This window comes from Hoylesella oralis ATCC 33269, assembly GCF_000185145.2.
Lineage (GTDB): Bacteria > Bacteroidota > Bacteroidia > Bacteroidales > Bacteroidaceae > Prevotella > Prevotella phocaeensis.
Window position 1 is genome coordinate 60172 of the sequence record NZ_GL833116.1, and the last position, 57671, is coordinate 117842.

A 57671-nucleotide genomic window follows, 5' to 3' on the forward strand; every position below is an offset into this window, starting at 1 on the left:
CGGTATGAAACAGGCGTCGTTTGTATCTTACACTCCACCCCAAGCGGAACGCCCCCCATATTTTAGCGTCGATGCCTGCCACGCCTTCCAGCCAATGATAGCTGCCTTTCACGCCTTGAGCGCCGAAGTTATGCACTCCACCCCACACCGGATCGATGATACCCGGGTGCTCTATGTCGTATTTAAATGATGTGAAAGCGTAACGAAAGCCCAAATACAGCCGATAGTCGTCGTGCTTGTTTCTCATCATGTTGAAGTCTAAGCCTGCTTTTCCGTATGGAGCGGTGGCTTTGTAGGTAAGTCTGGTGGTCACGTCGTCGGCATTCGCCCGCCCTAAACCGAGCTCGACGACGGGAAAATACTTATCTTTGATGTTCACGCGCAGTGCAGCTTCCAGTTGTCCGTAGCCGCTCAAGACGAGTTGCCCCAAGCCTACGAGGTCGGCAGACACCGCCACTCCCCGAAACGTAGCTATGGTGTCGGTCTTTTCCGGTACAATTCTTTTGGGCTGTTGTGCACTGCCTGTCAGTGCCGAAAGCATCATGCAACTACTCGCCAGCAGCCTTAAAGTAAACATGGAAATGCGCTTTGGTGTAATCATAATCTACGTTTGCTTTTTTTACAACGATGGAGTCGAGGACATGGTACGTGCATTCCACGCCGTTGATTTTATGGAATACCGCCGGATTGCAGTCTATCGACTCGAAATGGGGGTGGTCTTCCTTGGCGATACGCACGGTGTCTATCGTGGTTGCTCCGCCCACGCGCTTCACTTCAAAGTAGAATGTGTCGCGGGCGGCAGCATGACTCATGGGCAGCGAAAAGCTGTCTACCGCCGTTGCACGGTTCAGTATCACCGTGTCGTTGCCGTCGTTACGTGTGGTAGAGATGGTGAGCGTGTCGCTTAGCGTGGTAATATTGCCGGCTAATTTATAATATGTAGCCACGGCACTATTCAATGGACAGTCGATAGACGAGCATGCCGTTAGCATTACAATAGCCATGCATGGCAGGATTATTCTTCGCATCGGATCGTTTTTTCTATTTGATAATCGTTACGGGTGGGGTTTGAACGGCTGATAAGATCGCCAAGGAAGCCCGCTAAAAAGAGTTGTGTGCCGATTAGCATAGTGGTCAGGGCGATGTAGAACCACGGACTGTCGGTGATGAGGCGTTGGGGTATGCCGTTGGCAAGGGCATAGAACTTGTCGGCACCGATGAAGATAACGGCGATAAGGCCGATGAAGAACATGAACGAACCCAACAGTCCGAACACGTGCATGGGCTTTTTGCCGAAGTTACTGAGGAACCATAGCGTTATCAGGTCTAAGTAACCGTTGAAGAAGCGGTTCAGTCCGAACTTCGAAGATCCGTACTTTCGCGCCTGATGATGCACCACCTTTTCGCCGATTTTGCTAAATCCGGCGTTCTTAGCTATATAAGGTATGTAGCGATGCATTTCGCCATAAACCTCGATATTCTTCACTACATCGCGACGATATGCCTTGAGTCCGCAGTTAAAGTCGTGCAGGTTTCGTATTCCGCTTATCCGTCTTGCGGTGGCATTGAATAGTTTTGTCGGCAATGTTTTGCTTATCGGATCGTAACGTTTCTGCTTATATCCCGACACAAGATCGTATCCGTCTTCGGTAATCATTCGGTAGAGTTCCGGTATTTCGTCGGGTGAGTCCTGTAAATCGGCATCCATAGTGATGACGACATCGCCCTGTGCCTCTTTGAAACCGCAGTATAACGCGGGACTTTTGCCGTAGTTACGGCGGAATTTAATGCCCTTTACGTGTTCCGACTGTGCGCTCAACTGCTCGATAACCTGCCATGAAGCATCGGTAGAACCATCGTTTACGAATATTACTTCGTAAGAGAAGCGGTTTGCCTGCATCACGCGTTCGATCCACGCATAGAGTTCGGGCAGCGATTCTGCCTCGTTGAATAGGGGTACGACGATTGTAATATCCATCTGTATAGTTTGCTTGTTATTTGTTTTCTTTATCTATGGGGTGCCCGTTCCTATGCTCCGGCAGCTTCATGGTGGGGGCCTTCTTCGCACCGAAGACGGCTATGAACAGCGAAAGCGGTATGGCTACCATGATATTTTGCATCATAAAGAGGAATGCTTTCTCTATTGCACTCAAATCGGCGAGTATGCCTACCGACTCTATCAGCTGCTTGCTGTCTATCCCCATGGCCCGATAAGCGGCGGCGTTAACGCTTACTACCTGATTTAGGAGTGCCGTAAACTTGCCGTGATCGAGGAACTGAAAGTATAAACCCTGTGCCACTGCGAAGATTAGAGAGCTGTATAAAAAGGTATAGAAGCAGTAGCCGAACGCGCGGCGGTAAGAGATTATGCCGCTCAAAGCGTAGTTACGAAACTTGAACAGCCGCCATCCGACGAAGAAAGGCGTGGCAAGTACGACCAGTTCATTGAGAAACGGAACCGGTACAAGTACCATCGAGACGAAACCTACAAGCCATAAAAGGCTGAGCAGGGCACCGTCTTGCTGCGCAAAAGCCTTGAGCTGTATTAACGAAGCGATATTTATCATACTGATGCAAAAGTAGTCAATTTATTGCATATTGTATGTGTTCGGGTTGTAATTTTTCGATTTTTTACCTATAGGTGTACCACCTGTCGCGGGCAGATATGCCGTTTAAGCGGCTTACATTGCCTGTCTGAGGCAATCAGACAGGCAATGTAAGAAAGGCGTTTGGCACGTATTCATAATCAATAGATTGCATAATCCCCCTCTAACTCCCCTCTGTAGGGGGAAATCGGATGGGAGTTGTCTTTCCTTTTTAAGTGGAGAAGCGCATTCTCTCCTTATCCTTTCCGGTAAAAGAAATAAAGAACGTGGAAGAAAGGCAAGCAATGAGTAATCGATAGCGGTGCCGTACGGACAGAATAGAACCCCCAAAAGATGTTAAAAGAGATGGAAAAACGCTCTTGTTGTTGCGCCATTCGGTATAAATTGATTACCTTTGCATCCGTTTTAATGTATATGGGTAAGTCTCATACGGTCAGCTCCCATCGAATCCTCCAGGACGGGAACGTAGCAAAGGTAGTTGGTTGTAGCGGCGCGATATGAATAGCTTACCCGCCTTGCCTCTTTAGCTCAGTTGGCCAGAGCACGTGATTTGTAATCTCGGGGTCGTTGGTTCGAATCCGACAAGAGGCTCGAATATTCAAGAGATGCATGCTTTGCGTGGCATCTCTTTTTTACTTTTTTATATCTTTTTATGCCAATCACTAATTATGATTAGATAGAAGTAGGTAGCACACATGGTAGCTGTAGAACTGGTGTGTGTTGTGTAAAGCGTTGATTGGTAGGTTGTTGTGTGTATTCGTATGCTTTTCCTTGCACCCTTTCCGCTTAGAAAAAATACCCCTTTTTTAGTATTGTACGGCCGATGGAAAGAACTTAATTTTGCAATCGATAAGCTAATTAATTCAAATTTAACAATTTAATTTTAAACGATGAAAACCAAACTATTTTTGGCATTATGCCTTGTTATGATTATTGTTTCGGCATGTAGCAACAATAATGACGAACCTGCAAACCGAGTAGATCCTAAAGATGTAAAAGCCAAGAGTGCCTCGTTTCCGGCTTCAGCATACGATTCATGGGTTTTTGTAAATCTTGAAAACGGTGATACTGCTATAAGAAAAGATGTGAACGAATGGGAATATCACCAGCTAATTGTAGAAAACGGAAAGTATAAAAGGAATGCAGACGGCTCGCTTGCCTACGAGGTAACAAAGACGGTCAAGGCAGGTACGCCTAACGAACCCAAGACTTGGCACTTGGCTTTCCATGTTTATGACGTGCGAACCAATGGGGGCGAGGCGATGATAACTAAGGAGACGATGCTCGATAAGGTTAAATTAACCGATCTTACAAGCGGAACCTATGAGGCTGACAAGGATATCTTTATTGTTGTAGATATGGCTGGTATGCAGAAAAATCTGATGGGATATTCCAAAGGACAGGCCAATTTGGTTCTGGGTAAATGGCTTACCAGCGTGGGTATGCCGCCCAAACGTACGTTGAGCGATAAGGTTTTTGTGGTGAAATTCAAGGATGGTAGCTATGCTCTTCTTAAGTTCAACGACTATTTGGATGATACCGGAAAGCAGAAAATGATTAAGTTCGATTACAAATTAATAAAGAAAAACGCGTAATAGAAGTAAGGGTATTTTGTGGTTGACGGTCGGGTAGATGGCGGCAGGTAATATTCAAGTGCTGTTTTTTGTGTTGTTCCGTTTTTGCCGGCATGCCTGTCTGTCTGTCCGGCAACCGCAAAACAATCCTTATGTTTCATTGATCTTTAATGAATAATGAGGAATAAGAACATGAATAAATTTCTATATCTCCTCTTTTTGCAGCTTGCTGTAGCGTGGGTTAACGTAAGGGGTGCCGGTCCTGTCTCGCCTCCCAAGTACACCGTTAAAGGCGTGGTAGTTTCGGTAGACGGCGGTCCGCTTGCGGGAGCCACTATCTCTGTCGAAGGTACAAATATCAATACCGGAACGAATGCCAAAGGTGAATTTGCGATAGATTTCCAAAAAGACCGGGTATATAGCCTTCGGGTGAGCTTTGTTGGGTATGTTACGCGTCGTATAACGGTTCCCTCGAGCGGACATCCGCCCTTTATAATAAGGTTAATCCCTGCAGAAACCAATCTTAACGAGGTTGTTGTCACGGGTACACGTAGCGAACGTCCGCTGAAGGATGTACCTGTAATCACGCGAGTTATCTCTCGAGAAGAGATAGATAACGTAAATCCCGCCGATATAACTACCCTCTTGGAGTACACCTTGCCCGGTGTACAGTTCTATTATAACACGATGAGCCAAGTTCCGGAGATAACCTATCAGGGTATGGATAGCAAGGCAGTACTCTTCTTGCTCGATGGAGAGCGGATAAGTGGTGAGGGTGGCGCCAGTAACATAGACTACAGCCGGTTCAATATAGATGATATAGAGCGGATAGAAGTCGTTCGAGGGGCGGCATCCACACTGTATGACAGCCGTGCAATTGGAGGTGTCATCAATATAATTACCAAGAAGAGCGTTCGTCCGGTAAATGTACGCCTGCATGCCCGCTATGCCGGGCATAACGGAGAGCAATATACCGCCTCTACAGGTACCAACTTGAAGCGCTTCTCATCACTTACATCGTTCACGTTTCGCAAAAGAGACACCTATCTTGTAAGCGATGACAAGGGTAAAGTGACCGAAACGCTTAATCCCGACGGCACTGTAACCAAAACAGAGGCCAAGCCTACGGCGGCTTATATCTACGGCTATCGCATCATGGACTTATCGCAAAAGCTGTCGTACAACTTTACCGACCGGCTCAGTGCTTATGTCAGAGCTTCTTACTATGCCAATACGCGTGCCACATATCTCAATGCCAGATTTCATCAGAGATACGAAGACCTCGTGTTGAGCGGCCGTTTAAAGTGGCAATTTGTCGATAATCAGAGCTTGGAACTTTCGTATATCCGCGATATTTATATAAAGAATAATGTATATGACCGTGTGGATTTGAAAGAAAAGGTTTATCGCAATATCAACAACACCGTGCGTATGTATTATACAGGAACCTTTGGCAAGCATACTATCAGCGGCGGTGTAGACTTTTTGCGCGAAGACCTGAAGCATCATTTCATGAAAGATACCGCCAACGTACACATGAACCAATTCTCTCTCTGCCTGCAAGAAGACTGGCATATTGCCGATAATATCGATGTTGTTCTTGGTTTGCGTGGCGACAAGGGGTTACATTATAAGTTCCATCTCACGCCGAAGATCTCGGCTTTATACCGTCCTTGGAAGCGCATTACCCTGCGTGCAGGTTATTCGCAGGGATACCGTATTCCTAATCTGAAAGAACTCTATCAGGAGTACAACATGGGAGGAACGGGCATTATGATGTATGGCAACAAAGATTTGAAGCCCGAAGAAGGCAGTCAGTTATCGGCTTCGGTAGAGTACGACCATAAAGGTTTGAACCTCGCAGTGTCTGTCTATCACAATCGTTACAAGAATAAAATCACCTATGAATATATAGAACCCGGCAAATCATGGAACATGCGTTATGCCAATTCGTTCAATGTAAAGACGACAGGTGTAGAACTTACGGCCAATTACATGCTGCCTTGCGGGCTTCGTTTCTCCGGAGCCTACGCTTACATCAACGACTTTGACAAGAAAGACGGTTATAATATGTCGTGGATTCGGCCGCATAGCGCACGTTTCAGCACGCTCTACAAACACCGTTTCGGCAAGACAACGGAGACAGTTGCCTTAAACAGCCAATGGGTATCGCGCATCACGCGCTATTCTTACGACAGTAAAACCAAGGCGTACACCCGTTCCGTGTACGATGCCCGCACGCTCTGTTCGGTCAATTTGCGGTCGGAACTGCCGCGAGGCATTACACTCGGGCTGATGATAGACAACATCTTCAACTATAAGGACAAGGCTGCAGACTCGGCAGTACAGTTGCCTCAGAACGGTATAACGTATGTAGCAACGCTCGGAATCAATATTTCAGACATGTTTAAACTCTAATCCATGGCAAGATGAAGAAGAAAATAATAATCGGTGTAGCGGCACTTATGCTGCTTGCCTTGTGCATATACGCGTGGCAGAAGTGGTTCTGTGCCACACGTATTGCCTTTGTAAACTACCAAACCATTACGCTTGGCAGGATTGCCAAGGCAAACGACAACCCGTTTATTAAGATCGACGACGTGGAGGCAGACGATTTAAGCAGCCTCGACGGTTATGATGCCGTGTGTATAGAGGCCATGGGACTGCGCTTGACGGAGGAACAGCGCGAACAGATAGAGCGGGCACGAAAGAAAGGAGTACCTATTGTCAGTACTATGATTACCAATCCCGACAACGATTTTACCTCTATGGACTCGATAGTTGCCGATACGTTGAGGAAATACATAGCGAACGGCGGTCAAGAAAACTACAGGAGTATGCTGAGTTATGTACGTAAATACATTGATGGCAAGCTGATTTACGCTCCTAAACCCCATGTATTGGTGGAACAGAAGTACGGTCTGTTATACACATACGATAGGTCTGATGCCGATAGAGAGCCTATTCAATTCCATTCGGTGGCCGAATACCGTAAATATCTGCACCGTAATGGTTTGCTAAAAGTCCATGCACCGGCAATAATCATTACGGGTTCCATCGGCGAACCTAAAGAGTTGATCGCCCGTCTCGAAGATACGGGCAACACGGTATATCCCGTCAACTCCATCAGAGAGTTCATAGAGGGGCATCATGCCGACAGCATACCCGTGGCGGCCGTTATCAATATGGCTCACGGGCGCATGGGAGATAACATGGTAAACTATCTGAAAACGAGGAATATACCCCTCTTCGCACCCCTGAATGTGAACCGTTTGGTAAAGGAATGGGAAGCTGATAAGATGGGTATGAGCGGCGGTTTCCTCTCGCAAAGCGTGGTTACGCCGGAGATAGACGGGGCGCTTCGGTCGTTTGCCCTCTTCGGTCATTACGAGGGGAACGACGGTTTACGGTACGTGGCAGCGATACCTGAGCGTCTTGAAGATTTCGTAAAGACGGTAAACAACTATATAAATCTTAGGCATAAACCCAACAAAGAAAAGCGCGTGGCCATATATTATTACAAAGGACCCGGGCAGAATGCCATGACTGCAGGCGGCATGGAAGTGGGCCCTTCGCTATATAATCTGCTGCTAAAGCTACGCAACGAGGGCTATAACGTGGCCGGATTACCCGCTTCTTCGGCGCAACTCGAGCGCATGATACAGCATCAAGGAGCGGTATTCGGGCAGTATGCCGAAGGTGCATTGGGCGAATTTATGAAGAATGGGCACCCTGAACTTATCGCAAAGAGGCAGTACGAGGCATGGGTAAAGGCCTCTCTCCGTCCAGAGAAGTATGCCGAAGTGGTGAAAGCCTATGGCAATTTCCCGGGTAAATATATGAGTACGCCCGACGGGAAGCTCGGTATAGCACGCTTACGTTTCGGAAATGTGGTGCTTCTTCCGCAGAATGCGGCCGGCAAGGGCGATAATGCGTTTAAGGTAGTTCACGGCACCGACGCCGCTCCTCCCCACACCTATATTGCTTCTTACCTATGGACGAGATACGGATTTAAGGCAGATGTGCTGATACATTTCGGCACTCATGGCAGCTTAGAGTTTACGCCTAAGAAGCAAGTTGCATTGAGTAATCTCGACTGGCCCGACCGTCTGGTAGGCACAACTCCGCACTTTTATCTTTATACAATAGGCAATGTGGGCGAAGGTTTGATAGCTAAACGGCGTTCGTATGCCGGACTTCAGACGTATCTAACGGCTCCCTTCATGGAGAGTAACCTACGTGGAACGTATCATGACCTTGCAGAGAAGATTAAAATATATAACGATAAAGTGGCACACCATAGGGCCGGAATAGAGAAAGCCTCGCTGGATGTGAAGGCTATAGCCGTGAAGTTGGGCATACATCGCGAGCTCGGACTCGACTCGGTTATGGCAAAACCCTACAATGAAGACGATATCTTGCGCATCGACAACTATGCTGAAGAGATTGCAACCGCCAAGATTAACGGTCAACTTTATACCTTGGGCGTGCCTTATGAGCCTGCCCGAATAGTGAGCAGCGTATATGCTATGTGCACCGATCCCATAGCCTATTCGGTTTATGCCATAGACAAAGCGCAGGGACGTGCCGATGCCAGCGTGGCAAAACGTAAGGTGTTGTTTACACAGCGTTATCTTAATCCGGCAAAAGCCTTGGTGGCTAAGTTGCTTGCCAATCCTGCCTATGCCACCGATGCCGTAGTTTGCGCTACGGCGAACATTACGCCTGCTCAGCTTGCAAAGGCACGTGAAGTGTATCAGACGCTCACCGCACCCAAGGATATGATGGCTATGATGATGGTCGGAGGCGGTAGGAATAAAGCGAATATGATGAAGGGAATGCCGAAGATGAGAGGTCCTATGCCTGCTATGCGGGGCAAAATGCCGAAACAGCAGGCCGGTATGCCGCCGGCAAAAGGCCTTAAAGGCATGGGAGGAATGCCGGGTATGGCAGCTAAGGAGCCCGCTTATGCCAAGCACGATAAGGATTTTGCCTTCGCAGTAGCGGAACTCGAGCGTACCATCCGTAACGTTTCGACCTATAAGAAGAACCTCTTGGCAAGTCCGCAGCTCGAACTCAGCAGTATCGTCAATGCTATGAACGGTGGCTACACCATGCCTTCGCCGGGCGGAGATCCCATTGCTAACCCCAATACAATTCCAACTGGCCGCAATATGTATGGCATCAATGCCGAATCTACGCCCAGTGAATCGGCATGGGAGAAGGGGAAAGACTTGGCCGAAAATACCATACAGATGTATCGCAGGCGCCATAACGACAGCATACCCCGTAAGGTCAGCTACACTTTATGGAGCGGAGAATTCATCGAGACCGAGGGGGCAACCATCGCGCAAGTGCTCTATATGCTTGGCGTGGAGCCTGTGAGAGACAGCTTCGGGCGCGTTACAGACCTGAAACTCATACCTTCTAACGAACTCGGACGCCCCAGAATAGACATCGTGGTGCAGACTTCAGGGCAATTACGCGACCTTGCCGCTTCGCGTTTGTTCCTCATCAATCGGGCCGTGGAGATGGCTGCATCGGCCAAAAACGATAGGTATAAGAACGAAGTAGCCGAGGGATTGAAGGAAACGGAGCGTGCTCTGACGGAGAAAGGCGTGTCGCCTAAGGAAGCCAGAGAGCTTGCCTCGCGCCGCGTTTTCGGCGGTATGAACGGCAATTACGGTACGGGTATCCAAGCTATGGTGATGAGCAGCGACCGATGGGAACGCCGTTCAGAGGTGGCAGATGTCTATCTGAACAACATGGGAGCATTCTATGGCGACACTAAAAATTGGGAACAATTCAAACAGTATGCCTTCGAAGCGGCGCTCACTCGTACCGATGTGGTTGTTCAACCGCGTCAAAGTAATACATGGGGGGCACTAAGTCTCGACCATGTTTATGAGTTTATGGGCGGTATGAACCTCGCTGTGCGCAAGGTAACGGGCAAGGAACCCGATGCATACCTAAGCGATTACCGCAACAGGCAGAACGTACGTATGCAAGAGGTGAAAGAGGCGATCGGCGTAGAGAGCCGTACCACCATTTTCAATCCTACCTATATCAAGGAACAGATGAAGGGCGGAGCCTCGTCGGCAAGCGGCTTTGCCGCCATCGTGCAGAACACTTTCGGGTGGGAAGTTATGAAACCGTCGGCGATAGACGATGAGATGTGGAACGAAATCTATAATGTCTATGTGAAAGACAAGTATGATCTGGGCGTGAAAGATTTCTTTGTAAGGCAAAATCCTGCGGCAATCGAGGAGATTACAGCGGTAATGTTGGAGGCCGCACGTAAGGGTATGTGGAAGGCAGATGGCCGGCAAATCGGTACTCTTGCGCAGATGCACGTGGATTTAGTGAATAAATATAAGCCTTCGTGTTCGGGGTTTGTGTGCGATAATGCCAAGTTACGCCGCTTCATTACCGACCATAATGCCGACAAAGAAGCTGCGAAAAAGTATGAAAGAAATATCGGAGAAATACGCAATACAGGCATAAATGCACAAAAAGGCATGAAGATGAAGAAAGAAACACTCACCGAACAACCGTCGTCGGTGAAGCATGTACTGAACAATGTGGCAGTGGGTGTGGTTGCTGTTCTGCTCATCATCTTGCTTTTGTGGATAGTAAGACGCAACCGAAAGATGCGTAACATGGAGTAAATGCCTGCTGAATGGAAACGGTAGTAGCTATACTTATGATATTGGTTTGCTTCAATTTCTTGTTGAAGCAAACCTTTACAACATGGCGCGCCTTGGCGGTTACCACAGTTGTTCTGGCACTGTTTGCCGCCTTGATGTGGCCTTTGGCCATAGAACAGTCTAAAACTCAGATTGCCGATTGGTTAAAGAACACGGAATTAATGCGCGACATAGCCGTGATATTGACCATAGACGTGGCGGCGCAACTCACGTTCTGTCTCTTCACGGTGCGCATGCCGAGTGCCGAAAAAGCCAAACCTCGCAGCCGTGCCATACATATATTGCTCACTCTTTACCCGGGTATAATTGTGTTCCCTGTGGTGTTCGCCACCCTTGTAGAACTCATCTTCGCCTTGCCCGGCACATCGTTTACCCTCATAGCCTATATGCTTGCCGCCGCTATCCTTGCGGTGGTGCCTTTGGGAAGAGTGCTTCTGCGCCTGTTGCTGCCCGAAAACGACCTGCGTTTAGAGATGCTTTTCCTCTCGAATGTGCTCGTGGCAGTGGTCGGAGTAGTGGCAACTGTGAACGGTGAAACACAAACCAAGTCTGCCGACAGCATAGACCTTACGGCGCTGTGCGGCTTTCTCGTATTGCTTATGGCGGGGCTCTTGTGCGGCATGGCATGGTATGCGTTGAAACAGAAACGGAATAATAATATAAACAATCGATAAAAAATGACTTACATTTCAGACGTTTTATTTTGGATATCTACGGGGCTTCTCGTGCCTGTTGTCGTGTTGTTGCTCGTGTTGTTCGGCAGGTCATTGCTGCTCATAGGCACATTTTTCGGGCAATACATGAATATGCGTAGGGTACAAACTGCGGCTACAGCCGAGCTCGAAGGGCTCACCATGGCGAACGTAGATACGCTTGCCGACCGTTTGCCGCACCGTGCATCGTCGTTATTGCTTACGTTTGTGCACCGTATGCTTGCAAATGCCGGCAGTAGTGCGCACATCTCGCGCCTGCTCTCGCAATATGAAATTGCGGCAGATAGGGATATGGGCATCTCTAAAACGCTTGTCAAGCTCGGTCCGGTGTTAGGTCTAATGGGCACACTTATCCCTATGGGGCCGGCATTGGTAGGACTTTCCACCGGTGATATTGCCACCATGGCCTATAATATGCAGGTTGCATTTGCGACAACTGTCGTTGGACTGTTCTCAGGTGCTGTGGGTATGATTACATTACAGGTAAAGAAGCGGTGGTATATGCAGGATATAACGCAGCTGGAGTTCCTTGCAGAGTTGTTGAACCGTAAAAATACTTCTGTATGAGACGGCGCAGATTACTCTTACAAGACGGCGATTTCGATCCTATGAGCTCGGTAGGGAACCTTTTCGACGTAGCTATGGTGTTCGCAGTGGCACTGATGGTGGCGCTCGTTACGCGCTACAACATGACCGAGATGTTCAGTAAAGAAGACTTCACCATGGTGAAAAACCCGGGTAAAGAGAACATGGAGATCATCAGCAAGAAAGGTCAAAAGATAGAACGCTATACGCCTTCCAAAGACCAGAGCAACACCGACGGCACCAAGGGGCGCAAGGTGGGCATAGCGTATGAACTCGACAACGGCGAAATAATTTATGTGCCAGAGTAACAAACGGTACTTTTATGGGCGTTACAGGGCATGTTTATCGCCGATAAACCATAGGTGTTAGGGCCGTAAAGATATGAAGTAAGCAGGGGCGTAGGCCGTGCTTTTTCCGGTATCTTAAAAGAATAAGAACGTTCGGAGGAGTTTTTGCAGGCGGTCTGATGGCTTAACTCCCATAACAGTTTAACTCTTTAAACTGCTTGAATTTTAAATTTATATTTACCAAATTATTATTATTTTATGAAAAAACAGTATTTAATGATGTTCCTCTTGGGACTTTTATGTGCTTCATCAGCATTCGTTTCGTGCAGTAAAGATAATGAAAAAGACAAACCGGAGCCACCTGATCCGCACGGATTTGTATGGATTAAGGTCGACGGAGGGACATTTGTCATGGGTAGTCATGCCTCTGAGCTGGGACACGGCATCGATGAAGTGCAGCATAAAGTAACGCTCAAGGGTTTCAAGATGAGCAAATATCCCGTTACTTTCGACCAATACGATGAGTTCTGCAAGGCAACCAACCGCAAGAAACCTACCGATGAAGGCTTCGGAAGAGGCAAACGACCGGTGATAAACGTAAGTTGGGAAGACGCCAAGGCTTATTGCAAATGGGCCAACTGCCAACTTCCGACCGAGGCACAGTGGGAGTATGCTTGTCGTGCAGGCACCACCACGCCGTTCAATACGGGCGACAATATCACTACAGATCAGGCAAATTACAACGGTGAAAAGCCTTATGGCAACAATCCAAAGGGCAAATTGCTCTGGAAGACCACAGAAGTAGGAGTCTATCCTCCTAACAGATGGGGCCTTTGTGATATGCACGGAAACGTTCAGGAGTGGTGTGAAGACTTCTATGGCCCATATCCTAAGGACGCTGTTACCGATCCTGTAGGGCCTTCTACGGGTAAAGGACGCGTGTTGCGTGGCGGAAGTTACTTTTTTGGAGGCGAGGAATGTCGCAGCGCAGAGCGCGTTGTAAGCGGCCAAACCATAGGGAGCGAGTTCACTGGTTTCCGTGTAGTTCGCCCGTTGTAAATCCTGTTAAGATAGGAAGAGGTATCTTCTGAGTACGGAGAAACGCCCTTTTTACAGGTCTTGCCGTATAGAAAAATAAGGGTAGGCAAAGGCCATAGCTTACTTGGTAAGAGCATCTGCAACCTAAAGGCAGATGCTCTTTTTTACATTTACTGCCCCGATTACCTTAGTATAAGGGAGGTTTGTTATCCGTAGGCAGCAGATTTGTCACCGGTAGAGAGCGGGCGGGAATTGCATGGATCTATGGTACGACGTGCCTGCTACAACCGTTTAGCAGTCGAATTGATAGCTGGAATACCCCACACACTGTACAAAATTGTGCGATATTGCCTTGGAAGAAAGGAGCAACACCTTGGTTTCTTCTTCATAATTCTCCGATAAATCGAGCACAAAGTCGGGCTTCTTGTCGCCGTTCATATCGCCTATCCAAACGATATCCGGTCGGGTTGCTTCGAACAGGGGTACTGCTGCGAGCAGCTGTTTGTAAGGGCTGCCCGCCTTGGCAAGGTAAAGTTTGTAGTTCGAAACCCCGCCCCAGTTGTCGATGAAGTAGCTTGTACAGTCGCCGCTTGCACTAAGTTCGTAGGTTTCTCCGCCAAAATTGAATACTTGTACATCGCCCGGATAAACCAAAGAGGGGAAGTTTTTCAGCGTAAAGAGCTGCTGTTGTCGTGGTTTGATGCCTTGGATAAGAAAGATAGACTTACGACTCGACGTTATTTGAGCGCCGTAAACACCCGCACAGTTGTCGTATTCTTTACTGATTTTTATACGGGCTTTGCTCAGTAGGAATTGCTTCTTGCGGTTTTGATAGAAGTCATACCACGTCTCGTTCTTCATGTGTGTGTACTTTGAAACGGGCTCATTGCGGTACAAGGCGGGCAGTATAATCGTTATATCTCGCTCTTTGTCGGCGGGAAAGCGTACATTATCCGGCTTTACAGCGGCTGCATAGGTGGCGTTAACGAGCGACCTGTCTTTTACATGCAGGCGTTTGAACATGATCGGATAGATGTGGCGATAGAACATGCACACCCTTTTGTCGGTGCCGATAAGCATGCCTTTATATGTAAGGTTGTCGAGTCGGAAACCGTGGTCGGTATATTTTTCAAACATAAGGCAAGGAGTTGTCTGCGATATATCGACTTTTTCGGCTTTGAAAGCCTCGGTTATGAAGAGCCGTAATGTAGTGTCATTGCCGAAAAACTTATCGGTTGATACCTTTTTCCGTGTAAAACGAAACCGGTATTTGCCGTTTATAACGAGCACATTCTGCTTGATATCGATAGTTAGCTTGGGATGGTGAAGGGTATCGTAGCCCTCTTTGTCGGTATTGTAGGGAATTTCCGTCAATTCGTGTAACCATACGTATCCGTCTTGGTGGGTTGGTAAAACAGCCTTGGTTGTATCTGCAGCCTTTGCTGCAGGGCTGGTAAAAGTGTCTTTTTTATGTTTCGTACAACTCGCAAAAAAGGTAAATATGAGAACAAGCGATACCGTGATCGGTCCTGAAATGCAGTTTCTGTTCATAGAATAATGGTTTATTACGGTTCAAAGATAGACAATTTTTCACTAAAACCAGTATTTTACGATGGGTAATCTACGACAGTGTTTCAAATATATTTTGTAGATGTGTCGGGTGGAAGTATGCTGCTCACGGGCAGAACAAGTTGCCCCAGATCGATCATGGCATTGAAAAGAGCGACGGAACTGTAGCGGTGTAAGTCTGCCAGACGGACATCTTGCTCCGTCAGAAGGCCCTTGTCGAGCAGACAGGCACGCATGGTACCGCGCAGCAATGGCGTTTTAGGAGTGATCCATCGGCTGCCATCCCAAAATGCCACGTTGGTGTACGAGGTGTCGGTGATATATCCGTCTTTCACAATCAGAATTTCATCGGCGTTGCCCTGCCGTTCTTTCAGTCGCAGGAGTTGTGTGCGGTCGACGCTTTTGTAGGTGTAATCTACGGTATCGTCGCACACTGTCTGCAATGTTCGTACGGTGCGTATGCGGTAGGGTGCGAAAGAGCTTTCATAGATGCCATGCCTATCGTAGATAAATCGCCATTTAACGAGCTTAGGCATACTGTCTAAGCCCGATAGATGGGCACTCAACCGGAGCAAGGGCACAGCGCCGTGGAAATGATGCAGCGTGGCATTCATCCTTGCCTCGTGGTAGAAGCTGTTACAAACCTTGCCTTCGACTATCCTTACGGTTTCAATAAATCGGCACATATACCTTTTCTATTACTTCCCGATACTCGTCTTCGTTGCGGCTCATGGCCGTGATACCGCCGCCGGCCTTATAATATAACCGGTTGTTTTCGCAGTCGATAAAGCGTATCATCACGGCGCTATCGAGCGTTCCGTGGGCATAATATCCCATGATGCCCGTATAGAAACCGCGGTCGTAGCGTTCGGCTTCGGCAATAATCTGTACGGTCTTGGCCTTCGGGGCACCCGTTATGCTGCCCGCAGGCAGTAGGGTATAGAGCAGTTCTCCTATGTGCTGCCGGTAATATTCCGACAGTGTGCCGCTGATTTCCGAACTTGTTTGCAGAATTTCTCCTTTGTTGGTAACGATACGGTCGATATATCTGTATCTGTTAACCCGCACATGTTCCGCCACCATACTGAGATCGTTGCGTATCAGGTCTACGATGGTAGCGTGTTCGGCAGCCTCTTTAGCATCGTTCAACAGTACATCTTCGGCATTCGGAACGGCAGCATCGAGCGTTCCTTTCATAGGATTGCTGCTGATGGTGCCGTTGTTTATGCGCACGAAAGTTTCGGGTGAGAAGCATACGAAGCCGTTCTTCAGCCAACAGCGATAGGGGGCACGGGAACGAAAGAATATGTCTTGCATGCTCAGATTGGTTTCTACGGGCACTCTGCACGTAAGATTGGCCAGATAGGTGTTGCCTCTGTGCAGATTACGTTTCACTATACCGATGCTATGTTCGTAATCTGTCCGCGACGGAGGCGTGAAATGCCACGCCACGGGCGACATGTTACAGTTGTTGGCCGTGGCGGGTATATTGTGCAGGGCGGGGAAAGAAAACATACATTCGCGGCTGTCAACGCGATCGGCCTCCTCGACATAAGCCCGTTGCATGTCGTAACTGATGATAAAGACGAACGCTTTATCGGCGCGGGCCAGTGCGTCTATGCGCTTCGCAGCTTCGTTTCGGTTGAATAGTTCCATCTGATATTTGCTGCAAGAAATATTGCAGACCGAGTACAAAGGTAACTATTTTTAGGCTGAAACATTGCCTTCCGGTTTGTTATTTATATAGGATATCGCAAATATCTTGTAAAACTAAGGCAGATAGACGTATGCTCTAAGCAGCTTATTCCGACAATTTAAAGTTCTTGCTTTGCAAATCGCGACTGTTAGGTCCTACCATTACCTTAAATTCACCGGGCTCGCAAACGTAGTCGAGCGTGCTGTTGTAGAATTTAAGTTTATCGGCATCGATCACGAAATTTACCGTCTTGGTTTCTCCTTTCTTCAGTGAAATGCGGCTAAAGCCTTTCAATTCCTTTACCGGACGGCTTACCGAGCCCACTACATCGCGTATGTAAAGCTGCACAATCTCGTCTCCGTCGAAGTTGCCCGTGTTGGTTACGGTTATTGTGGCACGGATGCTGTCGGCCTGTGTCATAGAAGTTCTGTCTAAAACTAAGTCGCCATATTTGAACGTAGTGTACGAAAGTCCGTATCCGAAGGGGTAAAGAGGCTCGTTATCTATATCGAGATAGTTGCTTTGAAACTTGGTGAACCACTTCCCTTCTGCCAACGGACGGCCCGTAGACAGATGGTTATAGTAGATTGGAATTTGCCCCACGCTCTTTGGCATGGTTACTGTAAGTTTGCCACTTGGCGATTTATCGCCGAAAAGCACGTCGCATATCGCGTCTCCGGCTTCTGAACCGCCGAACCAGACATTAAGAATGGCATCGAAATTGGCATCTTCCCAGTTCATTACAGTGGCCCTGCCCGAGAAGTTGAGCAATACTATAGGCTTGCCGGTTTGCTTGAGTGCCGCCAACAGAGCTTGCTGCGCATCGGGAATGGTGAGTGATGAACGGCTGCTGCTTTCGCCGCTCATCTCGGATGTTTCGCCTACAGCAGCCACAATAACGTCGGCTTTGTCGGCAACACTTAATGCTTCGCGCAGCATTTCATCGGCCGGTCGGCTGTCGCGTATCTCGCGTCCGAACATCGAACCGTTGGCCTCTATCTGAGCATCGTTCATAATGTTGCTGCCTTTGGCATACAATATCCGGGCTTTATTGCCTACGGCGCCAATCATTGCCTCGCGTAAAGATTTGTATTTATCGAATGCTGCGGCTACGCTCCACGTGCCGGGCATGTTGGCTTTAGTATCGGCCAACGGACCGATGAGGGCTATCTTGCCGGTTTTGCGAAGCGGCAACAGCCCGCCTTGATTCTTGAGCAACACGAACGTTTCGGCAGCTATGGCACGAGCATCTGCACGGTGTTGCGGTGTATAAATGAACTTCTTGGCGCGCTTGATGTCGATATAGCGGTACGGATCGGTAAAAAGTCCCAGCTTATATTTTGCCTCTAATATGCGCCGGCACGCTTGGTCGATGGCTTGAAGCGAAACCTTTCCCTCGGCAAGCGATTGTTCTAAGGTGCCTATATAGCCGTCGGAAACCATGTCCATATCCGTTCCGGCGTTCAAGGCCAGTGCCGATACCTGCTGCAAGTTGCCCATGCCGTGGGCTATCATCTCGGATATAGCCGTGTAATCGGTTACTACAAAGCCATTGAACCCCCACGTTTTGCGCAGCACATCGGTAAGCAACCATTTGTTACCCGTGGCAGGTATGCCGTCTACAACGTTGAAAGAGGTCATGAAACTGCCTGCTCCGGCATCGGCAGCTGCCTTGTATGGCGGGAAATAATCGTTGAACATACGCCAATGACTCATGTCTACGGTGTTGTAATCTCTACCGGCTTCGGCCGCTCCATAGAGTGCGAAATGCTTCACACAGGCCATTATGGTGTTGGAAGCTGCAAGGTTTTCACCCTGATAACCCTTCACCATGGCACGGGCAATGGCCGATCCGAGGCAGGCATCTTCGCCGCTTCCTTCGGACATGCGCCCCCAGCGACCGTCTCGACAGATATCTACCATCGGACTGAAAGTCCAACTGATGCCGTCGGCAGAGGCTTCTATGGCTGCAATGCGTGCTGAGTGCTCAATGCCTTTCATATCCCAACTGCACGATAATGCCAAAGGTATGGGGAATACAGTTTCGTAACCGTGGACCACATCCATACCGAAAAGCAGCGGAATATGTAGTCTTGATTGTTCTACAGCTATTTTCTGTACCTCGCGTATTTTATCTGCACCTTTCAAATTGAACAGACCTCCCACCTCTCCGCGGCGTATCTTGTCGGCTATGTTGCTGCTTTTAGCCTGTCCGGTTACGATGTCTCCCGTTACGGGAAGGTTGAGCTGTCCGATCTTTTCCTTTAGTGTCATCTTGCTCATCAGGTTGTCTATAAAAGATTTCATGTACATATCAGCGCTCTCGGCATGTGCCGTAAGGCATACACTTGATGCCGTCAGAACGGCTATAAGTATGGTTCTTGTTCTCATATTATGTAATATAATAAGGTGAAAAGATTATGGCATCGCCGTTGTTTTTATATCCAATGCGGCGAGTCCGTGCTGTATTTCGGGGCAACTCATGAAGAGCTTCCACAGTAAACCGCTTCGATAGTTCTCGATCATAGGCGCAATAGTGCACTGATCGATGGCTAAATAGCGTGGTACTGTCCACTGTTTAGCTTCGGAAAAGGCATCGTAGAAGCCATATTTACCCCATATCCAGCTGCCTTTGGCATAAAATCCTTTCAAGGCATTCATCGATTCTTGAGGCGTATAAGGGAAGGACGACAGGGCTGCAGTGGGCGTTATCACGCCCAAGTCGTTATTGGGAGCGTGGGCAGCATATCCGTTTATCGAATAACTTGCGGTGAGTCCCCAGCAATCTTTGCCGTATCCATTGAAGCCTTTTGGGTTTGCAACGCAATAAGCATAGTCGCTTAACGCGTGATTACGTACCACATTCCAGTAATTGGCATATCGATCGGTGAGGTTTCTCGGATCAAGTCCGATCCACGAATAGTGCGCCCAAAAGAGCGGACCGCCCGTTGTTTCGGCTCCGTTGTGCCTCAATTCCAGCGGATATCCATAGGGAGCAGCGGTCGATTTTATGCCTCCGTTGCGTGCCCACCCCTTATGATAGCAGGCTGACGGTATGCTATGAGTGGGCGAAGATGCAGCAAGTATGTAGGCTATGAGACACTCGTTGTAGCCTTCCAAGGGGAAATTCATCTCCCAACCATAGTCGGGCGACCAGTGCCAATACAGCATATCGCTGCCGTTGCGACGGTACCAATCGAACTCCATGCTGTGCCATAGCTCGTTTATCTTGCCGACAAGCTGCTGTTCTTCGGTATTCCCGTCTTTGAAATATTGGCGTACACAGAGCAGACTTACCATTAGGAAACTGCTTTCTACAAGGTCTCCGCCATTGTCTTTTTGCCCGAATGGCTTCACTTTACCTGTGGGACCGTTGATCCAATGCGGCCACATACCATGAAAACGGTCGGCATGCGACAGATAATTCACTATCTTATGAAGACGTGCTACGCCTTGTGTTCTGTCGATAAAGCCGCGATCGATGCCTACAAGCAGACCTGCAATGCCGAAGCCGCTGCCTCCTGTAGTTACCACATCTTTATCGTTGTTAGGGTATATGCCGTCTAAATGAATGCGTTCGGGGGCAAGTCCGGAGGTGGGTTCTGCACCGTCCCACATGTAATTAAGGCTCACCTTTTGAATGTAATCCAACATTTCGTCGTCGTTGGCAAAGGCTGCCGGCCGCGATACATCGCTATTGTTATTATTCTTACCGTTGATTTTATTTTCTTCGGAAGTCTTACATGCTCCTACACATAGTACGAATACAAGGAGTGTTGTTATCGTTATAGATCGTTTCATCTTGAAAGTACTTTTATTCGTTTAGCTATTCCCGTTTCCTCCCATGCCTTTATATGAAGTAAATTTGGCATGGCGACAGATTTTATGCTGTAGTAAACGATGGCTTGTGCTGCCGTTATAAAAGTGAATAACAGTTTATTCATTCTTCGGATCTGCTTTAAGATCGGGCACATCACTTATCTGTCGGAAGGGAAGGGGATAGTATGTCTTTTCAATTGTCCATCCGTTTGTGCCGATTATCGACTCTGCCTTGCCTGTACGTATGAGATCGTTGTAACGCTCACCCCACTCTCCGCACAGCTCTATACGGCGCTCATCAAGAATTTGGTCTGCTGTAACGCCGGTGATAGTTGCCATGCCTGCCCTTGTTCTCACAAGATTGAAAGGCGCGTCTCCGTTCTCTCCTAAGCGCACTTTTGCCTCGGCATTCATGAGCAGAACATCGGCATAACGCAGAATGCGGACATTGTTATTCGAGCCATATTTCGTTCTACCGGGCGTAAGTTGGTTTTTAGGAGTATATGCTTTGCCGTTCCAAGCTTCGGTACTTGTGCCTGAAAGCCCGATACTATCGCCGCTCGGTGTGGTTGAACCGGGGATGAGAAAGGTTGTGGTGTAGCGTGTATTCTCGCCTCTGTTATGGGCCCATTCCATAAAAGCGGTGCGGTATTTGATGAAATTCCAGCCACCAAGATTGCCGGGGCCTTGAAATACGAACCATTGATCTACGTCTATCATCGGTCCGGAGCCCGTTCCGAAATCGGTAGTCTGGCACTCGAAAAGCGATTCATTACACAACTTTCCGGGAATTTTGAACAATTCATAAAAGTCGTTGTATAGCTCGAATTTACCACTATTGATAATCTCGTCGGTTAAGGTCTTCACTTTACTGTAATCACCTCGGTTAAGATATATCTTTGCAGCGAGGTGTTCGGCCGTGTAGGCGGTAACTGCACCGATGTGTTCCATTTCGTTTGGGCGCAATTTGGGGCAGTTCTGCATAGCGTATTCCAAGTCTTCGAGCATGTAGTTCTGTACAGCTTCTATCGTAGAACGCCTGAGATCCGTCTGTTCATTTTGGCGTAAGATCGTTACAGCACCGAATGCTTGCACCAGTCGGTAGTATGCATAGGCGCGCAAGATACGCACTTCGCCGCAATAAGACCGATAGTTGGCGCGTTGTGTATCGGTGGTCATGTTGGCTTCATAGCTGTCAAGAGAGATCAAAGCCGAGTTGGCTGTCTTGATAATACCATAGTATTGGTTCCACATTTCATTAAGTCCCCAGAAGCTATTATCGTATTTATAGTTGCCGAAATCGACCAATAATTGCTGATCATCGGTGCGTCCAGACCACACATCGTCGTCGCGTACGATTGTAAGAGGCCATATCACCCAGTGCATACCGCCCGTTCTAACTTTTGCATATACGCCGGACACGGGTTGATAAAGGTTGTCGAGATTAGTGAAATCGACATTCTTTTCGGGCACTTTTGCCTCGGGATCTTTGTCCAAATAGTCACAGGATGCGGTAGTAAACGCAAGGCTCGCCACCGCTATGATGGAAAAATATTTTATAGATTTCATTGTCGTATGGTTTGTAGTTGTTAGAAATTAATTTGTACACCGAACGTATAAGTTGCCGTTAACGGATAAACTTCCGTGTCCCATCCTTCGCTGTCGCTGACTTCGGGCGTAAAGCTATTGGCCTTGAAAAGCGTTAACGGACGGTTAGCCGTCATGCTTAAGCGAATGCCGGGCATGGTGTAAGCCCCGAATTTGATATTCTTAAAGGTATAACCGAGGGTAACATTCTGGATACGGAAGAAATCTGCACTCTCGACAAAATAAGAATTTACGCGCTGATCGCTTACGTTCCAACCTTTTGTAAGCGCCTTTGCAGAAGGTGCAGAGTTAGTACTTCCCTCGCCTGTCCAGCGACTATCGTACTGATCTTTGTCAAAGTTATAAAGGCTGGATGCATATCTTAATGCACGTTTACGGTTGTATATCTGTGCACCGGTCTGCCCGTAAGTGGTCATTTCGAAGTCGAAATTCCTCCATTCGAAGCCGATGTTCAGTCCGTAGGTGAAGTTCGGAAGATATGAACCCAGTGTGGTCCGGTCGTTTCCATCGATGGTTCCGTCGTGATTGATATCCTCATATCTGAAGTCGCCCGGCTCAAGTCCGTTGGCAACAGCTACTGGATCGGCCGCTATTTCGGCCGCATTTTGGTAAATACCTGCCACTTTGTATCCGTAAAAAGAGTTCATTTCGTGGCCTACCCAGTTCACTGTTTTGCCGCCTTGGATAAAGGATGTGCCGCTTAGACCTTTTACCTCGTTCCATAAGAACGACAGATTAGCTCCCATATGATATTTGAAATTGCCCGCACGATCGTTCCATGTCAGGGCTACATCAAAGCCTTGATTGAGTATTTTTCCATAGTTTCCGGCAAGCGTTTGGTTACTGAATGACAGACGAGGGCTGATCACAGCATTTCTGGTCATACGGTGAAAATAATCTAAATCTACGTTCAGTCGGCTGCGGAGCGTTGCAAAGTTGATGCCGATATTGGTTTCTTCTACGAGTTCCCAGCGCAGATAACTGAAGTAGGTGGTATTTTGATAGCCCGGATAAGTAGTATTTCCGAATACTCCGGAGGCACCATTACCGGTTGTGATAGATGCAAAACCGTCGGAAGCTACCACACGATCGTTGCCCAGTTTACCCCAACTGGCTCGTAATTTCAGGTAGTCGATGGCCTTAACACCTTTCATGAAAGGCTCTTCACTAACCACCCAAGCTGCTCCCACCGATGGGAAATAGCCCCAACGTTCTTGGTATTTCGACGATCCATCGGCACGCATGGTGAACATAAGCATATACCTGTCGTTGTAATTATAGTTCAGACGGGCGAAATAACTCATGCCCCGATAGGTCGTTCCGCCGTCTCCGTTGGAGTCGCTTTCTTCGTCTCCGAGGCTTAGATACTTGTATTCATCCTTTCCGGAGGGTACATTAGAGCGCGCACCCGTAAGGAAACGGTACCTTTCTTGGCGCATGGAGAAGCCGAACATGGCTCCGAATTGATGTTTATTCCACTGGTCATTGTACTGTAGAGTATTATCCCAAATGGAGTTGTTGTAGGTTGTAGTGCTCTTACTCAGCCTTGTAGCGGTGGTATGTTGCTGTTGGCTCACGTAATATTGGGGAGTAAAGTTGCGAGCTTCCATAGTTGAATGGTTGTAACTAATGCTTGTGCGGAGGCTCAACCTTTCGGGCAAAAGCTGCAATTTGGCAAAGAAGTTGGTGTTGAACTGCCAAGCACTGTTGTCGGAATCGTAATAGTTGGCCGTTGCAACGGGATTGTAGAAGTTGTTGGTATAGCCAACAGACGACGGTGCGGCATACTTTTCGGGCGTAGCAAGGGTATTGTTATCATCGTAAACGGGATAAAGACCGGGCGAATTGAATGCCTGTTGCCATGCTGCATTGTTGGCGAACTGCTGTCGGGAGTTGCTGAAAATGCCGTTAAACCCTACTTTCAGCCAGCCCGTAGCGTCATAATCCAAGGCTGCACGGAAGTTCAACCGCCGATAGTTGTTATCTACATCCATGATACCGTTCTGATAAAGGTAACTTGCACCGAGCGAATAGGTGGCATTCTGACTGCCTCCACTGATGCCGATACTATGGTTTGTTATCACTGCATTGCGCAACAGTTCCTTATACCAGTCGGTATTGCTGCCGTAAGTCCAATTATGGAAGTCGGCATCGGCATAGCTCCCGCCGTAACGGTCGATACTCGCTTTAGCATAAGGGGCATAGGCCGTGTAGTTTGCTTCCATGAGCATTTGGGCATATTCCGAAGAACTTGCCATTTCGAGCACATTGGTTGCCTGCTGTATACCTACATAACCGTCGTAGGTGATCTTAGCATTTTGGTTACGATTTCCTTTCTTTGTGGTGATAATCACGACACCATTGGCGGCACGCACACCGTAGATGGCTGCCGCAGAGGCATCTTTCAGCACGCTCATGTCTTCGATATCGTTGCTGTTAAGAAAGTTGATGTTGTCGTAAAACATACCGTCTACCACATATAAAGGAGTAGAGTTGGCAAACGAACCGTTACCGCGTATTTTCACTGTAGGGCCCGATCCGGGCGCTCCGCTGTTTACTACGTTCACGCCGGGCACCTTGCCTTGAAGGGCCGACATGGGCGATGAAGAGGGTGTGGAGGTAAGTTCGGAGCCTTTAACCACGGCGATGGGCGACGTCAGGTCTTTGGCCTTTGCCGAACCGTAGCCTATGGCAACGACTTCATCGAGCATCTTTGCATCATCTTGCATTTGTATGTTCAGATTTGAAGCAGCCTTCACGTTTTGTGTTTTCATACCAATAAACGAAATTACGATGGCAGCATCTTGCGGTACATCCTTTATGGTAAAGTTGCCATTCAGGTCGGTTGTCGCGCCAAGTTGCGTTCCTGCTACCTTAATAGTAGCACCGATAACGGGAATGCCGGCAGCATCTACCACATTTCCTTTGACTGTCTGCATTTGTGCGAAAGTCAGTTGAACGCATAAAGTCAGAACTAATAATAAAGCGATTTTCTTCATTTGTTATTAAGTTAAGGTAATTCTTTTCGAGTGTAAAATTATGTTTAAAAACGATAGTTTGCAAATTATCTGCCACGATAAAGCTACGATGTGGGTGCCGTGTACTACGTTTTTACTACGACCTTATGTCGTTATCCGTTGATTGTCAGATAATTAAAAATAAATAAAATGCCGTTTGAAGATGAATGAATAATTACTTTGAAACCGCGGAACAGGCAGAAAAAGCATGAAAGATGGCATGTCGAAAATCGGCAGAAATGCAACATTCCCGTTATGGAAAGTATAATTTTCCGGAATTAAATCGTATTTTTGCAAACGTATATGTACCATGTAATCGGAATACATGCCGCGTATAAGCCGAGAATATGGTGCATGTAATCGGAATACATATACCGGATACGAAAACACTTGGACCGTTTTATGGCAAGAACCCTTTGCAATATTGTCTTTGTGATGTGTGCCCTAATTGGGGTACAGGGCAGAAATTTCGTGCCGGTAATCACCAACTTTTCTTCATTAGACTATCGGGCAGGGCTGCAAAACTGGGCGATTGCGCAGGGTAGAAACGGCGAAATGTACATAGGGAACAACGAAGGAGTGCTTACATACGACGGGTATAACTGGACTAAAACACCGCTGCCCGAAAACACAATCGCACGTTCGCTTATGACAGATGGCAGCAGATTATACGTAGGTTCGTACGAAGAGTTCGGATACTTCGAGCATAACGAGTTGGGAAACCTGCACTATACCTCGCTTTGGAAGCGGATCAAAGGCTACAAGCCGCATAATGATGAGATTTGGAACATAGTGAAGACGGCCGACGGAAAGATATGTTTTCAGTCGTTTTGCTCGTGGTTCGAGTACGACGGGCATACCGTTCGTGCACATTACAACGCGCACCGGCTGCCGTTATATTTCTTCGACATCGGCGGCAGAATATATGTACAGCTCATCAACGGCGGCTTCTGCAGGCTGGAAGGCGGGCACTATCGCGAAATCGTACCCCGCACCTCGGTGGGCAACGATAATGTGGTATCGGCATTACGACTGCAAGATGGGCGCATTTTATTGTGCACGGAGTTCTGCGGATTGTATGTTTTCGATGGGAAAAACACAAGGAAAATGGCTGCCGATGATGATATGTCGCTGCGTCGGGCACAGATAAACAGGGCGGTAATTGCGCCAAACGATTCTACTATCGTTATCGGAACAATTCTCGACGGTATCTATGGAATAAGCCTCGACGGTAAGACTAAGTGGCATTATTCTACCGACAATCGGCTGCGAAACAACACTGTGCTTCGCCTGTTTTGCGATCGTGAGAACAATATATGGGCTGCTCTCGATGCCGGTATTGCCCTCATACACAGCGGTTCTCCCTATGGATTGTTCACTCATTCGGGCTCTTCGCTCGGCATGGTGTACGATTTTTACCGCACGAAAGACCACATGTACATAGCTACCAACCAATATACATACCTCTATGATGGCAGCCGAATGACGCCTATTGCCGGCACCGAAGGGCAGAATTGGCACATATCGGCTTTCGGAAATCAGCTTATCGTGGGCAATAATCGTGGCACAAAGCTCATCGAGAACCTGTCGGCAACGCCCGTATCGGGCAGTAGCGAGGCCAGCAGCACGGCCATCAGACGTTATTTGACGGGCAACGGACGCGATTATCTTGTAGAAGCCAGCTACGCTGAACTGCGCATATACCGGCAGAAAGGGGGGCGGTGGAAGTTTATAAACGGTGTAAAAGGTTTCATGGCACCTATAAGACAGTTCGAGATAGATGCCAATGGAATGATATGGGCTGCCCAGATGAACAAAGGTCTTTACCGCATCGAACTCAACGAGAATATGGATAGAGTGGTGTCGGTACGCTACATTGCCTCGCTTGGTAGTGCCGGCGGAGGCTCACAGATACACGTGATGCGAGTGCTCGGACAGATTGTTTTCGGCGACGGTCATAAGCTCTACACCACAGACTACAGTAATAAAATCGTTCCGTACGAGGCACTCGACAGCGTTGCAGAGCCTGATGCAATCTCTTCAACACAAGTAGATAACACGCAATTTTGGCTTTCTTCGCCTAAGGGATATACCTTAATAGAACGACACAACGGCCGTTTCAGAAAGCTGCTCTATGTGCCCGCCGCTTTCTTCGGTATGGAGTGCGGCGACAATATGAACAATGTGCGCATGTTCGATGGCATAGCTTACTTCTGTATGAATGGCGGAGTGGGCTGCATGAATATGGGCAGACTTTTCGAAAAGTCGCCTGTTCGCACTGCTCTACGGCTGGTTGGGGTGCAATATATTACGGCAGATCACGTGGTGCACCCTATGCCTGTGAGCGGCAATCCGTCTTCGAGCGGCGATGTAACGTTACGTTTGTCGTATTCAAACTATAATAATGAGCCGCTACGGTTCGTGTTTCGTCTCGACGGGGGCGGCATCCGTTCGGAAACAACATCAGACCTGCCCCAGATAACCTATAACAGTTTATCGTACGGCAGTTACACATTCAGTGCCGAGGCGGTAGACATCAACGGAAAAACAGTGGGTTCCGTCGTCTATAAATTCCATTATCCGCGCCCGTTGTTACTCTCTATTCCGGCTTTCATCGTTTATATTCTTCTGCTCGGTGCGTTGGTCTATGCCTACGTCAGATGGAGTACGGGGCGCATACTTCGTCGTCGTGCCCGCATTATGGAGGCCGAAAAGATGCGTCAAGACCTGCAAATGGCCGAACAACGCAGCCTTATAGAAGAGCAACAGAAGATGCTTTTAGAGCAACAGTTGCAGGATAAAGGGCGCGAAATTGCCAGTCTGGCGATGGAAGGCATTAGGCATCGTCGTCAGGTTTCCGACATCAAGCAGGAGTTGCAGGGCACGGGAATGCGCTCGAACAGTAATAAAGACATCGTTAGGATGCTGCTCCATATTACGGACAACATAGATAACGACGCCTATTGGGATATCTATCGCGAGAATTTCGACCTGATACACAAGAACTTTTTCCGTCATCTGCGCGAGCAGTATCCCTCGCTTACGGCTACCGATCTGAAGTTCTGTGCGCTGTTGAGGCTCAACCTGAGCACGAAAGACATAGCTCATTTCACCGGTTTAACGATACGTGGCGTTGAAGGAGCGCGCTATCGTCTGCGCCGTAAGCTACAGATAAAAGAAACGCAAAGCCTTACCGAGTTCCTGATAGATTTTAAGTAAAGATGAAAGATGCGGGGAAGGGAATGAGCGGTTGATAGGTGTATCGTAGGAAATAGGCTCGTACGATTGTTCTTGCAAGTACGAAGAAATACGATTGTCAGCATCGTTGAATAGCCTTCTGTTAAGATGTTTATTTATTTTGATGGATGGAGAAGTGCTACGGAAGTATCGTCTATGCTGGTTAGGCGTATCGTTTAATCGGCATAGATTGTAGGAATATCGGGGATATATAGAGAGAATGTAGCGGGCATGGTGATTGTCAGAAGTCGATAACCGTGATACCTGCGCCCCCGAACTGCACGTGCTCGTCGCGATAGGCGGTGACATTGGGAACGGTAGAGAGATATTCGCGGATGAGTTGACGCAGGATGCCGTTGCCTTTGCCATGCAGGATACGCACGCGAGACATGCCTACAAGGATGGCATCATCGACAAAATGCTGCACTGCATGTATGGCCTCGTCGCCACGCATGCCCCGTACGTCGAGATCCTGTCGGAAACCTTTCTGCCGTTCTTCGATGGTTTCGCGCGTTATACGGCTCGTTCGAGCGGAACGTACAGGCTCTTCGCGTGGCGTATCGGCATGCTCCAACCGCTCTGTACGCATTTTGGTACGTATGTCTCCGAATATAACGGTGGCCGTGTTGCCGTCGACAGTCTCGACCGTCCCCACGGAAGAAAGACCTTTGATGCGCACCGTGTCGCCCACGGAAATAGATGCATCGGCGGTAGGGCGTGCGGTTGTCAGCGCTGCAGCCTCTTTCTGCCGTGCCTTTTCGGCTTTTTTGTCTTTCTTACGCTTTTCGTGTCGCTCTTTCCGACGCTGTATCTGTTCTATTTTCCGTGCTATCTTTTCGTCGTTCGCCGTGGCGTCTATATTGCTTATTTCTCCTTTAAAAGCATTGAGTTCTTCGCGTATGCGCTTGGTTTCTTCCTTTTCTGCTTGGTTCTCTCGTATCTGGCATATCGCGTTTTCTATTTTTTTATTACTCTCGCGCAGCAGTTCTTCGGCCTGTTCTTTGGCTTTTTGCATGATTTCTTTGCGGCTCTGCGTAAGGTCGGCAATATCTGTTTCGTACTTGGCAATGGTCTTTTCCAGCTCTTTTTCGCGCTGATGAATGGTTTGACGCTTATGTTCCCAGTAGCGTTTATCACGAACTATGTCTTGCAGATACTTGTCGCTCTGAATATAATCGGAACCTACGATTTCGGAAGCATCGCTGATTACGACTTCCGGAATGCCCGTTTTGCGGGCTATTTCGATGGCAAAAGAGCTGCCGGGTTGACCTATGGCCAGCTGAAACAGTGCTCTCATCTCGTTTCGATCGTAAAGCATGGCGCCGTTTACCACACCTTCGTGGGCGTCGGCAAAGTGTTTCAGGTTCTGATAATGGGTGGTTATCACGCCGTAAGCCTGCTTATTGCAGAACTGTTTCAATACGGATTCGGCAATGGCACCGCCTATCTGTGGCTCCGTACCCGTACCGAATTCGTCGATAAGCAGCAATGTATTGCCGTCAGCCTGCCTCATCATTATTTTCATGTTCGTCAAGTGCGAGGAATAGGTACTCAGATCGTTCTCGATACTCTGTTCGTCGCCGATGTCTATCATGATGTTTTGGAACACCCCCATGACAGACCTGTCGCCTACGGGTACCGAGAGTCCGCACTGTAACATGTACTGAAGTAGGCCTACGGTTTTAAGACAAACCGACTTGCCGCCGGCATTCGGGCCGGATATGATGAGGATGCGTTTCTCTTGGGTGAGCATGATATCCAGTGGTGTTACCTGCTTTCCCTGTCTTTGCAGCGACATCTGTAGCAGTGGGTGTACGGCTCTGATCCAGTCGATATGGGGATATTCGACCGCTACCGGCTCGAAAGCATTCATGAGTTTGGCCGTTTCGGCCTTGGCACGGATGAAATCTATCGTGGCGAGAAAGCCGAACGAGGAAAGTATTTCTTTGACATGAGGGCGCAACAGCTTAGCCATATCGGTAAGAATGCGTATGATTTCGCGGCGTTCATCAGCCTCTAACTCGCGTATTTTGTTATTGGCTTCTACCACTTCGGTGGGTTCTATGAAGACTGTTTTGCCCGAGGCCGACTCGTCGTGTACTATTCCGTGAAGTCTGCGTTTAAGTGCCGGCGCCACGGGAATGACCAGTCGACCGTCACGCATGGTTGGTGTAACGTCTTTCTCCACAAGACCTTCGCTCTGCGCATTGCGCAATATATTATATAAGGTACGCGAGATGGAGCCTTCGGTGCGCGATAATTCCTGCCTGATACGGGCAAGTTCGGGCGATGCACCGTCACGTATGTGGCCGAATTTATCGAGTATTCGGTCGATGTGTTGTATCAGTTGCGGGAATGTTGTCACGCCTTCGGTTAGCTTATACAGTGCCGGATATAGTTTATTTGTACTTTTCTCTTGCACATCTTCCGCATCTTTTTGTGCCTCGTGTGGGGTAGGAGAGAGAGTTGTTTGTGGCGTTGAAGCCTGTAAAAAGGTAACGATAAGATGGATAGTGCCCAGCGATCGGCGTAGATCGAATAGCTCCTGTTCCTCTAAATGCGTGCCCTCAAGACGTATGCGCGATACGCTTTCGCGCACATCGAAGAAGTTCTGTAACGGGAAGTTGTCGGCTTCTTCGAGGATACGTCTGAATTCTTTGATCTGTTCCAACCATTCGTTGATGGCATGCGGATCGGTTGTGAACGCCATGTTATCTACCTTTTCCCTACCCAGACTTGACAGACAGCGTTCGTGGAGCAACGCCCTGATTTCGTTAAACCCTATTTTTTGTTCGAAATTATGCGGATAAATCATGCTGCAAAATTAAGCTAAGTTGGCGTAAAAACAAAATTATAGTACGGCAATACTTAAAAAACAGATGAAATATTTGTAAGTATCAAAAAATCGATGTACCTTTGCAACCGCTTTAGACCACGCCGTTAAGGTTCGAAAAAAGTAAAAAGGAAAGATGGTAGAGTGGTCGATTACACCGGTCTTGAAAACCGGCGTGCGGAGACGCACCGGGGGTTCGAATCCCTCTCTTTCCGCAAGATGAGGGTGTAAATCAACGAGTTGCGTGATTTACACCCTTTTATTACATCCTGAAAAGCAGATGTTTTATTTCTGAATATTATTCTGGCATTCCTAAAAAGTATATAACATTCGTTCCCTTTAAGGAAACATTTGAGGCATTATTGAAAAGGAAAATGGCGCAACATCGGATTGCATATCGATACGAATGATACCGGTAAATTCGCATAGGACGGCATGACATATTCCGATCTGTCGATAGCTACAGATATTGAACGGTTGAGTTTTTGCGTGGAGGAGTATCGTAACCTGTTCGACTGTAATCCGTTTAACCAAGGAAAAAATCCATCGTAAGCTGGCTGGGAGGAAAAGATAGAGCCGCCGATTTATTATGTAGACAATATTATTATTCAATAGAATGCAGTTGAAGAAAACATTATACAAAGCGAAGATATGAACAACAGACATTATATTATAGCACTGGCATTAACCTGCGTAACCGTTATTTATGGAGCAAACGATAATAATGCTCCTGCTCCGTGTTATCCTATTCCGTCTAAGGCACAAGTAGAATGGCAAAAGATGGAAACGTATGGCTTCATTCACTTCGGTCTGAATACGTTCAATGACCGCGAGTGGGGATACGGAGACTCTAAGTTAGAAACGTTCAACCCTACGAAGCTCGATTGCGAACAATGGGTTCGGACGCTTGCCAATGCAGGTTTCAAAGGCGTTATCTTTACTGCAAAGCATCATGACGGATTTTGCCTGTGGCCCACAAAATATACAGATTACAGTATTCGCAATACTTCCTATAAGGACGGAAAAGGCGATATTCTGGGCGAATTGGCAGCAGCGTGTCGCAAATATGGGCTGAAACTTGGCGTATATCTTTCCCCTTGGGACAGGCATCAAGGGTTTTACGGAACCCCGTTGTATGTAGAATATTTCTATTGCCAGCTTGAAGAACTGCTAACGCAATATGGAGATATCTTTGAAGTATGGTTTGACGGAGCCAATGGAGGCGACGGATGGTATGCCGGTGCCAAGGAAAATAGAACCATAGACCGGCGCACTTATTATGATTTTCCGCGTGCCTATCGATTGATTGCCAAGACTCAACCCGATGCGATCATCTTTTCTGATGGTGGTCCGGGATGCCGGTGGGTGGGCAATGAAAAAGGATTTGCGTTTGCCACCAATTGGTCTTTCCTTCGCAAAGATGTCGTTTATCCCGGATATGAGAAATATCACGAATTGCAAACAGGGCATCCCGACGGCGATACATGGGTTGCAGCAGAGTGTGATGTCTCGATACGTCCGGGATGGTTCTATCATGAGAAAGAAGACGAGAAGGTAAAATCGGTAGATCAGCTTATAGATATATATTATCGCAGTGTGGGGCATAATGCGACATTCCTGTTGAATTTTCCTGTAGATAAAGAGGGACTTATCCATCCGATCGACTCTGCCAATGCCGTAGGTTTCTATAAACGAATTGCAAGAGAGATGGCCGATAATCTTCTTACCCGAGCTAAAATCAAGGCTTCCGATACGCGTGGAAAGAACTTTTCCGTAAAATCATTGACAGATAATAACTATGAAACTTATTGGTCTACAAATAATAATGTCGTGAAAGCCGAATTGGATATCGTTTTTAAGCATCGGACAAAGCTCAATCGGATGAAGCTGCAAGAGTATATTCCGCTTGGACAACGTGTTAAATCTTTTATTGTTGAATACAAATCCGGTAACGATTGGCTGCCCGTTAAGATGGGTGAAGAAACGACAACAATAGGATATAAGCGTTTATTAAGGTTTGATACTATAGAGACTCGTGCACTTCGTATTAGGTTTCTTGATGCCCGTGCCTGCCTCTGCATCAATGAACTTGGTGTTTATTATTCCCCTTATGCAACGGAAAACTATGCAACGAAAGCTGATGAAATCAAGGGATTGGATTTCAACAATATAGCTTCTCCGCAGCCCGATGCTATTCTATTTGATCTCGGTTCTAAACAAATGGTGCGTTCTTTCCATTATTTACCGACGAAAAATGGCATTATTTCCAATTATGAAATTTATGTAGGTGAGACACCCGATAATATGCAACTTGTGGCAGATGGGGAATTTTCAAACATTCGTAATAACCCTGTTATGCAAGATTTGTTCTTTACACCGACAATAGGGCGTTATGTTATGCTCAAAGCAAGGAGAATGATCAATGATGGAGAGTCTCCCAAATACGAGAAGATAATCATTCGATAATTTTCAATTGCCCGATTTATCCCCGTTCAATCAAAAATTATCGATGTATGCAAAGACGTTCCGTTTTACACATTATTGTTTTATTGCTTTTTGTTGATGTGCCAATCTTTGCCCAATTCCAAATAGTAAAGGATGGTAAACCTAAAGTGGAAATCATCTGTCAAGATGAAACAGCTGCCGTAAATAAAGAAGCGGCAGACTTACTTAATATCTTTGTCGAACGGATATCGGGAACGAAACTGCCCATACATTTTGGTGGTAAGAGAAATGCTAAATGTATTATTATAGGTGAAAAAATGGATATGGCGGATGAAGACGGGCTCGGGATTATTTGTAGAGGCAACAAACTTTCTATTTTCAGTGGGGGAGGGAGAGGGGCTATATATGGTGTAGTCCATTTGTTGGAAAAATATATGGGTGTGAATTATTATGCTTATAACGCTTATACACTGACAAAATCTAAGGATATCAGTCTAAAAGATATTGTTGTTTATCAAACGCCCGCTTTCAGATCTCGCCAGACCTACAGCTACGGAAACGATGATCTGATATATAAAAATTGGTTTGCTTTGGAAGATCATCAAGGCTTATTCGCTGCAGATATGTGGGTTCATACGTTCAACAGAATACTTCCATTTGCAGTATATGGCAAACAACATCCCGAATATTATTCGTTTATTAACGGTAAAAGACAACCGGGCGAACATTCGCAATGGTGTTTGACCAACCCAGATATTTTTGAAGAAGCATGTAAGAAGATAGACTCCATCTTCAAAAGCAATCCTGATATGAAGATAATATCTGTAAGTCAGAACGATGGCAACAATACTAATCGTTCCTGTACGAGCTGTAAAGCCGTCGATGATTATGAAGGTTCTCCATCCGGAACAATCATTCGTTTTATGAATAAACTTGCCCGACGATTTCCGGACAAGGAAATATCTACGCTTGCTTATTTGTATAGTATGCAACCTCCTAAACATGTAAAACCTTTACCAAATGTAAATATCATGCTTTGCAGTATAGACAGTAGGCGTGAGGTTCCGTTAACAGACAATGTCTCCGGTCGGACATTTGCAGATGCTTTGGATGGTTGGTCCAAGATATCCGATAATATATTCGTGTGGGACTATGGCATTAACTTCGATAATGTAATCTCTCCTTTTCCCAATTTCCATATTCTACAGAAAAACGTGTAACTATTCAAGGAGAAGCATGCCGCAATGATTTTTGAACAAGTGAATGGAACAAAGGGCACTAATTATGCAGAAATGCGGGCTTACATGTTGAGAAAACTAAGGTGGAATCCTTATCTTAATACAGATTCTCTGATGCTATCATTCCTTAATGGATATTATGTAAGGCGGCACCTTATCTTTATCGGTATCATAAAATTATGCAAGGAGCCTTCTTGGCATTATGGTGTGGGGTATCCTGCATGGTTTTTCATCAACGAAGTTGTTGTCTTATAGCCATTTTACAAGTAGTAATAGCATTATTCTTTTTTACATTTATCTTTGTTATAATTATGAATGCAATGTCCAAAAAACTAAATCTGATAATATTTTTGTGTTGTGCCATGAATATCACGGCTAAAAACATATTGCCGTATAAGAATCCTGCATTGTCCGTTGAAGTCAGAGTAAACGACCTTATCAAGCGGATGACACTTGAAGAAAAAGTAGGGCAACTATTATGTACGCTTGCTTGGGATTATTATTACATCGATGGTAAAGCTGTCAAAGTTTCCCAGAAATTCAAGAAAGAATTGCAAGAAAAGCAGATGGGAATGCTATGGGCAACTTTTCGCGCCGATCCGTGGACTAAGAAAACATTGGCCAACGGACTCAATCCTGAATTGGCAGCAAAGGCCGGAAATGCATTGCAAAGATATGTTATAGAAAACACCCGTCTTGGTATTCCTCTCTTTTTAGCAGAAGAAGCACCCCACGGTCACATGGCTATCGGGGCTACCGTGTTTCCTACCGGACTGGGTATGGCTGCAACATGGTCTACAGATGTTATTGAACAAGCTGGTGTTATTATCGCGAAAGAAATCAGACTACAAGGCGGACACATTAGTTATGGGCCCGTTCTCGACTTAGCTCATGAGCCGCGATGGTCTCGTGTTGAAGAAACCATGGGGGAAGATCCTGTATTAAGCGGTACCATAGCGGTTGCTCAAGTAAAAGGGTTAGGAGCCGGCGATATAACAAAACCCTTTGCCACAATAGCCACATTGAAGCATTTCATTGCCTATGGAATACCTGAAAGTGGGCAAAACGGCGCACCTTCGATTATCGGAACACGCGATTTGTTGGATAATTTTCTGCCTCCGTTTCGTCGGGCAATCGATGCCGGCGCATTGTCTGTCATGACTTCATACAATTCTATGGATGGTATACCATGTACATCTAATGGGCATCTTTTAACTGAAATATTGCGTAACCAATGGGGCTTCAAGGGCTTTGTCGTGTCTGATTTATATAGTATAGACGGCATCTACGGAACTCATCATACCGTTTCTTCACTTCAAGAGGCGGGTATTGAAGCCCTTAGGGCTGGTGTTGATGTAGATTTGGGTGCCAATGCCTTTGCTTTGTTATGCGATGCCGTGCGGCAAGGAAGAGTCTCGGAAGCAGCTATCGATGAGGCTGTGTTACGTATATTGCGAATGAAAATCGAAATGGGACTCTTCGAACACCCGTATGTAAATCCTAAAACAGCAAAGACGGGTGTAAGAACGGCTGAGAATATTCAAGTTGCAAAACGTGTCGCAGAAGAATCCATAACGCTTCTAAAGAACTCGAATAAGCTGTTGCCACTAAGCAAAAATATTAAAATTGCGGTTATCGGACCGAATGCAGATAACAGATATAACATGCTCGGCGATTACACGGCACCGCAACAAGACAGTAATGTAAAGACCATACTCGATGGAATACGGTCGAAACTTTCGCCGTCTCAAATAACCTATGTAAAGGGATGTTCGATACGCGACACCGTTTTTAATGAAATCGGAGAAGCTGTCAGAGCAGCGCGAGAGGCTGACGTTATAGTTGTGGCTGTGGGCGGTTCCAGTGCCAGAGATTTTAAAACGAGTTATCAAGAAACCGGTGCGGCAATTACAAGCAGTAAAGTTGTGAGTGATATGGAGAGCGGCGAAGGGTTTGACCGAGCATCCCTGTCTCTTATGGGCATTCAAAGTCGCTTGCTGCAATCGTTGAAAGAAACGGGCAAACCTATGGTTGTAATCTATATCGAAGGGCGCCCTCTCGATAAAACATGGGCTTCCGAGCAGGCCGATGCCTTGCTTACAGCCTATTATCCCGGGCAGGAAGGGGGCAATGCCATTGCCAATGTGCTGTTCGGAGATTACAATCCGGCCGGTCGTTTGCCTATAACTGTTCCAAGAAGTGTGGGCCAACTTCCTGTATATTATAACAAGAAACGCCCTGTTGTGCATAATTATGTCGAGATGGCATCTACCCCTCTCTATCCTTTTGGATATGGATTAAGCTATACATCGTTCGACTACTCGCATTTGAATATTACCAAGAAATCGGAAGAAGAATATGAGGTGTCGTTCGATATACGAAACAGCGGTGAAAGAGATGGCGACGAAGTAGCGCAGCTTTATATAAGCGATAAGGTGGCATCGGTAGTACAACCTGTTAAACAACTGAAAGGTTTTGCACGCATACATCTAAAAAAGGGAGAAACCAAACGGATAACTCTTATTTTGAAAAAAGACGATTTATCCATAACAGATCGGAATATGGAGCGTGTTGTAGAGGCTGGAGATTTTGAAATACAGATTGGTAGTTCATCGGAAGACATTAGGTTAAAAGCTAAACTAACGATATAATACATACGTAAGTTCATAATAGAATAACACAGACAATATAATTTTATTTTTTTATTATCATCTGTCAGTGTCTTTGTAATTCGTTGTTTGTAACCGGTATACACTGTCGGTAGAAAAGAATTTATTGCGTAATAATTTATAATAACAAAATATTTATGAGTATTGGACGTATTTACATCGTTCGGTTCGTTTATGGCATATCCCGTTTTTTATGGACCTCTTTCTTTAAAGAGCCAACGGGCAATCTTACGTCTTTTGCATTTGTTTCTTAAATCTGCTGTTATTATAGTAAAGGTTACGGAAATCTAAAAAACGTAAAGATGTAGTAGGTAATTTGGGAAAAGTACTAACTTTGCTTCCCAAATTATACAATCTTTCTTATCTTGCTTAAGAGAGGAAGAACGGATTTTAGGAACAGTAATCAGCGTTTTGCAGCATCCTATTTTTGCAGGGAATCATATATGGTTCGTTTTTGCAGGCTTTAGACGAATTTCGAGCACATAATGTGTCTGTGATAGGCGTATGTTCTTTTCGGAATAGACGTATGGTGTGTTCTTTTTATCCGGCATGTCTATCGTCATCCAACAGCGGGCCTTTCCCGTTTGGCGGCATCTTTGTCTTTACGATGGCAGTGCATTTGCCGGTCTTGCTTTTTAGCAGTTTCGGCCACGAATATTAAAAATATTTTCTGCGGGCAGTGCCCGTTAAAAACTCAGGGTATATGAAACAGGAAAACGAAGAATTGAATAAATGGATCGAACTCTATTCAGAACCTCTTCTGAACAGGGCGTTATCGATGGTAAGAGACAAGGAAGATGCGATGGATTTAGTGCAGGAAGTTTTCATATCTGCGGCTGCCGCTCATGGTAGTTTCGAAAGACGTAGCTCTCCGCTGACGTGGTTGCAGCACATACTGAAGAACAAAACGGCAGATTTTTATAGAGACAGATACCGGAAGCCCGATTGTGTAAATCTTCCGGATTTCTTCGATAAATCGGGAGCGTGGACGGATGATACTGTTCTTCACGACTGGTCGCAAAGTTTCGACGAGCCGGATGAGCAGAATGCACTGATGGGTGTTTTAGACAAGTGTTTGGGCTTTCTTCCCTCGCAATGGCAGACTACGGTAAGACTTTACTATCTGGAAGAGAAAAAGACCAAGGAAGTGTGTCAGGAGTTGGATATTGCCACGACTAATCTTTGGAAGATACTTCAACGCAGCCGTATGCAATTAAGGAAATGTATAGAATTAAATTGGTTCGACAAATTATGAAAGCATTGATCAGTAAACTGATTCATATCGTCATTATGCCCTGCAGCCATGTGCCGTTGCAGATAGAATGCGAGCGGGCGGGCAGTCTCTCATTCGTGAAAAGGTTTCGTCTTCGTATGCACCTTTCGGTGTGCAAATGGTGTGCTGCTTATGCGAAGAAAGTGGAACAGATAGACCGCCTACTTACGAAAAAGACTTTGGATGACAAAAAAAAGTTGCACTTCGAAAAGACTGAAATACAGCAATTTAAGGATAAAGTGAGAAAAAATATATCTTCTTGATCGTATTTCTTTTGTCAGGATTTAGATAAGTTTCCGACCATAAGTGCAGAAAATCTCTTCAAGAGTTTTTGCAAACAGTAAATAACTTATAAATATCTGACAAGATGAACAACGAAAAATATCTGCTTTCGGGCAACGGAATATATAAACTCGGGTACTATGTTACCCTGTTTGGCACAGCCGTTATTCTTTTATGGATAGGTCTTTTTAAATTCACGCCAACCGAGGCTGCTGCCATCAGGCCTTTGCTCGAACACCATCCTTTTACCTTTTGGGTGTACGATATATTTAGTGTGCAAGCCGTTTCCAATGTAGTAGGAACGATCGAAATAACGGTTGCTGTCGTACTTCTGTTATCTGTTAAATTTCATTTTCTGAAGCAGTATGCAGGATTGGGAATAGTCTTCACATTTCTCATAACACTCAGTTTCTTGTTTTCTACGCCCGAGATATGGAGAGTAAAAGATGGTGTTCTCGTAACTGACTATTTCATTCTAAAAGACCTTGCGTATCTTGGATTTGGATTGATGCTGCTCGGTAACTCGGGTGTGAAGGGCAAACGGAAAGAATAATACGGAGAGAGAGTCTCCCCACTAAATAAGTAATTATAATGTATATTTTAAAAAACAGTTCAAAATTTATGAAAAAGAATCTATTTAGAGCCGCATTGTCGGCTGTGGTGTTGGCAAGTTCATTTTCGTTCACTTCCTGCAGTAAGGACGATGATACGAAGGCTCCCTCGGGCAATATGCGTACTCTGATGGTGGAAAACATCGTTATGCCGAAGATGTTTGTAGAGAGTGGCACGTTTAAAGGTGTGGGTAGTAAGGATGTTAAGCTCCCGGTTATTCTGCCCGGACAGAGTGTCAGCTTTAAATTCAAGGCAGGAAAAGGACAGGCACTGATGTTTGCCACGATGTACGGAAAATCGAAAGACTGGTTTTTCGCTTCGCAACAACCGGGCATAAAACTGTTCGACGATAAGGGTAAGGCTATGACCGGCGATGTTTCTTCGCAGATGAAATTGTGGGATAACGGTACAAAGAACGATGAAACAGGAGCAAGCGAGGCAAGGCCGGTTATGGAAGTAAGTGGAGTAGATGCTTCTAAGCTGATGAATGTAATGCTGGCTTACGAGGAAATGACATCCGAGTTTACGCTCACGATTAAGAATGTTTCGGGCGGTACAAAGAACGAAACACCGTTCTCACCGGGCGTATGGGCGGTTTCGACCTTCGATGGTAAGAAACTTCTTGCCGATAAACCATTCTTTACTCCGGGCCAGAGAACAAATCCGGAGATTACGGATATCGCTCAAATGGGAAATATCGATAAACTGAAAGCTAAGGTAGAAGCCAATACAGGTATCATTACCGGCATCTCTCCTGTACTCGTTGTGGTGTATCAGGGTGATAAAAATCCTATCTTCGAACTTGGTAAGAAAGATAACGGCATGGGCTTGAAAGAACTCTCTCAGAAGGGTGATGCAAGCAAATTGCAGGAAAATTTGAAGAAAATGAAGAATGTGAAAGGCGTATATCTTGCAGGTAAGGCTCCTGTAGGCCCGGGAGAAAAGGTAACGACACAGTATAAAGCGGATGATACAGACAAGCTGGCTTTCGTTACTATGTTTGGTTTCTCCAACGACTGGTTCTATGCTAATGAGCGGGCACTCTCTGCTAAGATGAGCGGCAATGTTACCGGCACGACTGCATTGTTCGACTCCGGAACGGGTGTAGACCAATTCCCCGGCGCCGGTAACCGTCAGGCTCTTTTTGGCGGAACACCGCAGGCAGAAAGCAAAGCAATTAGTAAAGTCGGGAACGAATTCCCTGTTCCGGCAGTTAACAAGGTTTTGAGGATAACGATTAAATAAGGGATTATTTCTCTAAAACAGCGGGCAGTGTGGACAGGACTGTATAATGTTCTGTTTGCATTGCCTTTTTTTATTGAAGATGCGCGATGTGTTTTCTCGAAAAACTGCTTTACGGTATCATAAGTAGGTTGGCAGTTTTCCTTTTTTCTACAGTCTTCCTTTCTCGCTTGCCCCTGCTCCTGTTCCTTTGTACTTGCTGTCCGTGGTGTTGAAACGGTACGATACCGTCAGGCTTATGAACCTCGTGTCGGTGTATGCCTTGCGGTCTACTGTCATGTAAGCTCCTCTGTATATTCCGCTGTTTCTGTATGTTTTGAAGATGTCTGCCGCCTTGATTCTCACGCTGAGCCTGTCTGCGAGGAATGTTTTGTGCATTGTTAACGATAGTGCGTGCCTAGCCCTGTTGTATGCGGTGAGTTCGTTTCCGGCTGTTGTGCAGTCGTATCTCAGTGCTGCATGTATTCCTCCGGGGAAGTAGAACGTGTTTGAGAACTTGAACGTCCAAGTATGGCTTGTCCATCCGTGCTGTAATTCCTTCTTGTGAAAGGTCGAATATCTGCCTGCTCATTCCTGCGCTGTATCTGGGATGCCACCGTCCTATGCGCTCCGAATATGTCAACATGAGGTGCAGGTTCCTTCTTCTTTGAATGTTCACGGGTGTGTACAGTATGGCCTTTCCTCCGTATATCCGGTCTATCCATGCCACGTCGTTGTGTACGTCGGCATAGGTGCACAGCATTGTGATTCCCCCGTGCTGTGCCTCCAGCGAGAGCGTGTGTACCTTCGAGAAGCGCAGCAGCGGGTTTCCTCCCTCGTAGATATGCTCGTCTTCGTAGAGCCTGTTTCCCGTGAGGTTCTCGTATGCCGGTCTCTGCGTTCCCGTAGTGTATCCCATTCGGCACGAGGTTCTTCCTTTTGAATATCGCGCCGACAGCGACGGATACCATCCTCTGTATCTGTTGCTCTGCTCGTGGCTGAACACTCCGAAGCGGTAGTACTGCGTCCCTGTATGCTCGTATCTTATACCCGCCGCTGCCGAGAAATCTCCCGCAGTGAGGGCATATTCGGCAAACATGGCCGATGTCCTCTCCCTTATCTCGTCGTCTGAAATGGACTCAATTCCCCCGCTGCCGGTGAAAATGCTGCTTCTTATGGTCCTTACATGCTCTAATCCCACGCTTGCCTTTCCCTTGTAGCATGAATAGGCCATTACGCTTTTGATAGCGAACATCCTTGTGCAGTTGTTGTTCAGCGAGTTTACCGCATACACTCCCTGCTCCTTCTCTATTTGTGAGTCGTTTCCGATCCTGTTGCGCGCATACACGAAGTCTGCGTCGAGATCAATGTTTATCCTCCCCACAGTCCCGTTATAGTACATGCATATCGTGGGCATAGTCCTTCCCTTTCGTTCCATCGACATTCGGTTGGTGTATTTTTCGTCTGTTCCTCCCTGCTGTCTTCCTTTTATTCTGCCGTTTCCCTGCCCTATGGAGTGCATGCGTCGCACGTGGCAGGTAAGTCCTGCGGAGTGTGCGCTGCAGAATTCGTAGTTTATACGGAACCTTCCGCCTAATTTCGATGTCCTGTCGTCGTAGCAGAGCACCGAGTTTTTCTCAACGATCCCCCTTATGTCCCAGTACGTGTCCTGCTCCTGTCTTCGGTGTAACATCGAGCATGTCATGCTTCCCGATACGTCCAGTCCTCCCGTCCGGTAGTTCAGGCTGGCATTCGCGTTCCCGCTTCCGAATCTTCCGATGCGTCCTTCGGTCTCGAAAGTTCCGCTCCATCCCTCTCCCTTCTTCCTTACCGTCCTGATTCTGATGACCGCCGTCACCGCCGCTCCGTAGTGTGCTGCGGGGCTGGCAATCACCTCCACGTTGGCAATCTCCTCCGACTTGAGCAGCGTGAGCTCGTCCCTGTTGAGCACCTTCTTGCTGTTGATGTAGATCACCGGTCTTCCCGCCCTTCCGAACACAGCGATGTGTCCGTCCTCAGCGGTGATGTCCGGCAGCATTCCCAGCACATCCTCGGCCGTCCCTGCATGACTCAGATTCGTTCCCTGCACCCCTGCCACGAGCCCTTCCTTTCCTATTCTGTATGCGGGCCTGTGCGCCTTTACAGTCACGTTCCTCACAGGCACAGTGCTTGTGCGCATCCTTATGGTCCCTACGGCTCCCACTTCTGCGAGATGGTACAGCGTCCTGTATCCCACGCAGCTCACCCTCATGAGTACTCGCGATCTGCTTGTCGGAATGACGAAGTCTCCGCTCTCGTTGCTCACACCGCCGGTTACGAGAGTGGAGTCCTCCGGGTTGAGCAGCGCTATGTTTGCGTATATTACGGGCTGTGCATGCTGGTCAACGATCCTTCCTATGAGCCTTTTCCCTCCTTTCTGTGTGCATTCCACGAAAATGTTGCTCCCGCTGTGGTCGGTAATGATCCGTATGGGATAAAATCCCACTGCGTCTCTGATGGCTGCGGGAATGGTCTTGTTCTTGAAAGAGGTTGTCACCACGAAGTCTTCCAGTTCGTCGAATATGAAGCTGATGCGGTATTCGTCTGACTCTCGGTCTAATGTTTTGAGCACTTCTGCGAGCGATTCTCCCCTGAAGACGTGGCTTACTCGCTGCGGATGTGCCGTTATTGAACTCAGAATGATGTACAGGATGAGTGCTAACTTTTTCATTGTCTGCCTTTGTTTTTCAAGTGCTACTCCCGTTGTGTCACTCCACTACGATTGTATCCCCGATGAGAGAGAGGCGTATGTTCTCGAAATGATTGAACAGAGCCACCACTTCTTCGATCGTCTGTCCGCTGTTCCATCTGAGATAAAGCCTTATAGCCCTTAGCTCCGGCCGTGCGTATCGCACCCCTACATGATATACCGAAGCCACGTCTTCGAGTATTTTCTCGAGCGTTGCGTTGTCGTATATGTACGGTCGCGGACGTGACATGGCAGTGCGCAGTGCCATTCCCGCCGTATCTTCGGGCATGGCGTTGCATGCCGTTCGTACGTCCTGTGGCGGCCTTTCCCCGAGGGCACGTGCGTCGTTGCCCGTTCCTTTTGGATGAAGCATGGCGAATGCCAGCACCGATACCACTGCCAGAGAGGTGACGGACACCACCGCCACTCTCCATGCACTGCGTCTGTGCGTCACATGCGAGCGTCTGAAACGTTGCCATTCCCTCATGGCATCTGGCGTCTGATCTTCCTTGTTCACTTGCTCTGCCGCCATGGCACGTCGTACCTCGCAGAGCTTTTCGTAAAGTTCCCTGCACTCATCGTCTTCGAGCATCTCGTCCTTGATTCTTTCAGGGAAGTCCTCCGGACGTTCTATGAGCTGCAGCAGCAGTTCGAGTCTTGTGTTATCTTCCATAATATGGGGAATTGGTTTCTTATTCATTGTATGGTCTTGTTGTTGTCGTAGCGACCGCTGCGGAGGGCTGAGAACTTTGCCCTCAGCTCCCTCAGCGCCTGAACGACGTGCTTGTTTACAGTAGAAACGCTTATTCCGAGCGCCTCTGCGATCTCACGGTAGCTCTGCCCTTCTCCGTAACGCATTCTCAGTATTCTCCCTGCCTGCGGTGTTAAGTCATGGTCTATGGCATGGAGAAGCTCTTCGATGCGCCTGTCTTCCTCGTCATCCGGCACGACGAGGAGCGGCATCTGCAGCGGATACAGCTTCCTCAGTTTCTCGTCCCGTCCCTTCCGTGCGATCAGGTTGAGACACCTGTTCCGTACGCATGAGAGCAGAAAGGCGTGCTGCGTGTCCTGCTTGAGCGGCGTTCCTTCGTCCCACAGCCTTGCGAAAACCTCGCTTACAACATCTCTGCTCTCCTCATAGTCTCGTAGGAAAGAGAATGCAAAGCGGTACATTGCGTCGTAATGACGTTTGAACATAAGGGCAAAGAGTTTCTCCTTGTGGTGCATAGGTTTTTTAAAGTAATACAAACAATGTGTTGAAATCATCACCCCTTCGTACCTAAAACCTCCCTTATTTAATACCTATTTTTTATTTCACGTTGAGTGGTACGCCGTGCGCAATTTCCGTATAAAGTTAAGACAATAATTCAGAATACAGCCAAGGAATAAGAACAAAATGAGACGAATGCCTCTGAAATGCTGACCGGTAAGCGTGTTTTCGAAAGAAATAGAAACCGGATAATAGTATAAAAACAGGAAAATATGTTTTTCCTGTCATTTGTTAATGTCTTTATAATTTGCTGTCAATCATTGTTATATGGTTATCTCAGAGATGACGGCATGACGGCATCGTTCTGTCAGAACTAATATTGCAGGCCTTATTATGATAAGGTAGTCTTTCGTACAACAGCAGTATATGTTCTTTTTCGCTATGCTCTATTATGGATAGATGATAGGTATACGGCTGTTAGAAAATAGGTGTAAGAAAGGAAAAAATTGTTTTTCTTACACCTGATATAAGTTAATAAAAGACAAATACTTTATTTTAAAGTTTTTTTCTTTTATTTCATTTTCAACGAAAATATTACAAACTCACGTTCACGCCCGCCATGAAAGTGGTCTTAGGCATGGGATATCCGTGGTTTATCTCGTAGCGTTGGGCCAGCAGATTCTCGCCTTTGAGCCATACATCTACATGCTTTTGCAGTTGATAAGTGGCCGTCAGGTTCCACAAAACGAAGCTCTCGCGCACCTCGCTCGGCGCCAATTGCGTAAACAATCCGGCAACGTATTGCACGCCGGTGTCTATCTTCCATCGGTGTCCGGTATATTTTGCGCCGCCGAAGAGCTTGTGTTCGGGTGCCGCAATGAGGTGATTGGCCATGTGGAGGGCGCTGTAGTTGGCCGTGAAATGCCATGCCGCCGAGGGCCGATAGCTGATATCGGCTTCCAGTCCGCGGTTGCTGATGCGCCCGGTGTTGATGTTTTGTGGTCCGCTCGGCCCCATAACGGTTTGAATGATGTTACTTCCACGAAGCACGAATAGGTTGAGCCCGTACGACAGATTGCTCTCGGGCAACCGTTGTCGGTAGCTTATTTCGTAATTCATCGCCCGTTCCGTTTGCAGTTCGGCATTGGCCGGTCGCCACATGTAAAGCTCTCTAAGCGTGGGATTGCGGTAACCTTTGCTCACTATGGCCTTGATCTCGGTGCCGTGGGGCAGATGTATGGCCACGCCACCCTGCGGAATGAACTCCGTTCCCACATGCTCCAAATGGTCTATGCGCAGACCTGCATCGAGCGTGAGCCATGCCCATAGCGGCTGTCGCAAGTCGATGTAGCCGGCGAAATCGTTCTGTGTACGGTCGACGATGGGCGTGCCGTCGGCTCCGGTAGCTATGTTTTGGTTCCACGCTTTGCCCCCGTAACGCCGATAATCGCCCCCGATGGTGAGCCAATTGCCGGCAAAGAGAGACGTAGTTTGATAAATCGAGAGGCCCATCATAAGGTCGTTAGAGCGGAAATATTGCGTTCTGGGCGCGGCAGAAGGTGCATGTCCGTCGTTTATCTTGTGCCTCCCGAAGTTATAGTACAGGCTCACGGCGCCCGAAGTGACGGCATAACGGTTCTCCACATGGGCCGACAAAGCCCCGCGGGTTATCCATTGGCGGGCATCGAGCAGGGGAGACTGCACGGCTCCTGCGTACGAAGCGTTGAAATGAGTGATGTTGGCGTCGGCCGTGGCCTGCCAGTGCGCGGCAAGTCGATAGCCCAGTTTAAGGTAGCCGCCATACTGCTCGAAACCCATGTGCGGGCGGTGCCCGTCGGTTCGGTCGTAGCGCAAAGCGAGTGCTGAGGCAAACCTACCCGCACGGATGCGATTGCTCAACCCGCTTTGCAGTGTGCCGTAAGAGCCCGCACCTATATTTATTTCGGTGCTCATGCCGTCGGTTGGCATCTTTCGGGTAATGATGTTCATCACTCCACCCATAGCATTAGAGCCGTAAAGCACGGATGCCGGCCCGCGCAACACTTCCACGCGTTCGGCCAACATGGTTTGGTAAGCGTCGGCAATGGCATGCCCGAAGAGGCCCATATACTGCGGCTGACCGTCGATAAGCACCAAGAAACGCCCCTGACTGCTACTCATACCGCGCACAGATATGCCTCCTGCTGCGCCATCGCTCACACCATAACCCATGATGCCACGCGAGGTAACGAAAAGACCGGGCACCTCTTCCGACAGCGTGGGCAGCATCGACGGACGATAAGCGGCCGTTAGCGCGACTCTATCCACCACACTCACCGTTGTCGGCAGATGGCGGATACTTACAGCGTTGCGCGTGCCTGTTACTACTACATTGTCGAGTTGGTGGCTCAAGGTATCGTTTTGTGCGAGCACGGCAGCAGGTATCAGCACCGTTGCCGCGAGGATGTGGCGCAGGTTCATCGCTTGTCTATGTCGATAATGCGGTAGTTCTTGGTACCCAGTCCGATGTGTTCGCCCCAGTCGATAGTGTGGGTTCCGTGGCGTGAGTCGATGCGTTCTACGAGCGGTTTGTTATCGTTATCGGGCGTAGCAACCATCTTATTCACGATATCTACGCATGCCTGATCGAGCGCTACGGGATCGGTAGAGGCCAGAATGCCGTAGTCTTTCAGTTTCACAGGTTCGGGATGTGCCACGCAGTCGCAGTCTACGCTCATGTTCATCATTACGTTGATGTAGATAATGTTCTTGCCCTTGTCGAAATAGTCGCTCACTGCTTGTGCGGCGGCAGCCATGCTTTCGAGGAATACGTCCTGCTCGGCGATGTTCTGCCACAGCCCTTCAGGCGTCTCGATTTTACCACCCGAGTGAATATAAGCCTTGCCATTGGGCGATGCAACGCCTATGCTTTGGTTCTTGATTGCACCACCGAAGCCTCCCATGGGGTGCCCCTTGAAGTGCGCAAGGTTTATCATAAAATCGTAATTGGCAAGGTGCGCCCCCACAATGTCGTACTTGATGTGCGAACTGTCGCGCACCGGAATACGCATATCTCCGCCGTCATCGAGCAGATCAACCTTGAACAATTTGTCGAAACCGTGGTTATGAATTACCTTACGGTGGCTCTCCGGCGTGTTCCGGTCGCCCGGGTATGCGGTACAGCACTCAACGATAGTGCCATGCACTTTATCTACCAGTTGCTGTATGAGTTCCGGTTTCAGATAGTTGGGATTGGTTCCTTCGCCCGTACTTATTTTGACTGCCACGCGTCCATGGGCTTTTACGCCCAGTGCGTCGTAGATTTTAACGAGCGATTTCGGTGTGATTTCGCGCGTCATGTAGACTTTTGATTGTGCGAAGGCGCATGCACCGATGGCAATAGCCCACGCCATAAACAGTATTCTTTTCATTTTCTGTTGGTTTTAATTAATAATTCTACAGATGCAAAAATAGGTAAAAACGGCTGCAATCCATCACCATTTTTACCTATTTAATTATACATATTACGGTTTATGCACCATATCTTCGGTCCCTATCTCCATAAACCGCCACTGATGTTTGCGCATGTCGGCACAGCCGTTAGGTTTGAATGTCACGCCTTCTGCCTCGAGTAAAAGCCGCTGTTCGGCCCAATGCGGGGCACAACGCCCACTGCTGTTGACCACACGGTGGCAGGGCAAGTGTTGCGAGTAGGGCGCCTGATGTAGCACATGGCCCGCCAAACGGGCGTTCTGCGGACGACCTACGAGCATCGCAATCTGTCCGTAAGTAATTAGTTTGCCGCGCGGAACGGCCGCCACCACGCTGTAAACGTCCTGTCGAAAGGTCTCGAGATCGAGTTTCATACGTTATCCAACGATCCACTTGCTACCGGGCAAATACGACAGCAGTTTAATAGTAAGCATACTGCACAGGTATGTAAGCACGGCAATTACGGGGATGGCCGCATATACAGGGATGATCGGGCGCGCCGGATTGCCGTTTACAAACACGGCGGCAATAGGGGCAAGGAACATCAGGTGCACGAGATACATGCCGTAAGTGAGCTTCGAAATGCCGGTGACGAGCCGCGGAGCGTGCTTACTTCTTATGCATGTGAAGAGTAGGAAGGCTCCGAAAGTGGCACAGAGCACGTTCGGCGTGCAGAATTCCCACGACCATTCCAGCATAGGAGTTTCGATAAGTCGCCCCGGAGTGCCCATTATCCAGAACGACCATGCCGTGAATGCAGCGCCAAGCACGAAGCATATTGTGCCTATGAGCAGGCGCTTGCGGCGTTCCCACTGCAGATGAACGCGAATATAGTGTGCCAATACCAAGTAACCTAAGTAGCCCGAGCAATACCAAAGCATAGAAAATTGGTTCCAAAAGCATTCGCCCCATAGCTCTTTACTGACGAATCGATGGAGCCACGGCACCAGTGTAGAGAAAGCGAATAGTGCGATGAAGATGCGTTCGTCTTTGGCCGAAGCGCGTTCGAGCCACGGAGAAACTACGGGAATGATGAGATAAAGACTGATTAGAGGATACATGAACCACAGATGGCCGGCCATAGAAGGAAAGTTGAACGGCAGTCGAGCAAGGTCGCTTATGGATTGTTCCCATGTCATACCGCCCCACAGCAGGGGCAAGAAGGTATAAGCAAGCATGAAAAACACCAGTGGCGGCAGTATCCGCATGAAACGGTGTCGGTAGAAGGCGGCCATGCTGACGCCTTGCCTCATGGGCACCAGCAGAAATGCAGATACTACCATGAATAGCGGAACGCACGTGCGAGCCACACCACCATCGTAGAATGCCGCCCAAAAGCGGTTAGCCTCGTTGGCCAACATAGATACGTTACCGGCCAATCCCGAGGCATCTGCCGCATAAAAGTTCTCGCTTGAGTGGACGAGCATTACCATGAAACAGGCTATCACCCGTATGTAATCCACAAATACAATTCTTTCTTTTTTTGTTTTCATCGGTTTAATTATGAATGTTGTATGTATGTTTATGCATAGTAATCATTTTCTTTCGATAGCAGGGATGATACTTCAAGCCAGACTCTTTGTATATTCTCATTCTCATAAATTCCCTGTAAATCGATGTCGTATTCATCGTTTTTCCTTTATGTTATTTTACTTTTTACTGATTAAAAACAGTGCAAACCAAGCGTAGTCAAGCCTGTTTGAAGTTTCCAAGGTGCCGTATATTTTCTACAAAGATATGGTGTAATATCGAAAAACACGAATAATACTACAATAATTTGCAGTGTACAGACGGCTGTAATTTAAGGTATTATGGTAAAAAGAGGAATGTTTTCCTTTGATATTCCGTTTTTTATACGTACCTTTGTGCGCCATTAAAATACGTTGTTTATTTTATATGTTAAGTTTATGACAGGCGGTTGCCGATTTTTGAAATATCGGCTTACAGTAATTATCTCACGGTTCGGATAATGAACATTACCTGTTTCTGAATCGCTAAAGACAAATCAAAATATGAAGAAATGCTACTATTGTAGAAACATGTTGCTCATACTGTGCTGTGCGGCAACCGTTTCGTTGTGGGCAAACCCCATTGATAAAGACGATGCAAAGCGCATTGCGGCGAAGTATCTTGCACATCCGAAGCTGCAGCAAAAGCGATATTTTACAAGAGGATCGGCAGGAAACGAGCCGCCGGCCTACTATCTGTTCAACAATGCCGATGGCAATGGCTTTGTTGTAGTGTCGGGCGAAGACCGATTGAATGAAGTTGTAGGCTACGGAGACCATGCCTCTGTAACCGGCAGAGAGATGCCCGAACAGCTGCAGGCACTGCTGTCGTCTTATACGCAGGTCGTGGATGCCGTGCGTAGCGGTAAGATACAACCTGCCAAACAGCAGCCTCTTGCCTATGCAAAGGTAGCACCATTGATACGAACCCGTTGGGGGCAACGCGGTCCGTATGCCCTTTATACACCGAAAGACGGCGGGAGTCATACACTTACAGGTTGTGTTGCAACGGCCATTGCGCAGGTTATGTATTATCATAATTGGCCTCTCAGGCGTCCTAAGTCGCATCCCGTTGTTAAACAGGAGTTGGCCCAACTGCAAGAAAACTATCTGTGGAGCGAGATGAAACGCACTTATTATCAGGCCGAAAACGATATGAGTGTTTCGGCTGTTGCTACATTAATGCGAGACATCGGGCACTATGTAGGCATGACGTATAGCCTATCCGGCAGCGGTGCTTATGTATCGAACGCCGCATATGCCGTTAGGGATAGTTTCGATTATTCTGTAAGCTATCTGCAAAAGAATACGCTTCCGGCGGGAGAATACAGGCAGTCTATCATGAATGAATTGGCTAAAGGTTACCCCGTTTTAGCATCCGGAGGAAGCCATGCATGGGTGTTTGACGGTTATGATGAGAATGGTTATCTGCATTGCAACTTCGGTTGGAACGGATATTATGATGGGTATTTCGACGTTAATACCATCAGTCTTGCCCAAGTGGGCGACGGTGGAAGCGACGGATTGTATTGGATTATGCAAGAAGCAATACTCATGCATCCCAATAATAGCATGCATGAACGCTTCGAACACACTTCGAACAAGTTGGCTTTATACGGCAACGGGCGGCTCTATTTCGATAGAACAACAGTAAAACGTAATGAACATCTTACCGCTAACCTGCATAATGTGTGCGTTAAGGGATTGGCCGAACGCCAAACAAACCTATTTACCGGCAACGTGGGATTGGGCATTTATGACAGCAAGGGAAAACAGTTAAAGGTAATACCCAGCCCTAATGCCGATAGAGAGTTGACCGGCTATTCGCAATTGATAAGCATTTCGGATTGGGATATTGACCTGACTGAGCTGGATAACGGTGAGTATAATATTGTTCCGATGGGCAGAGAACTCCTGAAAAAGCCTGACGTTTATGTCGATTGGCAACCCATAGACGAGCGGTATGCGGTGAGGGTGGTACTCACGCAAGATGAGATCGTGGTCGGTGGAAATAACGGGCGGCCCGCTCTCAGCATGGTTAAACAACCCGAAGTGCTTACTCCTTTATACGAAAACATAAGTACATCGGGCTCTGTTATGCTGCATGTAAACAATCCGACTGCACTTGAAATTAGGGGTAAACTGCATGTTTGTTTCAAACGTATCGACAAATCGGAGACTTACACGGCCGTTATAGGGGGTAAAAACGTGGTGGCCGAGAAACTTGGAACCACCGAATGGCTCGTCTCTTTGCCCACTTCGTATATGAAAGATAATGCGTTTACTTCGCTTCCTGCAGGTAAATATTACCTTTCTTTCTATGTAGAATACCAAGATATACAGGGGCAGACACTCAATATTGATATAGAGAACGACCGGCAATTCCAGATAGAAGTGCTTTCGCAACCCACAAACAGCCTCGTCAGCATTAAACAATTGTATTATCGTATAGGTGAATCTGTAACGTTCAAACAAGTGTTCGACATCGATACTCCCGATGCCTTTAGCTTTGCCGTGGCTGCTGAAACAATTGCAAACGCAGGCTCTTCCGGTTACAACGGGAAGCTCTATTATCGGTTGCAAGACCTTGCAGACGGCTCATCCGTAGAGGCCGGCAGTGCAGATAACGTATGGTTCCCTTTGAATACAGGCAATGACATACCGAAAACCGTGGTTTATTTCGATCTTTCGAAGCTCAAAGAGGGGCATAATTACGAGGTTTATGTAGAGATAGAAGTAAACGGCAAGCGCATTGATGTGTGGAACAACCACAGCCGGCGCAGGCAGTTGTCTGTCGTAAAGCAGGGCGGTACCACGGCTATCGACGATATCACCGTGCCCAAGAAAGCAAAGACAATTGTTTATAACCTGCAAGGCATGCGTATCGACCAGCCCGTAGATCGTTTGCCCAAGGGCCTTTATATTATCGATGGCAAGAAGACTGTTATCCGTTGACATGCCGTATATGTTCGTTAGGGTGCCTATGTAATGCGTTTAGAAGGCCCCTCTGTCGCAGACAGGAATAAAAAATAATCTGTTAAGCAATCAAGAGTGAAAGGGATAGGATAGTTATCGGGAGCAAAAAAGTTAAGCCGTTAAGAAATTGAGCCCTTAGTTGTATAACTTGAGAATTATCAGCCTAACGCCTTTGCTCCCGATAATTTTACTCCTTAAAAACAATAAACAAAACAGTAAATGAGAAGATTTGTATTACTTGCGTTAACCGTTTTATTGGCGTCGGCGCTCCATGCACAGGCCCGATTGCCTAAGGTTACGTTGAAAAACACCGATGGCAAGAGCGTGCAGACAGACACTCTGTCTAACAATGGGCGGCCCGTTATCGTTTCTTTCTTTGCCACATGGTGCAAACCTTGCAACCGTGAATTGAACGCAATTCATGAGGTTTACGACGATTGGCAGCAGGAAACGGGCGTACGGCTCGTAGCTGTATCGATAGATCAGGCACAGAATGTGAACAAAGTAAAGCCCATGGTAGACGAATACGGGTGGACTTACGAGGTGTTGCTCGATACAAACGGCGACTTTAAACGATCGCTCGGCGTACAGATGATACCCTATGTGCTGGTGCTCGACGGTAAAGGCAACATCGTTTATAAGCACAACGGATACGCCGATGGGGCCGAAACGGAGTTGTTCGAAAAGGTAAAAGAGGCTGCCGGCCGGTAACTGTATTGCAGAATGAAGAGATGTTTATTCCTTTTTTCCGTGGCGATCGTTGTCGCTGCAGCGGCCTCAGCACAAGACGATAAAGACCGTATAAGGGTTTCGGGCAGTGTGCAGAGCGATGTTCTTCTGCCGCAGAACGACGAGAAAACGGGCGCGCGAAAGACCTCGGGCGACTTGCTTACCAATACTTATGCCGATGTCAATGCCACGAGCAAGTATGTAGATGCAGGCTTGAGGTTTCAGTATACGGAGCATCCGCTGCCCGGATATGAGAACGACTTCAAGGGTTGGGGCGTGCCATACTTCTATCTTAAAGGGCGTTACAAGACCGCCGAACTCACTTTGGGCAGCTTTTACGAGCAATTCGGCTCGGGGTTTATCCTTCGTACATATGAGGAACGAAGCCTCGGCATAGACAATTCGTTGCTCGGAGGTCGACTTCTATACCGCCCGTTCAAAGGGGTTAATCTTAAAATGCTTGCCGGTAAGCAGCGTCGTTACTGGTCTTATAACCGCGCACTCGTATCGGGTGCCGATGTTGAACTGAACTTAGACGAGTGGAGCAGTGCCCTCCGAGAGGGGCAAACCTATATTACCGTGGGCGCTTCTTATGTAAACAAGCACGAGCAGGACGAGGATATAATGGCAGATGCCACGCATCGTTTGCGCCTTCCGCACAATGTCAATGCCTTCGACATACGTGCCCGAGTGCAGCATGGCGGACTGAATATCCTCGCCGAATATGCCTTCAAAACCCAAGATCCGTCGTTCGATAACGGCTTTGTTTACCGTAACGGCTACGTTGCAATGCTCTCCGGTTCGTATTCCAAACGGGGTATGAGCTTGCTGTTGCAGGCAAAAAGGAGCGTCAACATGTCGTTCCGCAGCCGGCGCAGCATGTCGGGAACATCGTCGTTCATAAACCATTTGCCCGCTTTTACGCCCGAACATACCTATGCTTTGGCCGCTCTGTACCCATATGCCACGCGACCTGACGGCGAATGGGCTTATCAGTGTGCCCTCGGTTACAGGTTTCCGAAGCACACGGCCCTTGGGGGTAGCTACGGAACAGATGTGAAGTTGAACTTCTCGCATGTGCATTCGATCCGCCAAGACAACGTGGGCGGCAAGGGTACCGATGGCTACGGATCGGCTTTCTGGGGCTGGGGAGCAGACACATACTATCAAGACATCGACGTTCAGATGGAGAAACGGCTCACGAAGACCGTAAAGCTGAACCTGATGTACATGAACCAACGCTACAATAAAACGGCCGTAGAGGGCGAAGGAGGTATGGTTCGGTCGAACATATTCGTGGCCGACGTGAAGTATAGATTTGCTCCCAAGGCCACGCTCAGGGCCGAGGCACAGTACTTATCTACCAAAGACGACGACGGCGAATGGCTTTTCGGGCTGGTTGAAGTGTCGCTTGCACCCTGTTGGATGTTCACCCTGTCCGATATGTACAACAGCGGCAAAACCGATATTCATTATTACCAAGGCTTCGTTACCTATCTTCGAAGTGCCCATCGCCTGCAACTCGGCTACGGCAGAACGCGTGCCGGTTACAACTGTTCGGGCGGTGTGTGCCGTTACATTCCGGCAAGTAAGGGCGTAACAGTATCGTATAACTATAATTTCTGACGTGTGATGAAAAAGATATTCATGGCTATTGCCGGCATTGCGGCTATGCTGTCGGCCTGCGACAATGTAGACTCAAACGACCGACTTATATATGTTCCGCCTGCTGCAGTGGGCAGATGTGTGCTTATAGAGGACTTTACGGGGCAGAAATGTCTTAACTGTCCGCGTACTGCCGAGGTCATAGAGCAGCTGCAGAAGCAATACGGAGCCGACACGGTGATAGCCGTTGCCATACACGCGGGGCCGCTCAGTGTGGGCAAGAAGGCTGGGGCGACCGGACTACGCACGGCCACCGGCGACCTTTATTATAAGCACTGGAAGATAGACAGCCAGCCTTCGGGACTGGTAAACCGCAGGGGCAAGCCCTCTAACGATACCCGATGGCCGTCCTTGGTGTACCAAGAAATACAGCAAAAGGCCGCAGTGAGCATTAAATTAGCTGTAGAATACGATGCACAGACGCGCACTTCGCACATAAAAGCTACCGTGAATACGCTCGGTAAAAGTCTTTCGGGCAGGCTTCAATTGTGGGTGTTGGAAGACAATATCAAGGCTGCACAGCGCATGCCCGATGGGAATTATAACAACAGCTATGTGCACAACCATGTGTTCCGCGCGGCTGTAAACGGCGTGTGGGGCGATGATATCCGCATAGACAAGGATGCCTACGTGCAGAAGGAGTACATGTGTAAGCTCGAAGAAGGCTGGGATGCCGCCCGCGTATCTATTGTAGCGTTCGTGTACACCGACGACGAAGGGGTGTTGCAGGCAACGCGCAAGGCGGTTGTGAAGTAGTTCCGGCAGTTATGCGGTTAGGGAGTTGAGGGGCTGAGCCGACAGTTTTCGAGCTGTAAAGCTAATGGCTTAATGGTTTAACTCCATAACTTCTTAATAACATACCTGCCTGCTCAACTTCTTAATTCCTAATAACTTAACATCTATAAATATATAACTAATCAATAAAACAATAAATTTATGAAAAGAACATTTACGCTTTTTTATTCGTTGATGCTGGGGGCATCGGTCTTATTCGCACAAACCGACGGAACTTTCGAGTTCGTAGATGCTAACCGTAATGTGGTAAAAGACGGATCGACGGTTACGGTTAACAAAGTTGAAACCGGCCAATGGGGAGAAGAGATGATGAATTCGGGACTGTTCATACGTAACACTTCGAGTGCTGCGCAACGGGTTATCTTGTCTTGCGATGTGCTGGAAATTACGGAAGGCGAACTGGATGTGTGCTTTCCTTCGGAGTGCAAGCAATTGCAAAGCGTGGGTAATTATACCACAGAAGCTGCTTCTATAGAGCCTAATATGCCCAAAGGAACGTCTATCAGTACGGAGTTTTTTCCCGAAAATGGCGCACGTTGCACTGCAAAGCTGCAGCTGTTCACCGCTAAGGAGGAGAATGGAGAGTGGGTAAAGGACAAATCCGGACCTGCAGTTACACTTGTTTTCGACCGGAATGCCACCGGCATAGCCCACGTGGCCGAAGCAGAGAAGACCGTATCTTACAACGTGTACGATGCGCAGGGCTGCCTCGTAGGCAAGAACCTGTCCACGCTGAAGGGGCTTAGAAAGGGCACCTATGTTGTTCGGAAGGTAGGTGTAAACGGCATGGTAAGTACTTCTAAGCACGTTATACCTTAAATGTAAATACGCTACGCAATGAGCAAAAGATTTTTCTTGCACCTGTCTGCCATCCTTTTCTTGGCAGTATGGTGCATCGATATGTATGCCGCAGTTAATTCGCTTGCACCTACTGCGGGCAAAAGAGTGTTCGTAGAGCTCGGCTCGAAAGGTGCCGATGCACCGATATATGTAATAAACTATAGCGAAAGAAATGTAGAGAGTTTCGAGTACACGCTCGCTTTCGACGGTAGAGTGATGGCAACCGAGACTGTTACATTGCAGCAGCCGATCCTTCGTATGGACAGCAGAAAGATGATGATACCTATTCCTTCGCATGCTACATTGTCGGAAACGGAGCTGACTTTTACCATTACAAAGGTGAACGGGCAGCCTAACGAGGCCGGTACCAATTATACGAACATACCGCGAATAACCGTTACGAAGGCTGCAAAACGCCGTGTTGTGGTCGAAGAATATACCGGAATGTGGTGCGGTTATTGCCCTAAAGGCATTGTAGTTATAGAACATTTGGCTAAAACATATCCCGATGATTTCATCGGTATTGCCGTTCATGGAGGAAGAAGTTATGAACCTTTGCTCTGTAGAGCTTATATTAAGACTGCTAATAAGGAGGCCAAAGGCTATCCAACGATACGTATGAACCGGAAAAAGGGCATATATGATTATAAAGGAGATAACGATTTGGCGGACGAAAAGAACTATGGAACAGAGGCAGATGTAGATGTGTCGGCCGTATGG

40 protein-coding genes, 2 tRNA genes and 2 pseudogenes (2 of these 44 only partly in view) are annotated in these 57671 nt (G+C 47.5%); 23 read left to right on the plus strand and 21 right to left on the minus strand.

What is annotated here, in order from left to right; translation table 11 throughout:
• The 4 genes in view from HMPREF0663_RS00265 to HMPREF0663_RS00280 are tightly spaced (at most 16 nt apart) and all read right to left on the minus strand, a layout consistent with a single transcriptional unit that may run on beyond the window.
• A protein-coding gene (locus tag HMPREF0663_RS00265) for a DUF6048 family protein (protein ID WP_023984955.1) crosses the window boundary here: on the minus strand, positions 1–601 show its 5' portion. The gene continues 95 nt to the left of window position 1, outside the view; only the first 601 of its 696 coding nucleotides appear in the window; it begins with the start codon at positions 599–601; its stop codon lies beyond the left edge, outside the window.
• Complete coding sequence (locus tag HMPREF0663_RS00270) at positions 549–1004, minus strand: DUF6452 family protein (protein WP_004367994.1); 456 nt, start codon at positions 1002–1004, stop codon at positions 549–551. The genes HMPREF0663_RS00265 and HMPREF0663_RS00270 overlap by 53 nt, the downstream gene beginning before the upstream one ends.
• Before the next feature lie 11 nt (positions 1005–1015).
• On the minus strand, positions 1016–1978 hold the full coding sequence (locus tag HMPREF0663_RS00275; protein ID WP_004367995.1) for a glycosyltransferase family 2 protein: 963 nt from the start codon (positions 1976–1978) through the stop codon (positions 1016–1018).
• Between the two features lie 16 nt (positions 1979–1994).
• The gene (locus tag HMPREF0663_RS00280; RefSeq protein WP_004367996.1) at positions 1995–2567 is read right to left on the minus strand and encodes a DUF4199 domain-containing protein; all 573 of its coding nucleotides are present in this window, start codon (positions 2565–2567) and stop codon (positions 1995–1997) included.
• 556 nt (positions 2568–3123) lie between these two features.
• Between HMPREF0663_RS00280 and HMPREF0663_RS00285 the strand changes: the two genes are divergently transcribed.
• From HMPREF0663_RS00285 to HMPREF0663_RS00320, 8 genes are all read left to right on the plus strand, one after another.
• Positions 3124–3197: transfer RNA gene (locus tag HMPREF0663_RS00285), tRNA-Thr, on the plus strand.
• A gap of 299 nt (positions 3198–3496) precedes the next feature.
• Complete coding sequence (locus tag HMPREF0663_RS00290) at positions 3497–4201, plus strand: HmuY family protein (RefSeq protein WP_004367998.1); 705 nt, start codon at positions 3497–3499, stop codon at positions 4199–4201.
• A gap of 171 nt (positions 4202–4372) precedes the next feature.
• Positions 4373–6598 carry a TonB-dependent receptor gene (locus HMPREF0663_RS00295; protein WP_016665604.1) on the plus strand — a complete coding sequence of 742 codons (2226 nt, stop codon included), beginning with the start codon at positions 4373–4375 and terminating at the stop codon, positions 6596–6598.
• 11 nt (positions 6599–6609) lie between these two features.
• Positions 6610–10848, plus strand: a complete 4239-nt coding sequence (locus tag HMPREF0663_RS00300; protein WP_004368001.1) for a cobaltochelatase subunit CobN — start codon at positions 6610–6612, stop codon at positions 10846–10848.
• A gap of 11 nt (positions 10849–10859) precedes the next feature.
• Complete coding sequence (gene hmuT / locus HMPREF0663_RS00305; RefSeq protein ID WP_004368002.1) at positions 10860–11561, plus strand: HmuT family protein; 702 nt, start codon at positions 10860–10862, stop codon at positions 11559–11561.
• A 3-nt stretch (positions 11562–11564) separates the two neighbouring features.
• A complete protein-coding gene (locus HMPREF0663_RS00310) occupies positions 11565–12167 on the plus strand; it encodes a MotA/TolQ/ExbB proton channel family protein (protein WP_004368003.1) in 603 nt (200 codons plus the stop codon).
• The gene (locus tag HMPREF0663_RS00315) at positions 12164–12493 is read left to right on the plus strand and encodes a DUF2149 domain-containing protein (RefSeq protein WP_004368004.1); all 330 of its coding nucleotides are present in this window, start codon (positions 12164–12166) and stop codon (positions 12491–12493) included. Before HMPREF0663_RS00310 ends, HMPREF0663_RS00315 begins: the two co-directional genes overlap by 4 nt.
• A gap of 237 nt (positions 12494–12730) precedes the next feature.
• A complete protein-coding gene (locus HMPREF0663_RS00320; protein ID WP_143150410.1) occupies positions 12731–13531 on the plus strand; it encodes a formylglycine-generating enzyme family protein in 801 nt (266 codons plus the stop codon).
• Positions 13532–13801: 270 nt separating this feature from the next.
• Here HMPREF0663_RS00320 and HMPREF0663_RS00325 read toward each other — a convergent pair whose 3' ends face one another.
• From HMPREF0663_RS00325 to HMPREF0663_RS00355, 8 genes are all read right to left on the minus strand, one after another.
• Positions 13802–15061 carry a hypothetical protein gene (locus tag HMPREF0663_RS00325; protein ID WP_004368006.1) on the minus strand — a complete coding sequence of 420 codons (1260 nt, stop codon included), beginning with the start codon at positions 15059–15061 and terminating at the stop codon, positions 13802–13804.
• 83 nt (positions 15062–15144) lie between these two features.
• Positions 15145–15765 carry an aminotransferase class IV family protein gene (locus HMPREF0663_RS00330; RefSeq protein ID WP_004368007.1) on the minus strand — a complete coding sequence of 207 codons (621 nt, stop codon included), beginning with the start codon at positions 15763–15765 and terminating at the stop codon, positions 15145–15147.
• Positions 15749–16735 (minus strand): aminodeoxychorismate synthase component I, encoded by a 987-nt coding sequence (locus HMPREF0663_RS00335; RefSeq protein ID WP_004368008.1) that lies wholly within the window; start codon positions 16733–16735, stop codon positions 15749–15751. The genes HMPREF0663_RS00330 and HMPREF0663_RS00335 overlap by 17 nt, the downstream gene beginning before the upstream one ends.
• A 145-nt stretch (positions 16736–16880) precedes the next feature.
• Positions 16881–19166 carry a beta-glucosidase BglX gene (gene bglX / locus HMPREF0663_RS00340; protein WP_004368009.1) on the minus strand — a complete coding sequence of 762 codons (2286 nt, stop codon included), beginning with the start codon at positions 19164–19166 and terminating at the stop codon, positions 16881–16883.
• A gap of 27 nt (positions 19167–19193) precedes the next feature.
• Positions 19194–20576 (minus strand): glucoamylase family protein, encoded by a 1383-nt coding sequence (locus HMPREF0663_RS00345; RefSeq protein WP_004368010.1) that lies wholly within the window; start codon positions 20574–20576, stop codon positions 19194–19196.
• Entirely contained in the window at positions 20573–20719 is a 147-nt protein-coding gene (locus HMPREF0663_RS12030; protein ID WP_004368011.1) for a hypothetical protein, read from the minus strand. Before HMPREF0663_RS12030 ends, HMPREF0663_RS00345 begins: the two co-directional genes overlap by 4 nt.
• Complete coding sequence (locus HMPREF0663_RS00350) at positions 20712–22163, minus strand: RagB/SusD family nutrient uptake outer membrane protein (RefSeq protein ID WP_004368012.1); 1452 nt, start codon at positions 22161–22163, stop codon at positions 20712–20714. The genes HMPREF0663_RS12030 and HMPREF0663_RS00350 overlap by 8 nt, the downstream gene beginning before the upstream one ends.
• Positions 22164–22183: 20 nt before the next feature.
• Complete coding sequence (locus HMPREF0663_RS00355; RefSeq protein WP_004368013.1) at positions 22184–25201, minus strand: SusC/RagA family TonB-linked outer membrane protein; 3018 nt, start codon at positions 25199–25201, stop codon at positions 22184–22186.
• Positions 25202–25621: 420 nt separating this feature from the next.
• On the opposite strand from HMPREF0663_RS00355, the gene HMPREF0663_RS00365 reads away from it, so the two are divergent.
• Entirely contained in the window at positions 25622–28438 is a 2817-nt protein-coding gene (locus HMPREF0663_RS00365; RefSeq protein WP_004368015.1) for a helix-turn-helix and ligand-binding sensor domain-containing protein, read from the plus strand.
• 259 nt (positions 28439–28697) lie between these two features.
• On the opposite strand, the gene HMPREF0663_RS00370 is transcribed toward HMPREF0663_RS00365, so the two are convergent.
• Positions 28698–31271: an endonuclease MutS2 gene (locus tag HMPREF0663_RS00370; protein ID WP_004368016.1), complete on the minus strand. Its 2574-nt coding sequence runs from the start codon at positions 31269–31271 to the stop codon at positions 28698–28700.
• Between the two features lie 148 nt (positions 31272–31419).
• Between HMPREF0663_RS00370 and HMPREF0663_RS00375 the strand changes: the two genes are divergently transcribed.
• The 8 genes and pseudogenes from HMPREF0663_RS00375 to HMPREF0663_RS00415 all read left to right on the plus strand — a co-directional run bounded on the left by HMPREF0663_RS00375 (position 31420) and on the right by HMPREF0663_RS00415 (position 41053).
• Positions 31420–31504, plus strand: a tRNA-Ser gene (locus HMPREF0663_RS00375).
• A gap of 436 nt (positions 31505–31940) precedes the next feature.
• On the plus strand, positions 31941–33755 hold the full coding sequence (locus tag HMPREF0663_RS00380) for an alpha-L-fucosidase (RefSeq protein WP_004368017.1): 1815 nt from the start codon (positions 31941–31943) through the stop codon (positions 33753–33755).
• 47 nt (positions 33756–33802) lie between these two features.
• Positions 33803–35169 (plus strand): annotated as a pseudogene (locus HMPREF0663_RS00385) (glycoside hydrolase family 20 protein); the annotation flags it as partial.
• A 123-nt stretch (positions 35170–35292) separates the two neighbouring features.
• Positions 35293–37623 (plus strand): glycoside hydrolase family 3 N-terminal domain-containing protein, encoded by a 2331-nt coding sequence (locus HMPREF0663_RS00395; protein WP_040560222.1) that lies wholly within the window; start codon positions 35293–35295, stop codon positions 37621–37623.
• Between the two features lie 721 nt (positions 37624–38344).
• Complete coding sequence (locus tag HMPREF0663_RS00400) at positions 38345–38896, plus strand: RNA polymerase sigma factor (RefSeq protein ID WP_004368022.1); 552 nt, start codon at positions 38345–38347, stop codon at positions 38894–38896.
• Entirely contained in the window at positions 38893–39177 is a 285-nt protein-coding gene (locus HMPREF0663_RS00405; RefSeq protein ID WP_004368023.1) for a hypothetical protein, read from the plus strand. The genes HMPREF0663_RS00400 and HMPREF0663_RS00405 overlap by 4 nt, the downstream gene beginning before the upstream one ends.
• 104 nt (positions 39178–39281) lie before the next feature.
• Complete coding sequence (locus HMPREF0663_RS00410; protein WP_004368024.1) at positions 39282–39749, plus strand: DUF417 family protein; 468 nt, start codon at positions 39282–39284, stop codon at positions 39747–39749.
• 68 nt (positions 39750–39817) lie between these two features.
• Positions 39818–41053 carry a spondin domain-containing protein gene (locus HMPREF0663_RS00415; protein ID WP_016665609.1) on the plus strand — a complete coding sequence of 412 codons (1236 nt, stop codon included), beginning with the start codon at positions 39818–39820 and terminating at the stop codon, positions 41051–41053.
• Between the two features lie 147 nt (positions 41054–41200).
• Here HMPREF0663_RS00415 and HMPREF0663_RS12240 read toward each other — a convergent pair.
• From HMPREF0663_RS12240 to HMPREF0663_RS00455, 8 genes and pseudogenes are all read right to left on the minus strand, one after another.
• A pseudogene (locus HMPREF0663_RS12240) lies at positions 41201–41530 on the minus strand (outer membrane beta-barrel protein); the annotation flags it as partial.
• The gene (locus HMPREF0663_RS12280) at positions 41448–43739 is read right to left on the minus strand and encodes a TonB-dependent receptor (RefSeq protein ID WP_004368027.1); all 2292 of its coding nucleotides are present in this window, start codon (positions 43737–43739) and stop codon (positions 41448–41450) included. The pseudogene HMPREF0663_RS12240 and the gene HMPREF0663_RS12280, both read right to left, overlap by 83 nt.
• A 37-nt stretch (positions 43740–43776) precedes the next feature.
• Positions 43777–44457, minus strand: coding sequence for a DUF4974 domain-containing protein (locus HMPREF0663_RS00430; protein ID WP_004368028.1), 681 nt, complete (start codon positions 44455–44457; stop codon positions 43777–43779).
• Complete coding sequence (locus HMPREF0663_RS00435; protein ID WP_004368029.1) at positions 44454–44984, minus strand: sigma-70 family RNA polymerase sigma factor; 531 nt, start codon at positions 44982–44984, stop codon at positions 44454–44456. The genes HMPREF0663_RS00430 and HMPREF0663_RS00435 overlap by 4 nt, the downstream gene beginning before the upstream one ends.
• Before the next feature lie 577 nt (positions 44985–45561).
• Complete coding sequence (locus tag HMPREF0663_RS00440; protein WP_004368030.1) at positions 45562–47427, minus strand: TonB-dependent receptor; 1866 nt, start codon at positions 47425–47427, stop codon at positions 45562–45564.
• A complete protein-coding gene (locus HMPREF0663_RS00445) occupies positions 47424–48377 on the minus strand; it encodes a DUF362 domain-containing protein (protein WP_004368031.1) in 954 nt (317 codons plus the stop codon). The genes HMPREF0663_RS00440 and HMPREF0663_RS00445 overlap by 4 nt, the downstream gene beginning before the upstream one ends.
• 93 nt (positions 48378–48470) lie before the next feature.
• Complete coding sequence (locus HMPREF0663_RS00450) at positions 48471–48812, minus strand: MGMT family protein (protein ID WP_004368033.1); 342 nt, start codon at positions 48810–48812, stop codon at positions 48471–48473.
• Positions 48813–48815: 3 nt separating this feature from the next.
• Positions 48816–49931, minus strand: coding sequence for an acyltransferase (locus tag HMPREF0663_RS00455; RefSeq protein ID WP_004368036.1), 1116 nt, complete (start codon positions 49929–49931; stop codon positions 48816–48818).
• A gap of 519 nt (positions 49932–50450) precedes the next feature.
• On the opposite strand from HMPREF0663_RS00455, the gene HMPREF0663_RS00460 reads away from it, so the two are divergent.
• From HMPREF0663_RS00460 to HMPREF0663_RS00485, 6 genes are all read left to right on the plus strand, one after another.
• A complete protein-coding gene (locus HMPREF0663_RS00460; RefSeq protein ID WP_023984375.1) occupies positions 50451–52901 on the plus strand; it encodes a C10 family peptidase in 2451 nt (816 codons plus the stop codon).
• Between the two features lie 240 nt (positions 52902–53141).
• On the plus strand, positions 53142–53633 hold the full coding sequence (locus HMPREF0663_RS00465; RefSeq protein WP_004368043.1) for a TlpA family protein disulfide reductase: 492 nt from the start codon (positions 53142–53144) through the stop codon (positions 53631–53633).
• A 12-nt stretch (positions 53634–53645) separates the two neighbouring features.
• On the plus strand, positions 53646–55277 hold the full coding sequence (locus tag HMPREF0663_RS00470) for a DUF6029 family protein (RefSeq protein ID WP_004368044.1): 1632 nt from the start codon (positions 53646–53648) through the stop codon (positions 55275–55277).
• Positions 55278–55283: 6 nt separating this feature from the next.
• Positions 55284–56072 (plus strand): Omp28 family outer membrane lipoprotein, encoded by a 789-nt coding sequence (locus HMPREF0663_RS00475; protein ID WP_004368046.1) that lies wholly within the window; start codon positions 55284–55286, stop codon positions 56070–56072.
• Between the two features lie 180 nt (positions 56073–56252).
• Positions 56253–56930 carry a hypothetical protein gene (locus HMPREF0663_RS00480; protein ID WP_004368048.1) on the plus strand — a complete coding sequence of 226 codons (678 nt, stop codon included), beginning with the start codon at positions 56253–56255 and terminating at the stop codon, positions 56928–56930.
• A gap of 18 nt (positions 56931–56948) precedes the next feature.
• Positions 56949–57671, plus strand: partial view of a thioredoxin domain-containing protein gene (locus HMPREF0663_RS00485; RefSeq protein ID WP_004368050.1) — the 5' portion only. The gene runs 600 nt beyond the window's last position; the window shows 723 of its 1323 coding nt (coding positions 1–723); its start codon is at positions 56949–56951; its stop codon lies off the right edge, out of view.

What these genes read in the sequence shown, in the direction of transcription:
- HMPREF0663_RS00455 (WP_004368036.1), bottom strand. Translation starts at nt 49,931, where the DNA reads ATGAAAACAAAAAAAGAAAGAATTGTATTTGTGGATTACATACGGGTG.
- HMPREF0663_RS00410 (WP_004368024.1), top strand. Translation starts at nt 39,282, where the DNA reads ATGAACAACGAAAAATATCTGCTTTCGGGCAACGGAATATATAAACTC.
- hmuT (WP_004368002.1), top strand. Translation starts at nt 10,860, where the DNA reads ATGGAAACGGTAGTAGCTATACTTATGATATTGGTTTGCTTCAATTTC.
- HMPREF0663_RS00415 (WP_016665609.1), top strand. Translation starts at nt 39,818, where the DNA reads ATGAAAAAGAATCTATTTAGAGCCGCATTGTCGGCTGTGGTGTTGGCA.
- HMPREF0663_RS00290 (WP_004367998.1), top strand. Translation starts at nt 3,497, where the DNA reads ATGAAAACCAAACTATTTTTGGCATTATGCCTTGTTATGATTATTGTT.
- HMPREF0663_RS00430 (WP_004368028.1), bottom strand. Translation starts at nt 44,457, where the DNA reads ATGAATAAGAAACCAATTCCCCATATTATGGAAGATAACACAAGACTC.
- HMPREF0663_RS00480 (WP_004368048.1), top strand. Translation starts at nt 56,253, where the DNA reads ATGAAAAGAACATTTACGCTTTTTTATTCGTTGATGCTGGGGGCATCG.
- HMPREF0663_RS00280 (WP_004367996.1), bottom strand. Translation starts at nt 2,567, where the DNA reads ATGATAAATATCGCTTCGTTAATACAGCTCAAGGCTTTTGCGCAGCAA.
- HMPREF0663_RS00350 (WP_004368012.1), bottom strand. Translation starts at nt 22,163, where the DNA reads ATGAAATCTATAAAATATTTTTCCATCATAGCGGTGGCGAGCCTTGCG.
- HMPREF0663_RS00320 (WP_143150410.1), top strand. Translation starts at nt 12,731, where the DNA reads ATGAAAAAACAGTATTTAATGATGTTCCTCTTGGGACTTTTATGTGCT.
- HMPREF0663_RS00450 (WP_004368033.1), bottom strand. Translation starts at nt 48,812, where the DNA reads ATGAAACTCGATCTCGAGACCTTTCGACAGGACGTTTACAGCGTGGTG.
- HMPREF0663_RS00475 (WP_004368046.1), top strand. Translation starts at nt 55,284, where the DNA reads ATGAAAAAGATATTCATGGCTATTGCCGGCATTGCGGCTATGCTGTCG.
- HMPREF0663_RS00355 (WP_004368013.1), bottom strand. Translation starts at nt 25,201, where the DNA reads ATGAAGAAAATCGCTTTATTATTAGTTCTGACTTTATGCGTTCAACTG.
- HMPREF0663_RS12030 (WP_004368011.1), bottom strand. Translation starts at nt 20,719, where the DNA reads ATGAATAAACTGTTATTCACTTTTATAACGGCAGCACAAGCCATCGTT.
- bglX (WP_004368009.1), bottom strand. Translation starts at nt 19,166, where the DNA reads ATGAGAACAAGAACCATACTTATAGCCGTTCTGACGGCATCAAGTGTA.
- HMPREF0663_RS00315 (WP_004368004.1), top strand. Translation starts at nt 12,164, where the DNA reads ATGAGACGGCGCAGATTACTCTTACAAGACGGCGATTTCGATCCTATG.
- HMPREF0663_RS00270 (WP_004367994.1), bottom strand. Translation starts at nt 1,004, where the DNA reads ATGGCTATTGTAATGCTAACGGCATGCTCGTCTATCGACTGTCCATTG.
- HMPREF0663_RS00335 (WP_004368008.1), bottom strand. Translation starts at nt 16,735, where the DNA reads ATGGAACTATTCAACCGAAACGAAGCTGCGAAGCGCATAGACGCACTG.
- HMPREF0663_RS00300 (WP_004368001.1), top strand. Translation starts at nt 6,610, where the DNA reads ATGAAGAAGAAAATAATAATCGGTGTAGCGGCACTTATGCTGCTTGCC.
- HMPREF0663_RS00440 (WP_004368030.1), bottom strand. Translation starts at nt 47,427, where the DNA reads ATGAACCTGCGCCACATCCTCGCGGCAACGGTGCTGATACCTGCTGCC.
- HMPREF0663_RS00445 (WP_004368031.1), bottom strand. Translation starts at nt 48,377, where the DNA reads ATGAAAAGAATACTGTTTATGGCGTGGGCTATTGCCATCGGTGCATGC.
- HMPREF0663_RS12280 (WP_004368027.1), bottom strand. Translation starts at nt 43,739, where the DNA reads ATGAAAAAGTTAGCACTCATCCTGTACATCATTCTGAGTTCAATAACG.
- HMPREF0663_RS00330 (WP_004368007.1), bottom strand. Translation starts at nt 15,765, where the DNA reads ATGTGCCGATTTATTGAAACCGTAAGGATAGTCGAAGGCAAGGTTTGT.
- HMPREF0663_RS00460 (WP_023984375.1), top strand. Translation starts at nt 50,451, where the DNA reads ATGAAGAAATGCTACTATTGTAGAAACATGTTGCTCATACTGTGCTGT.
- HMPREF0663_RS00275 (WP_004367995.1), bottom strand. Translation starts at nt 1,978, where the DNA reads ATGGATATTACAATCGTCGTACCCCTATTCAACGAGGCAGAATCGCTG.
- HMPREF0663_RS00395 (WP_040560222.1), top strand. Translation starts at nt 35,293, where the DNA reads ATGTCCAAAAAACTAAATCTGATAATATTTTTGTGTTGTGCCATGAAT.
- HMPREF0663_RS00465 (WP_004368043.1), top strand. Translation starts at nt 53,142, where the DNA reads ATGAGAAGATTTGTATTACTTGCGTTAACCGTTTTATTGGCGTCGGCG.
- HMPREF0663_RS00470 (WP_004368044.1), top strand. Translation starts at nt 53,646, where the DNA reads ATGAAGAGATGTTTATTCCTTTTTTCCGTGGCGATCGTTGTCGCTGCA.
- HMPREF0663_RS00400 (WP_004368022.1), top strand. Translation starts at nt 38,345, where the DNA reads ATGAAACAGGAAAACGAAGAATTGAATAAATGGATCGAACTCTATTCA.
- HMPREF0663_RS00325 (WP_004368006.1), bottom strand. Translation starts at nt 15,061, where the DNA reads ATGAACAGAAACTGCATTTCAGGACCGATCACGGTATCGCTTGTTCTC.
- HMPREF0663_RS00365 (WP_004368015.1), top strand. Translation starts at nt 25,622, where the DNA reads ATGGCAAGAACCCTTTGCAATATTGTCTTTGTGATGTGTGCCCTAATT.
- HMPREF0663_RS00345 (WP_004368010.1), bottom strand. Translation starts at nt 20,576, where the DNA reads ATGAAACGATCTATAACGATAACAACACTCCTTGTATTCGTACTATGT.
- HMPREF0663_RS00380 (WP_004368017.1), top strand. Translation starts at nt 31,941, where the DNA reads ATGAACAACAGACATTATATTATAGCACTGGCATTAACCTGCGTAACC.
- HMPREF0663_RS00370 (WP_004368016.1), bottom strand. Translation starts at nt 31,271, where the DNA reads ATGATTTATCCGCATAATTTCGAACAAAAAATAGGGTTTAACGAAATC.
- HMPREF0663_RS00295 (WP_016665604.1), top strand. Translation starts at nt 4,373, where the DNA reads ATGAATAAATTTCTATATCTCCTCTTTTTGCAGCTTGCTGTAGCGTGG.
- HMPREF0663_RS00310 (WP_004368003.1), top strand. Translation starts at nt 11,565, where the DNA reads ATGACTTACATTTCAGACGTTTTATTTTGGATATCTACGGGGCTTCTC.
- HMPREF0663_RS00405 (WP_004368023.1), top strand. Translation starts at nt 38,893, where the DNA reads ATGAAAGCATTGATCAGTAAACTGATTCATATCGTCATTATGCCCTGC.
- HMPREF0663_RS00435 (WP_004368029.1), bottom strand. Translation starts at nt 44,984, where the DNA reads ATGCACCACAAGGAGAAACTCTTTGCCCTTATGTTCAAACGTCATTAC.